This is a genomic window from Helicobacter mustelae (assembly GCF_900476215.1).
Lineage (GTDB): Bacteria > Campylobacterota > Campylobacteria > Campylobacterales > Helicobacteraceae > Helicobacter_H > Helicobacter_H mustelae.
The window spans coordinates 346029-403699 of sequence record NZ_LS483446.1; the positions used below are offsets into that span (position 1 = coordinate 346029).

Annotated in this window: 52 protein-coding genes and 5 tRNA genes (1 of these 57 only partly in view); 41 read left to right on the forward strand and 16 right to left on the reverse strand. The window is 41.6% G+C overall.

Going from position 1 to position 57671, the window contains the following annotated elements; all coding sequences use genetic code 11:
* Positions 1–92 precede the first annotated feature (92 nt).
* Positions 93–2507 (reverse strand): endopeptidase La, encoded by a 2415-nt coding sequence (lon, locus tag DQN48_RS01630; RefSeq protein ID WP_013022649.1) that lies wholly within the window; start codon positions 2505–2507, stop codon positions 93–95.
* A 9-nt stretch (positions 2508–2516) separates the two neighbouring features.
* On the reverse strand, positions 2517–3161 hold the full coding sequence (locus tag DQN48_RS01635; RefSeq protein ID WP_013022650.1) for an outer membrane protein assembly factor BamD: 645 nt from the start codon (positions 3159–3161) through the stop codon (positions 2517–2519).
* A 167-nt stretch (positions 3162–3328) separates the two neighbouring features.
* Here DQN48_RS01635 and fliW point away from each other — a divergent pair, with 167 nt between their 5' ends.
* Positions 3329–3787, forward strand: coding sequence for a flagellar assembly protein FliW (gene fliW / locus DQN48_RS01640; protein ID WP_013022651.1), 459 nt, complete (start codon positions 3329–3331; stop codon positions 3785–3787).
* The gene (gene proC / locus DQN48_RS01645) at positions 3780–4556 is read left to right on the forward strand and encodes a pyrroline-5-carboxylate reductase (RefSeq protein ID WP_013022652.1); all 777 of its coding nucleotides are present in this window, start codon (positions 3780–3782) and stop codon (positions 4554–4556) included. The genes fliW and proC overlap by 8 nt, the downstream gene beginning before the upstream one ends.
* On the opposite strand, the gene DQN48_RS01650 is transcribed toward proC, so the two are convergent.
* Positions 4553–5464: a PDC sensor domain-containing protein gene (locus tag DQN48_RS01650; RefSeq protein ID WP_013022653.1), complete on the reverse strand. Its 912-nt coding sequence runs from the start codon at positions 5462–5464 to the stop codon at positions 4553–4555. The genes proC and DQN48_RS01650 overlap by 4 nt on opposite strands.
* A gap of 270 nt (positions 5465–5734) precedes the next feature.
* Here DQN48_RS01650 and DQN48_RS01655 point away from each other — a divergent pair, with 270 nt between their 5' ends.
* The 5 genes from DQN48_RS01655 (at position 5735) to DQN48_RS01685 (ending at position 15398) form a co-directional block, all read left to right on the forward strand.
* On the forward strand, positions 5735–8185 hold the full coding sequence (locus DQN48_RS01655; protein WP_013022654.1) for a TonB-dependent receptor: 2451 nt from the start codon (positions 5735–5737) through the stop codon (positions 8183–8185).
* 223 nt (positions 8186–8408) lie between these two features.
* Positions 8409–8765 (forward strand): Plug domain-containing protein, encoded by a 357-nt coding sequence (locus tag DQN48_RS01660; protein WP_041913056.1) that lies wholly within the window; start codon positions 8409–8411, stop codon positions 8763–8765.
* A gap of 364 nt (positions 8766–9129) precedes the next feature.
* Positions 9130–11562, forward strand: a complete 2433-nt coding sequence (locus tag DQN48_RS01670) for a TonB-dependent receptor (protein ID WP_013022655.1) — start codon at positions 9130–9132, stop codon at positions 11560–11562.
* Positions 11563–11948: 386 nt separating this feature from the next.
* Positions 11949–14426, forward strand: a complete 2478-nt coding sequence (locus DQN48_RS01680) for a TonB-dependent receptor (RefSeq protein WP_013022656.1) — start codon at positions 11949–11951, stop codon at positions 14424–14426.
* A gap of 39 nt (positions 14427–14465) precedes the next feature.
* Positions 14466–15398 carry an ABC transporter substrate-binding protein gene (locus DQN48_RS01685; RefSeq protein ID WP_041913259.1) on the forward strand — a complete coding sequence of 311 codons (933 nt, stop codon included), beginning with the start codon at positions 14466–14468 and terminating at the stop codon, positions 15396–15398.
* A gap of 128 nt (positions 15399–15526) precedes the next feature.
* Here DQN48_RS01685 and DQN48_RS01690 read toward each other — a convergent pair whose 3' ends face one another.
* Positions 15527–17014 (reverse strand): glycosyltransferase family 2 protein, encoded by a 1488-nt coding sequence (locus tag DQN48_RS01690; RefSeq protein ID WP_013022658.1) that lies wholly within the window; start codon positions 17012–17014, stop codon positions 15527–15529.
* A 300-nt stretch (positions 17015–17314) separates the two neighbouring features.
* Between DQN48_RS01690 and ureA the strand changes: the two genes are divergently transcribed.
* The 25 genes from ureA (at position 17315) to DQN48_RS01815 (ending at position 40891) form a co-directional block, all read left to right on the forward strand.
* Positions 17315–17992, forward strand: a complete 678-nt coding sequence (gene ureA, locus DQN48_RS01695) for an urease subunit alpha (protein WP_013022659.1) — start codon at positions 17315–17317, stop codon at positions 17990–17992.
* Between the two features lie 13 nt (positions 17993–18005).
* Complete coding sequence (gene ureB, locus DQN48_RS01700; protein WP_013022660.1) at positions 18006–19715, forward strand: urease subunit beta; 1710 nt, start codon at positions 18006–18008, stop codon at positions 19713–19715.
* A gap of 81 nt (positions 19716–19796) precedes the next feature.
* Positions 19797–20315: an AmiS/UreI family transporter gene (locus DQN48_RS01705; protein ID WP_013022661.1), complete on the forward strand. Its 519-nt coding sequence runs from the start codon at positions 19797–19799 to the stop codon at positions 20313–20315.
* Complete coding sequence (gene ureE / locus DQN48_RS01710; RefSeq protein ID WP_013022662.1) at positions 20312–20839, forward strand: urease accessory protein UreE; 528 nt, start codon at positions 20312–20314, stop codon at positions 20837–20839. The genes DQN48_RS01705 and ureE overlap by 4 nt, the downstream gene beginning before the upstream one ends.
* Before the next feature lie 9 nt (positions 20840–20848).
* The gene (locus DQN48_RS01715; protein WP_013022663.1) at positions 20849–21526 is read left to right on the forward strand and encodes an urease accessory protein UreF; all 678 of its coding nucleotides are present in this window, start codon (positions 20849–20851) and stop codon (positions 21524–21526) included.
* A 10-nt stretch (positions 21527–21536) separates the two neighbouring features.
* Positions 21537–22136 carry an urease accessory protein UreG gene (gene ureG / locus DQN48_RS01720; RefSeq protein WP_013022664.1) on the forward strand — a complete coding sequence of 200 codons (600 nt, stop codon included), beginning with the start codon at positions 21537–21539 and terminating at the stop codon, positions 22134–22136.
* A 2-nt stretch (positions 22137–22138) separates the two neighbouring features.
* Positions 22139–22906 carry an urease accessory protein UreD gene (locus DQN48_RS01725; protein WP_013022665.1) on the forward strand — a complete coding sequence of 256 codons (768 nt, stop codon included), beginning with the start codon at positions 22139–22141 and terminating at the stop codon, positions 22904–22906.
* Positions 22907–23011: 105 nt separating this feature from the next.
* Positions 23012–23087, forward strand: a tRNA-Thr gene (locus tag DQN48_RS01730).
* A gap of 55 nt (positions 23088–23142) precedes the next feature.
* Positions 23143–23227: transfer RNA gene (locus tag DQN48_RS01735), tRNA-Tyr, on the forward strand.
* 28 nt (positions 23228–23255) lie between these two features.
* Positions 23256–23332: transfer RNA gene (locus DQN48_RS01740), tRNA-Gly, on the forward strand.
* 55 nt (positions 23333–23387) lie between these two features.
* Positions 23388–23462: transfer RNA gene (locus tag DQN48_RS01745), tRNA-Thr, on the forward strand.
* A gap of 99 nt (positions 23463–23561) precedes the next feature.
* Complete coding sequence (tuf, locus tag DQN48_RS01750; RefSeq protein WP_013022666.1) at positions 23562–24761, forward strand: elongation factor Tu; 1200 nt, start codon at positions 23562–23564, stop codon at positions 24759–24761.
* Between the two features lie 13 nt (positions 24762–24774).
* Positions 24775–24933 (forward strand): 50S ribosomal protein L33, encoded by a 159-nt coding sequence (rpmG, locus tag DQN48_RS01755; RefSeq protein ID WP_041913059.1) that lies wholly within the window; start codon positions 24775–24777, stop codon positions 24931–24933.
* A 17-nt stretch (positions 24934–24950) separates the two neighbouring features.
* A tRNA-Trp gene (locus tag DQN48_RS01760) sits at positions 24951–25026 on the forward strand.
* A gap of 21 nt (positions 25027–25047) precedes the next feature.
* Positions 25048–25230 (forward strand): preprotein translocase subunit SecE, encoded by a 183-nt coding sequence (gene secE, locus DQN48_RS01765; protein WP_041913060.1) that lies wholly within the window; start codon positions 25048–25050, stop codon positions 25228–25230.
* 14 nt (positions 25231–25244) lie between these two features.
* Positions 25245–25766, forward strand: a complete 522-nt coding sequence (gene nusG / locus DQN48_RS01770; protein ID WP_013022668.1) for a transcription termination/antitermination protein NusG — start codon at positions 25245–25247, stop codon at positions 25764–25766.
* Between the two features lie 17 nt (positions 25767–25783).
* Positions 25784–26209 (forward strand): 50S ribosomal protein L11, encoded by a 426-nt coding sequence (gene rplK / locus DQN48_RS01775; protein WP_013022669.1) that lies wholly within the window; start codon positions 25784–25786, stop codon positions 26207–26209.
* Positions 26210–26240: 31 nt separating this feature from the next.
* Positions 26241–26945: a 50S ribosomal protein L1 gene (gene rplA / locus DQN48_RS01780; RefSeq protein ID WP_013022670.1), complete on the forward strand. Its 705-nt coding sequence runs from the start codon at positions 26241–26243 to the stop codon at positions 26943–26945.
* A gap of 89 nt (positions 26946–27034) precedes the next feature.
* Positions 27035–27517 (forward strand): 50S ribosomal protein L10, encoded by a 483-nt coding sequence (rplJ, locus tag DQN48_RS01785; protein ID WP_013022671.1) that lies wholly within the window; start codon positions 27035–27037, stop codon positions 27515–27517.
* 23 nt (positions 27518–27540) lie between these two features.
* Positions 27541–27912 (forward strand): 50S ribosomal protein L7/L12, encoded by a 372-nt coding sequence (gene rplL / locus DQN48_RS01790; protein WP_013022672.1) that lies wholly within the window; start codon positions 27541–27543, stop codon positions 27910–27912.
* Positions 27913–28054: 142 nt separating this feature from the next.
* Positions 28055–36706 (forward strand): DNA-directed RNA polymerase subunit beta/beta', encoded by an 8652-nt coding sequence (locus DQN48_RS01795; RefSeq protein WP_013022673.1) that lies wholly within the window; start codon positions 28055–28057, stop codon positions 36704–36706.
* A gap of 83 nt (positions 36707–36789) precedes the next feature.
* Complete coding sequence (gene rpsL, locus DQN48_RS01800; RefSeq protein WP_013022674.1) at positions 36790–37176, forward strand: 30S ribosomal protein S12; 387 nt, start codon at positions 36790–36792, stop codon at positions 37174–37176.
* Between the two features lie 12 nt (positions 37177–37188).
* Entirely contained in the window at positions 37189–37656 is a 468-nt protein-coding gene (gene rpsG, locus DQN48_RS01805; protein ID WP_013022675.1) for a 30S ribosomal protein S7, read from the forward strand.
* Positions 37657–37678: 22 nt separating this feature from the next.
* The gene (gene fusA / locus DQN48_RS01810; protein ID WP_013022676.1) at positions 37679–39757 is read left to right on the forward strand and encodes an elongation factor G; all 2079 of its coding nucleotides are present in this window, start codon (positions 37679–37681) and stop codon (positions 39755–39757) included.
* A gap of 405 nt (positions 39758–40162) precedes the next feature.
* A complete protein-coding gene (locus tag DQN48_RS01815) occupies positions 40163–40891 on the forward strand; it encodes a carbonic anhydrase (protein ID WP_013022677.1) in 729 nt (242 codons plus the stop codon).
* A 325-nt stretch (positions 40892–41216) separates the two neighbouring features.
* On the opposite strand, the gene DQN48_RS01820 is transcribed toward DQN48_RS01815, so the two are convergent.
* From DQN48_RS01820 to queC, 3 genes are read right to left on the reverse strand one after another with little or no spacing between them, the layout of a single operon-like run.
* Positions 41217–42101: an outer membrane beta-barrel protein gene (locus tag DQN48_RS01820; RefSeq protein ID WP_013022678.1), complete on the reverse strand. Its 885-nt coding sequence runs from the start codon at positions 42099–42101 to the stop codon at positions 41217–41219.
* 2 nt (positions 42102–42103) lie between these two features.
* Positions 42104–43087, reverse strand: a complete 984-nt coding sequence (locus DQN48_RS01825; RefSeq protein ID WP_013022679.1) for a tRNA dihydrouridine synthase — start codon at positions 43085–43087, stop codon at positions 42104–42106.
* Complete coding sequence (gene queC / locus DQN48_RS01830; RefSeq protein WP_013022680.1) at positions 43084–43779, reverse strand: 7-cyano-7-deazaguanine synthase QueC; 696 nt, start codon at positions 43777–43779, stop codon at positions 43084–43086. Before queC ends, DQN48_RS01825 begins: the two co-directional genes overlap by 4 nt.
* Positions 43780–43831: 52 nt before the next feature.
* Between queC and DQN48_RS01835 the strand changes: the two genes are divergently transcribed.
* The gene (locus DQN48_RS01835) at positions 43832–44971 is read left to right on the forward strand and encodes a CCA tRNA nucleotidyltransferase (protein WP_013022681.1); all 1140 of its coding nucleotides are present in this window, start codon (positions 43832–43834) and stop codon (positions 44969–44971) included.
* Here the strand turns inward: DQN48_RS01835 and DQN48_RS01840 are convergent.
* Complete coding sequence (locus DQN48_RS01840) at positions 44968–45654, reverse strand: hypothetical protein (protein WP_013022682.1); 687 nt, start codon at positions 45652–45654, stop codon at positions 44968–44970. The genes DQN48_RS01835 and DQN48_RS01840 overlap by 4 nt on opposite strands.
* A 413-nt stretch (positions 45655–46067) precedes the next feature.
* Between DQN48_RS01840 and DQN48_RS01850 the strand changes: the two genes are divergently transcribed.
* Both DQN48_RS01850 and DQN48_RS01855 read left to right on the forward strand, forming a co-directional pair.
* A complete protein-coding gene (locus tag DQN48_RS01850; RefSeq protein WP_013022684.1) occupies positions 46068–46502 on the forward strand; it encodes a pyridoxamine 5'-phosphate oxidase family protein in 435 nt (144 codons plus the stop codon).
* Positions 46503–46504: 2 nt separating this feature from the next.
* Positions 46505–46714, forward strand: a complete 210-nt coding sequence (locus DQN48_RS01855) for an alkylphosphonate utilization protein (protein WP_013022685.1) — start codon at positions 46505–46507, stop codon at positions 46712–46714.
* Positions 46715–47078: 364 nt separating this feature from the next.
* Here the strand turns inward: DQN48_RS01855 and DQN48_RS01865 are convergent, their stop codons facing one another.
* Positions 47079–47675 (reverse strand): peroxiredoxin, encoded by a 597-nt coding sequence (locus DQN48_RS01865; protein WP_013022686.1) that lies wholly within the window; start codon positions 47673–47675, stop codon positions 47079–47081.
* Positions 47676–47838: 163 nt separating this feature from the next.
* Here DQN48_RS01865 and metK point away from each other — a divergent pair, with 163 nt between their 5' ends.
* Both metK and DQN48_RS01875 read left to right on the forward strand, forming a co-directional pair.
* Positions 47839–48990 (forward strand): methionine adenosyltransferase, encoded by a 1152-nt coding sequence (gene metK / locus DQN48_RS01870; RefSeq protein ID WP_013022687.1) that lies wholly within the window; start codon positions 47839–47841, stop codon positions 48988–48990.
* Positions 48991–49080: 90 nt separating this feature from the next.
* Positions 49081–49359: a DUF362 domain-containing protein gene (locus DQN48_RS01875; RefSeq protein ID WP_013022688.1), complete on the forward strand. Its 279-nt coding sequence runs from the start codon at positions 49081–49083 to the stop codon at positions 49357–49359.
* Between the two features lie 732 nt (positions 49360–50091).
* On the opposite strand, the gene rplS is transcribed toward DQN48_RS01875, so the two are convergent.
* The 6 genes from rplS to ffh form a co-directional block, all read right to left on the reverse strand.
* Positions 50092–50448, reverse strand: a complete 357-nt coding sequence (gene rplS, locus DQN48_RS01880; RefSeq protein ID WP_013022689.1) for a 50S ribosomal protein L19 — start codon at positions 50446–50448, stop codon at positions 50092–50094.
* On the reverse strand, positions 50445–51155 hold the full coding sequence (gene trmD / locus DQN48_RS01885) for a tRNA (guanosine(37)-N1)-methyltransferase TrmD (protein ID WP_013022690.1): 711 nt from the start codon (positions 51153–51155) through the stop codon (positions 50445–50447). Before trmD ends, rplS begins: the two co-directional genes overlap by 4 nt.
* Entirely contained in the window at positions 51155–51715 is a 561-nt protein-coding gene (gene rimM / locus DQN48_RS01890; RefSeq protein ID WP_013022691.1) for a ribosome maturation factor RimM, read from the reverse strand. The genes trmD and rimM overlap by 1 nt, the downstream gene beginning before the upstream one ends.
* The gene (locus DQN48_RS01895; protein ID WP_013022692.1) at positions 51708–51950 is read right to left on the reverse strand and encodes a KH domain-containing protein; all 243 of its coding nucleotides are present in this window, start codon (positions 51948–51950) and stop codon (positions 51708–51710) included. Before DQN48_RS01895 ends, rimM begins: the two co-directional genes overlap by 8 nt.
* A gap of 13 nt (positions 51951–51963) precedes the next feature.
* Positions 51964–52191: a 30S ribosomal protein S16 gene (rpsP, locus tag DQN48_RS01900; protein WP_013022693.1), complete on the reverse strand. Its 228-nt coding sequence runs from the start codon at positions 52189–52191 to the stop codon at positions 51964–51966.
* Positions 52192–52256: 65 nt separating this feature from the next.
* Positions 52257–53594, reverse strand: coding sequence for a signal recognition particle protein (ffh, locus tag DQN48_RS01905; protein WP_013022694.1), 1338 nt, complete (start codon positions 53592–53594; stop codon positions 52257–52259).
* A 270-nt stretch (positions 53595–53864) separates the two neighbouring features.
* On the opposite strand from ffh, the gene DQN48_RS01910 reads away from it, so the two are divergent.
* Positions 53865–54278 (forward strand): Fur family transcriptional regulator, encoded by a 414-nt coding sequence (locus DQN48_RS01910; RefSeq protein ID WP_013022695.1) that lies wholly within the window; start codon positions 53865–53867, stop codon positions 54276–54278.
* Here DQN48_RS01910 and DQN48_RS01915 read toward each other — a convergent pair.
* Positions 54266–54850: a phosphatase PAP2 family protein gene (locus DQN48_RS01915; protein WP_407646380.1), complete on the reverse strand. Its 585-nt coding sequence runs from the start codon at positions 54848–54850 to the stop codon at positions 54266–54268. The two genes, DQN48_RS01910 and DQN48_RS01915, sit on opposite strands and share 13 nt — an antisense overlap.
* 420 nt (positions 54851–55270) lie before the next feature.
* On the opposite strand from DQN48_RS01915, the gene DQN48_RS01920 reads away from it, so the two are divergent.
* The 3 genes in view from DQN48_RS01920 to DQN48_RS01930 are tightly spaced (at most 26 nt apart) and all read left to right on the forward strand, a layout consistent with a single transcriptional unit that may run on beyond the window.
* A complete protein-coding gene (locus tag DQN48_RS01920) occupies positions 55271–56287 on the forward strand; it encodes a flagellar basal body P-ring protein FlgI (RefSeq protein WP_013022697.1) in 1017 nt (338 codons plus the stop codon).
* 26 nt (positions 56288–56313) lie between these two features.
* Entirely contained in the window at positions 56314–56583 is a 270-nt protein-coding gene (locus DQN48_RS01925) for a Rod binding protein (RefSeq protein WP_081441307.1), read from the forward strand.
* Positions 56580–57671 carry the 5' portion of a sensor histidine kinase gene (locus tag DQN48_RS01930; RefSeq protein WP_013022699.1) on the forward strand. It continues 174 nt past the right edge of the window, so 1092 of the gene's 1266 nt are visible here — the first part of the coding sequence; the start codon lies at positions 56580–56582; the stop codon falls past the right edge of the window. The genes DQN48_RS01925 and DQN48_RS01930 overlap by 4 nt, the downstream gene beginning before the upstream one ends.

Below are 57671 nucleotides of genomic sequence, written 5' to 3' on the forward strand. Positions count from 1 at the left end.
AGAATTTTTCTTATCAAAAGCTTAATTTTGTAAGTAATTCCAAAAGATTTCAATCCAAAATGAGGAGGATTGAGTGGAATTATGGAGACTTTTTAAATCTTTAGGAGTGTATATTTCAGAACTTCTTTGATATTTTTTACGCTGATGATCTCTAATTCTTCCTGGACTTCTTGCGGGATGTCCTGGAGATCTCGCTCATAATTTTTCTTGGGAATAAGCGCTCTTTTTATCCCTGCTTTATGTGCTGCAATGAGTTTTTCCTTTAGCCCGCCGATGGGAAGCACTTCTCCTGTGAGTGTGATTTCTCCAGTCATGGCGATGCTTCCATGAATCTTGGAATCTGTGAGGATGGAGGCAATCACGCTTGCCATGGCAATCCCAGCACTGGGCCCATCTTTTGGCGTCGCTCCCTCTGGTACATGGAGGTGAATATCATAGAGATTGTAGACTTGCACAGTCTCATTGGCCTCTTTTTTGCGCGATTTTTTGCTCTTTGTTTTGTTTATTTTGAGTGAGAAAAAATTCTCATCAATCAAGACTTTTATGACAGAAAAGGCGATGCGCGCAGATTCCTTCATCACGTCTCCCAGGCTACCTGTGAGAGTCAGCATTCCCCTGCCTTTAATCTTGATGGCCTCAATCTTTAACACATCTCCACCCACACTTGTCCACGCTAGTCCATTGATGATGCCTATCTTGTCAAGATTGTCACTTTTTTCAATTTCAAAAACAATCTTATCGAGGTAATTTGCTAGATTCTGTGGAGTGATGGTGACCTTTCTGACTCCATTTTGTAAGATCTCTCGTGCTGTTTTTCTAGCAAGCGTGGCGATCTGGCGCCTGAGGTTTCGCACTCCAGCCTCGCGGGTATATTTCTCAATCAATAGCACGATGGCATCAGAACTGATAGAAATCTCAGAATTTTTCAAACCATGTTTTTTTAGCTCTTGGGGGATGAGATAATTTTTTGCAATCTGTTCTTTTTCCTGTGGGGTGTAGCTAGAGACTTCGATGAATTCCATGCGATCGCGCAGGGGTGGGGGGATGTTGCCAATATCATTTGCTGTAGCAATGAAGATAATTTGAGAGAGATCGGTGTTGAAATTGGCATAGTAATCTCTGAAATTTTGATTTTGCTCTGGATCTAAGATCTCAAGCAGTGCACTTGTTGGATCCCCTCGCATATTGCGTCCGACCTTATCAATCTCATCGAGCACCACCACAGGATTCATGGTCTTTGCCTCTATGAGTCCTTGGATGATGCGCCCTGGCATTGCACCCAAATAAGTGCGCCGATGCCCACGCAATTCATTTACATCTTCCAACCCTCCCAGTGCGATGCGCACTAAAGGTCTTCCGATGGCAGTGGCAATAGAATTTGCCAGGCTGGTTTTGCCTACTCCAGGCGGCCCATAAAAGCACAAAATCGTTCCAATGCTTTTGTGGGTTTTTTCATTTCTTTGAGCTAGCAATTCTTTTACAGCAAAAAACTCCACAATCCTCTCTTTGGGTTTTTTGAGCGAGAAATGATCGATATCGAGCTGTTTTTCTACATTATTAATGGAAAGCTTTTTTTTGGCGAATTTATCAAATGGGATCTCTAGCACCCACTCAATGTAGTTTTGGACCATGTTGGCATCTGCGCTGTCTTGGTGCATCTTGTTGAGTCGATCGATTTGCTTTTTGATCTCTTTGTATGTATCCTCATAGACATAGGATTTGATGGATTCGAGTTTTTTGTGATAGTTTTCAATCTCCTCATCGCGCTGCTTATCTAGCCCCAATTCTTTTTGGATTTGTTTGAGCTGTTCTCTTAGGAAATATTCTTTATTGGTTTGCTCCATCTTTGTGTGGACTTTGTTTTTGATCTCTTTTTGGAGTTTTTGGGTTTGGGTTTCTTCGATGATGAAATCAATGAGCATGAGGAGGCGTTTTTCGGTGTTGTCACTGGCAAAGAGATGATAGGACTGCTCTTTTTTGAGGCGCAGGATGGAGGCGATGAGATCGACCACACGATTGGGGTCTTCATTCTCATCAATGGTGCGCAAGATATCTGGCGGAAAAAACTGGCTGATGTTTGCTAGATTGCGAACCTTTTCTCGCAGCACTTCCATTGTGGCCTGGATCTTTTCGTGATTGTGCTCTTTGTAAGTGATGATGTCTACCATCCCCTCTAGTGGATCGTGATTCTCGATGGAGAGGATCTTGCCTTTGGTGATTCCTTGGAAGAGGATTTTTACTTTGCCATCAGGGAGATTAACCTTGCGCATGATGTTTCCAATCACCCCCACATCATAGAAATTCTCTGCGTTTTTTACATGTTCTTTGATGTTTTTTGCACATCCCACAAAAATCATCTCTCTATTTTCCATAGCGCGATTGACTGCCTTGATATTGGCATTGTCTGAGATGAATATGGGTGCAATCATAAAAGGATACATGAACCCCTCTTCCTCTATCAAAATAGGAATGAGAGTGGGGAAATCAATCTGAGTTTTTAGTTGCATTGGGTTCTCCTACCAGTTAAATAGACGGACATACCAGGGGACATAAGATGGAGTGGGTTTTGTCGCGTCTTCAATCTCTTGTTCTATGCGATCTAAATAAGCCTTTTGCGCATTGGGTTTTTTTTGTTTGGCATAAACATTGGCTATGGCTCGATTGAGTTCATTTCTCCCTAGCAATAGGCGGAGTTGCATGGTCTTGATGAGATCAAGATACCTGCTATCAGGAAATTTATCTAGAAAATTTTGGATTTCTATGACCGCATTTTCCAAAAATTGCTGATCTTTGCTGTAGTTGACAAAGGCTAGGTAATGGGTCTGAATCTTGAGATAGGTGATGTAGTCAACATTGTCTGCAGTGGCATAGCGCTTGAGATACTCATCAAAATAATAATCTGCTAGCACAAATTCTTTCTCCACTTGGTGGGCCTTGCCCAAGATTAGCATGGCATCTGGCAAAAGAGGGGAATTGATATGTTCGCTTTGCAGGGAAGAAAAATGATTGTCTGCATTCTCTAGGCTTCCAGATTTGATCTCTTTGAGCATTTCTTGATACCAGTACATGGCTGGCTTATTGAATTCGTTTTTTTCTTTCTTGGAAGAGCAGCCCAAAAAGACCAAAAAAGCGGTGGCATAGATGACAAAAATTATTCTCACAAAGTCCTCATTTTGGGTTTTTCTATTTCGTGCAATTATATTATGAAAAAGTTAAGAAAAAGATTTTAGAATTTGATTTTTCCGTGGAAAATTAGATAAAATAAGCCGCTGGCAGATTGGGTCGCCAAATTTGCAAATAAAGTTATTTTATCGAGGTTAATAAAGAGATGATCTTTGAAGTGAAGTCCCCTATATTAGGTTTTGAGAAAGTCAAAAAGATGAAGCTTGAGAAAATTGATGAGATATTTGTGCGCTTGAGCAATGCCGAGGACAATTCGCCAGTTTTTACGCTTGTTAATCCTTTCATTCTTAGAGAATATGAGTTTGATGTTCCCGTGGCTTTGAAATTGTTGCTTGATTTAGAAAATGCCAAAAATGTCTTCATCGCCAATATTATGGTGGTGCAAATGCCTATACAAAATTCCACGGTGAATTTCCTGGCCCCCGTGGTGTTTAATTTCGACAATCAGACCATGGCCCAAGTGGTCTTAGATAGTTTAAAGTACCCCCAATACCAGCTCGCTGAACCCATATCCAATTATTACAAAGATGAAGAACCTCAAAATTGCCCCAAAGAAGAAGAGTCTCAAAAAACTAGAGATCTAGTGGAAAGCATGAGTGACTAGAGTTCTCGTCATCGGCCATGGGAAAATCGCCCTGACCCTCATAGAGGGCATTCTCAAAGCAGGATTACACAACAAATATTATTTTGAAATTTGTGGCAGAGAGTTTAAAAAAGTAGAAACTTTCATCAAATTCCATCATCTTGAATCCCATTTCCATGCACTCCCCCCAACGCCTCCCCTTTTTATCGATGAGGCTATCGTATTTTTATGCACCAAACCCCAGGGTTTGGAGAGTTTTGTCTTTGGCGGAAAGGCAAGAGCGGTGGTTAGTGTGATGGCAGGAGTCTCGATAGCCAAAATCCAGCAATCCATCCATGCTATTGGATATGCGCGCATCATGCCAAATATCGCGGCCAAATACCAAAAATCCTGCAGCGCGCTGTATTGCAAGGATTTGGATTGGGAGAGCATAGGGGATTTAGTGCAGAGTTTTGGCAAGGTGGTCGTGGTGGAAAAGGAGGAGCTTATTGACGCGAGTATTGCTGTTAGCGGGAGTGCGCCTGCATTCCTAGCGCTTATAGCGCAGGCATTGATGGATGCTGGGGTGCGTGAGGGGCTAGCGCGATTGCAGAGTAAGGAGTTTGTGCGCGGGATGTTTGAGGGGTTTGCCCTATTATTGCAGCAGCAAGATCCCCAAGAGATCATGGATTTGGTAGCAAGTCCTGGAGGAACGACGATTGAGGGTTTGAGTGTGCTAGAGAGTCGTGGTGTGCGCGGAGCTATCATGGAGGCCTGCCATCAAGCAGTGGCCAGGGCAAAAAAACTCTAATCGTGATTTTTGGGATTCCTTGATACGAATTTCATATAAATAGCCAGGCCAATGAGCAATGCAGACACTGCTCCGATGAGATAGACTGCATAGAGGATTTTGTCGGGTTCATTGATGGCAAATTTGAAAACCAGCATGAGGGATTCGATGGCCAGAGCGATGATGATGGAGCCAAGGAATCTCACGAGTGTCTGCTGTGGGATAAATGCTCCTTCTACGTGCTTACCCAGTACCTCCACTTCAAAAATTGCCTTGACTAAATCAAAAATGGCCAGTGCTAATGTTAGCTGGATGATGGCTTTGAAAATCTCATCGACTTCAAAATCTCGAAAGTGTCCAAGGTCGGTATAGAGATTGGAGACACCCTTGATAAAAAGTACAATGCAAATCAAAGTCAGCACCAAGGAAAGCAGCCCATAAATCCACATGCCAATTTTGTAACAAATATTAGCAAAGCGCGAGGAGGAGCTAATGGAGATGGCAGTAGTAAGAGGGAGATCGATACAGATGACAAAAAGCAAATGATGGTTTTGATCATATATGGGATAGGAGGCTGTGACAATGAGTTTGTTTGTCAATGCAGCGGGATAGGGATTGGTGACGATGCATCTTTTTTCCCTCACCGCTTCATAATAAAATGCCTGATCGGAAAAATTTTTACTCATCTGCGTGCTGCTTTTAGGGATTTTGATATTTTCTCTGGCATCAATTACATGCCCTGCAGCATCTAGGACATAAACTTCTCCCAGTGTTTTAATCTCTCTTCTGATTTTTTCCACCTCCTGGAAGATGTTCTCCACATTTGTGCTGGGGAGGAAATTCTGGAGATTTTGCGCAAAAAGATAATGCATATATGCGCGCAATTCATGACGAATCCTGCGATAAATAAGAATATCTCTTGATAACATTCATGCTCCTTTGATTTTTTTAATACTACCTTAAAATTTTCCCACTAGAGTGTCATATTTTTATGAAAATATAAGTTCAAATAATAAAAATTCTGTATAGCCCCTTATTTTCGAGGTTTCAGCCCTATATTTATGTGAAATTCTTGATAAATATATGAAGAAAATATTTTTTTATAAAAAAATTTAAGTTATTTTTCAGAATTTTGGAGTAGCATTCCATCTTCACTATTTTTATTAAAAAATACAATTTCTTAAGAAAAGGAGAATTCCATGAAGGCTTCCCTAAAAGGCAAAATCCTCATCGCAGTTTTTTTGGCATCCTGTCTCTCTGCCCAAGAAGGCGATTCTTTGCAAAAAGATGCTAAAACTTCTGGCAAAGAAGCGGCATCTAAAAACTCTGAGAAAGAATCCAAAAAAGAGCTAGAGGCAAATCAAAAAGCAGAGCAAATGCAAGAAAACAAATACAAGGCTGTTGTTGCCTCTGAGGGAGATGGGGAGCTAAAAGATCTCACTCCTGTCATCACCACTGCAAACCGTACTCCAACGCTTATCACAGAGGCTCCTGGAAATGTGAGCTATATCAGTGAAAAAACCATAAAAATGCAACAAAACCGCCAAATCTCCAGTGTGTTGGGACGGATTGCTGGTGTGCATGTGAAAACAGATGTTGGATACAATGGTAGACCAGGAATCTATATGCGCGGCATCCCCTATGGCACGCTTTTGATGCTAGATGGCGTGATTTTGAATGACTTGGATGGGACCTATAGGGTCATGCAATCCATCCCCACTTATGACATTGGTGGAATTGAAATCGTGCGTGGACCATTCTCTAGCCTTTATGGAACAGGCGCGATGGGCGGTGTAATCAATCTAATCTCTAAAAAGATCACAAAGCGGGATGGTCAAGCAATCATTGGATATGGAAATGAGATGGTAAGAGGTGGAGCAGAAAAAAACCTCACCCGTGGATATGTGAGCTTGGGGGATGTGTTTTTTGACAAGCGCTTGAGGGTGCGCGCTAGCTATGCTTTTAATGTCAGCGGAGGGGCTTATCGCGTCCCTGCGATTGCTAGCATTCCTGGTGGTGCGACGGGTATCACTGCTACCTTCACTGATGGCTCTCCTATTACCAACGGCGCAGAAGTGGGCTGGTCAGGACGCAATGCCTATCTTACGCAATATGGAAGATTGAGGGCAGAATATGACTGGAATGATTATGACACCACAACAGCCACGCTTATTATCACTAAAATCTCAGCAAGCCAACATGATCCCATTTCCTATCTCAAGGGGCCCAATGGCGGAACTGTATATGGCTATGGCTATGAGACCCCAGGGGCAAATGGAGGCAGCACTCCAGGCTATTCTAATCCTTTTGTTGGTTCTGGATGGATTGGCTTTAGAGAGGAATATAACTATATTGCCTCTGTTTCTCATAAGCATAATTTCACAGAAAACACCTCTCTAGATATCATCCTCTCCTCAGTGACTCTAAATAGCCAGTGGGCAGATGGTTGTGATGGGCAGGATAATTGCCAAGCACCTGGAAAAAATCCCACAACCCAAGGGCAGGGATCTTTTATGTTTGGCGGAAATGGGACTGCGATGCATAATTTTGCGACCAATAACTATTTCAGCGCCATCATCAATCACAAATTCAATGATAGACATTTGCTACTCATTGGTTTCCAAGGTCGTGTGGATAATGCAAACAATAGCTTTAGCCTCACGCCAAATTACCGCGCCAAGCAATTCTGGAAAACCTATGAGCCTGCCTATCAAGACATCAATTTCTCTGTCTATACACTTGCGGCATTTGGAAACTGGCAGGCCAATTGGAATAAATGGGTCTCTACCAACATGGGCTTGCGCTTGGACTATTGGAAGAATTACAATATCAGCACCTTTGATCGCAATAATCCCCACAATCCAAATTTGCAAACCTTCAAGGGAGTGGAGGAATTCTTCCCCTCTCCAAAATTTGCCATCAACATCACTCCTCACAAATATACCACCATCAAGGGTTCCATTGGTCTAGCATTCCATGCCCCCAATACAAGACAGATTTTTAACAATACAGATAGTGGGGTATTCCAAGTGCAAAACCCAGCCCTTGGGCCAGAATATGGTTTGCAATTTGACATCGGTATTGAGCAGAGAAATCCTTATGGCGGTGTGGCAAAGGTTTTTTACTATCAAACAGAAATGTATAATGGAATTTTCCCAAGTGGTTTGGGTACACGCCAGCATCCCATCAAAAACCTCAATGGTGCAAGAAGTAGATTCCAGGGTGTGGAGATTGAGATTGAGCAAAAGATTTATGGTGGGCTTTATTTCATGGCAAACTACACCTATACTCGTGCGATTTTGGTAAAAGATCCATCCCAGCCTGAAAATGAAGGCCATCAATATCCCTTCATCCCCAGACAGATGGGCGGATTTTCTATTAATTATGGAGATGAGGGTCCAGGATTTTATGGAAGCATCCAAGCACAAGGACAGGGCGTGGCTTATATCAACTTTAAAAATCTTCCACAGCATTTGGCCTTTGGAAATATCACACCCCGTCTCCTTATCAATATCAAGGCAGGTTGGAATTTCAAAAATGGCACCCATATCAGTGCGACTTTCTTAAACATCACCAATGAAAAGTATTATGACTATTATAGAGGTTCTGGTGCGAGCTTTTATGTAGAATTTGGCGGCAAATTCTTCTAATTTTTTAACCCTATATAATAAGGTAGGAATGCAGCGTTACTAGATTCATTCAGGGCTCAAGGGGCCAATTAGCATCTGCTTTGCTCTCAGCGCAAGAAAGCAGAGCTGCAGGGGGGAGTAATTTTTAGAGGAAGTTTTGGAAAGTAAAAAATTCTTAATAAAGACAGAAATCTTGGCAGAAAGCTGGTAGGATTATGTCGCAAAATTCTGTAAGGAGAATTCTATGAGAATTTCCATTAAGTTTTTATCCGTAGTTTTTTTTATCTCTTGTTTCTTCCTCCAAGCATCGGGTTTGCAAAATTCTTCAAAAACTTCCTCTAAGGAAATTGCCTCCAAAGATCATAAAACGTATATCAGCGCAAAGCAAGCAGATAAAAAACAAAAATCCCCCCCAAAAGATATGCTAGAAAATGAGGAAGAGGATCCCCTTGTCACTACAGCAAATGGTGGCGTGCCCACACCTATAAGTAAGGCTCCTGGAAATGTGAGCTATGTTGGAGAGGACACCATCAAAAAGCAGCAAAATCGCCAAGTGGGTAATGTGCTAAATCGCATAACTGGTGTGCATGTTTTGCCCTAAATAGAATTCACCCAAATCATCCTAAATCTTCCCAACAAGTTTTTAAGTCGATGCCCCTTTAAGAAATGCAAAATGGGGGTATTGATAGATTTGCTCATGCTCTATGTGATGCATTCCTGCATATTCCCCCTCAATTTTGTATTTTCTGATTTTTCCATGCTCCTGCCTCCTCTTTTTTGTTGCTCCATCATCAAATCCTATGTTTTTGGATTTTTCAAAAATCCCCAGGGAATCTGCTTCTTTTTTGAAGAAAATTATAAAAATATTAAAAATTTTCCAAAAATATTTCAGAATATGGTGATTTTATGGTTTAATTCTGAAGTTAAAATTATTGCATTAAAGCGATGGGGTTCAAGGAGATTTTATGAATAAAAGTAAACTTTTTATCGCAGTTTTTTTGGCATCCTGTCTCTCTGCCCAAGAAGGTGATTTGGTACAGAATGCCTCAGATGGCCCTGCTAGCAAGGAAGTAGCATCCAAAGACTCTAAGAAAGAATCCAAAAAAGAAGAAGCCAAGCTAGAGACTGACAAAAAAGCAGAGCAGGTGCAAGAAAACAAACTAAAAAGTCTTGTTGCCTCTGAAGGAGATGGGGAACTAAAAGATCTCACTCCTGTGGTGACTACTGCAAACCGCATGCCCACACTCATCACAGAAGCCCCTGGAAATGTAAGCTATGTGAGTGAAAAAAGAATCAAGTTGCAGCAAAATCGCCAATTAAGCGATGTCTTAGGGAGGATTTCAGGGCTGCATGTGAAGTCTAATATCGGATTTAATGGCAGACCACTACTTTATATGCGTGGTATTCCCTATGGTACGCTTGTGATGCTAGATGGCGTGATCTTGAATGACCTAGCAGGCCAATACAGGATCCTGCAATCTATCCCTACCTATGACATTGAGGGCATTGAGATCGTACGCGGGCCATTTTCTAGCCTTTATGGAACAGGTGCGCTTGGTGGGGTTATCAATATTATCACCAAAAAACCCACAAAACTCGAAGGTCAGGCAATCATTGGATATGGAAATGAGATGGTAAGAGGTGGAGCAGAAAAGAATCTCACCCGTGGATATGTGAGCTTGGGAAATGTGTTTTTTGACAAGCGCTTGAGGATGCGTGCGAGCTATGCCTTTAATACCAGCGGTGGAGCTTATCGCGTCCCTGCGATTGCTAGCATTCCTAGTGGTGCTAGCAATGTCACTGCGACCTATACAGATGGCTCTCCGATTTATAATGGTGCTAATGTGGGCTGGGTGGGGAGAACCGCCTATCTCACCCAAGATGCAAATTTTAAGCTAGATTATGACTGGAATGACAATGACACCACCAAATTCATCGTAAATTTCTCCACCATCTCAGAGAACCAACACGATCCCATCTCCTATCTCAAGGGTCCAAATGGTGGGACAGTCTATGGATATGGCTATGAAAGGAATGGTAAACAAGGCTATTTCAGTCCTTTCGTGGGCTCTGGATGGGCGGGTTGGCGGCAGGAGATGAATTATGTCATTTCTCTAGGTCATAAGCATGATTTCAGCGAAAACACTTCCCTAGATGTGATTTTATCAACCGTGAATTTGGTGAGCCACTGGGTGGATGGTTGTGATGGCAAAAACTGCAAGGCCCCGGGAAGAAGCCCCACAATACAGGGGCAGAATTCCTATACTTTTGGGGGCAATGGCTATAGTCTGGATAATTATGCGACCAATAATTATTTAAGCGCGATCATCAATCATAAGATTAATGAGAAGCATATTTTACTCATCGGGTTGCAGGGACGTCTAGCAGATATGAAAAACGAAAATAATTATGTACCAAATTACCGTGCCAAAGAATTTTGGAAAACCTATGACTATACCTATAATATAGAAAATGCTGGTGCCTATACGCTGGCGGCATTCATCAGCTGGCAGGCAAATTGGAATAAATATGTCTCCACAAATCTGGGCTTGCGTTTGGATTATTGGAAAAATTTTAACATCAATGCGCTCAATCGCAATGCCATCGATCCTAACTATCAAAATTTCAAAGGCACGAATAAATTCTTCCCTTCTCCTAAATTTGCCATCAATTACTCACCTTTCAAATACACTACAATCAAAGGATCCATGGGGCTAGCCTTCCGCGCACCCAATCCTCGGGAGATGTTTGCAGTCTCTTATGTCGGAGGGATCCAGGCATCAAATCCCAGTCTTGGGCCAGAATATGGCTTCCAATTTGACATCGGTATCGAGCAGCGAAATCCCTATGGCGGTATGGCTAAGGTTTATTATTACCAAACAGAAATGTATGATGGAATCTATCAAAGTGGTGGGGGTACAGCTACAAATCCCTACAAAAATATCAATGGTGGCAAAAGCCAATACAGCGGCGTGGAAATGGAGCTAGAGCAAAAGATTTATGGAGCACTGTATCTGAGTGGGAATTTCACCTACACCCGTGCAATCCTAATCAAAGACCCGCAAAATCCCAAAAATGATGGCCATCAGATTCCCATCATCCCCAAATACATGGGCGGATTATCCCTCAATTATGGGGATGAGGGCCCAGGGTTTTATGGAAGCATCCAAGCCCAAGGGCAGAGCTTTGCTTATACAAGCATCAGTAATGTCACTCCAAAGGTGGCATTTGACAACATCACAGCACGTCTCATTGTCAACCTCAAGGCAGGTTGGAATTTCAAAAATGGCACCCATATCAGTGCGACTTTCTTAAACATCACCAATGAGAAGTATTATGACTACTACAGAGGTTCTGGTGCGAGCTTTTATGTAGAATTTGGCGGCAAATTCTTCTAAGTAAAAAATCAAAATTCAAATTTTAACATTCTGAAAATAGAGAATATTTGTAGTTTTGTTGGTGTTTGCTCAAAGCGACCTTAGCACTACTTTGAGCATAGCTCTGGTTGGCATCGCAGCTCTAGTGCAGCGATTAAAAAGTCAGCGTGTTACGAATTCATCAATTTTCTTGGAAAATCTGGGGATTTCCGAAATCCTGGGGATTTTTGGAAGCTCTTTTGGAAAATTTGAAACATTATTTTACTTTTATGTAAATATTTGAGAGTAATTTGTATATTTTTTCCACAAATATATTGAACTTAAAGATAAGAAATAGTAATATTGCATCGCAAAAAATATTACATTGCAAAATACAACACAAAAAATATTAAACCAAAGGAAAATGGATGGAAATTCACACGAAAAGCAAGATTTTAGTCGCAGTTTTTTTGGCATCCTGTCTCTCTGCCCAAGAAGGTGATTTGGTACAGAATGCCTCAGATGGCCCTGCTAGCAAGGAAGTAGCATCCAAAGACTCTAAGAAAGAATCCAAAAAAGAAGAAGCCAAGCTAGAGACTGACAAAAAAGCAGAGCAGGTGCAAGAAAACAAACTAAAAAGTCTTGTTGCCTCTGAAGGAGATGGGGAACTAAAAGATCTCACTCCTGTGGTGACTACTGCAAACCGCATGCCCACACTCATCACAGAAGCCCCTGGAAATGTAAGCTATGTGAGTGAAAAAAGAATCAAGTTGCAGCAAAATCGCCAATTAAGCGATCTTTTGGGCCGTATGTCTGGTGTGCATGTGAAGGCAAATATCGGATTTAATAGCAGGCCGCAGGTTTATGTTCGCGGCATCCCCTATGGCACTATCTTGATGCTAGATGGCGTGATCTTGAATGACTTGGAATCAGACTACAGGATCATCCAGTCCATCGCGACCTATGACATTGAGGGCATTGAAATCGTGCGTGGACCATTTTCTAGCCTTTATGGAACAGGTGCGCTTGGTGGGGTTATTAATTTCATCTCCAAAAAGCCTAAAAAACTCGAAGGTCAGGCAATCATTGGATATGGAAATGAGATGGTAAGAGGTGGAGCAGAAAAGAATCTCACCCGTGGATATGTGGCCCTAGGAAATGTATTTTTGGATAAACGCTTAAGAGTAAGGGGCAGCTATGCTTTTACGACCAGTGATGGAGCTTACCGCGTCCCTGCGATTGCTAGCATTCCTAGTGGTGCGAGTAATGTCACTGCGACCTATACAGATGGCTCTCCTATTTATAATGGTGCCAATGTAGGATGGGCTGGGAGGACTGCGTTTTTTACCCAGGATGCAAGAGGGCGGGCAGAATATGACTGGAATGACAATGACACTACAAATCTAGCAATCAACTTCTCCACCATCGCAGAGGCGCAAAATTCTCCCATCTCCTATCTCAAGGGCAGAAATGGTGGAACGGTCTATGGCTATGACTATGAGATCCCAGCGACAAATGGAGGTCAAAAAACCTCTGGCTTTTATAATCCCTTCCTTGGATCTGCATGGCTAGGCTTTAGAAAGGAGGTCAATTATGTCATTTCTCTAGGTCATAAACATAATTTTAGTGAAGATACCTCTCTGGATGTCATTCTATCAACTGTAAATCTTGAGAGCCACTGGGCGGATGGCTGCAACGGGGTAGATACCTGTAAGGGGGCAGGCAGCGGACCTGGGAAGAAAGATCCTGCAGAGCAAGGGCGAAATTCTTTTGTGTTTGGAGGACGTGGATGGAGTTTGGATAATTATGCGACCAATAATTATTTAAGCGCGATCATCAATCATAAGATTAATGAGAAGCATATTTTGCTCATCGGATTGCAGGGGCGTTTTGCAGATGCCAAAATCGAAGACAATGAGATGCCAAATTACCGCGCCAAAGAATTTTGGAAAACCTATGATTTTAATGAAAAAAGAGACACGGTGAGCGTGGGCACAGGTGCTGCATTCATCAGCTGGCAGGCAAATTGGAATAAATATGTCTCTACCAATATGGGCTTGCGTTTGGATTATTGGAGGAGTTTTAATCTTAGTACTCGTGATGCTACCTCAGATATTGATCCTGGCTTGCATACCTTCAAAGGGACGAATCAATTCTTCCCTTCTCCTAAATTTGCCATCAATTACTCACCTTTCAAATACACTACTTTCAAAGGATCCATGGGGCTAGCCTTCCGCGCACCCAATGCACGCGAACTCTTTGCTACTGCGCACTCTGGGATGATCCAAATCTCTAATCCCAACCTTCATCCCGAATATGGCTTCCAATTTGACATTGGTGTGGAGCAGCGAAATCCCTATGGTGGTATGGCCAAGCTTTATTATTACCAAACAGAAATGTATGATGGAATCTATCAAAGCGGCATCGGCACATTTGACAAGCCTTTTTTGAATGTGAATGGTGGGAGGACACGGTTTAGCGGCGTGGAAATGGAGCTAGAGCAAAAAATCTATGGAGCACTGTATCTGACTGGGAACTTCACCTATACCCATGCAATCCTAGTCAAAGACCCGCAAAATCCACAAAACAACGGACATCAAATTCCCATCATCCCCAGATACATGGGTGGATTTTCACTCAATTATGGAGGGGATTTAGGGTTTTATGGTAGCATCCAGGGGCAAGGGCAGAGCTTTGCTTATACAAGCATCAGCAACAAAACTCCCAAGTTTGCCTTTGACAATATCACATCGCGCTTCCTTATCAATATCAAGGCAGGTTGGAATTTCAAAAATGGCACCCATATCAGTGCGACTTTTTTAAATATCACCAATGAGAAGTATTTCGACTACTATAGAGGGTCAGGTGCGAGCTTTTATGTGGAATTTGGTGGGAAGTTTTTCTAAGTAAAAAATCAAAATTCTAGGAGGTTTATCGTGAAGAAAATGTTTTTCATGCTTTTGGGCGTTGTTTTTCTCTCTAGTGGCGCTTTTGGCATAGAATATGAGGATTATTTTGGCAAACATCAATTGCCCCAGATTCCCAAAAAGGTAATCTATCTCAGTGCTCATATTGAGGCTCCAGCAATGCTGGAAGTATGGGATAAGGTGGTGGGCATATCAGACTATGCCCTAAGAGATGATTTGGTGCGCCGCACTGCGCCGCTGGATAAAATTGAAAAATTCCCCACAGATCATTATGCAGCCATTGATGTGGAGCGTCTGAAAAAAATGGGAGTGGATTTGGTTATCACCTATCCTGCGAATTTGCAGGCTATTGAGTTTGCCCAGCGCTTTGGGATTCATTTCCTAGCATTGCGCACAGAAAGCATCAAGGCTTTGTTCCAAGATCTGCGCACGCAGGCAAAGATTTTTGGCAAGGAGGAATTAGCAGAGAAAAAGATTGCGATGATGCAGGGGACACTAGATATGATCCAAAAGCGTCTAGCTGGGGTCAAAAAAGAAAAAAGAGTGGTGGAGATGTTCCTGCGCCCCAATCATGTGAGTGGCAAAAATGGAATGGATTCCTCCATATTGGCAAGTGCAAAAGTGGATAACATCGGAAATAAATACGTAAGCCAACCAAGAGGCGAGATCAATATAGAGAATATCGTGAGAGAAAATCCTGATGTGATTTTCCTTTGGTGGCTCAGCCCTTATAGTCCTCAGGATATCATGAAGATTCCTCAGTTAAAAAATGTCTCTGCGATTAAAAATAAACAGGTGTTTAAACTCCCTAACATTGATATCACAGGGCCTAGGACACCACTCATTTCACTATTTGTCGCAATGCATGCGTATCCGAAATATTTCTCAGATATCAATTACACAAAATACGTGCAGGATTATGAAAAAAAGATGTTTCACATCAATCCATAATCATGCAATCTTCTTGGCAGCACTCTAATTGCTGCCCTGCACGACCAACGCAAGATCACAAGCTCTTTTTTTGTGATCTTGCTTGTCCTTTTAAACCACAGGATTTTTCAATATTTTTCTTTTGTTTATTATTTTTTTAGCAGGGCTCTGAGTACCCCTTTCATAGTTCGCAGATGGTTTTTCAAGATTTCTTTTGCAAATTTTAGCTTGGAGGAGAGGGGGAGATGGCGGATTGCCTGGGAGATTTTGGGATTGATGCAAAGTGGGTCATTTTTCTTTGGCAATAAGAATGGGGTGCTTTGGGCTGCGAATGCATGGAAGAGAAAAACGATACTATAGCGCTCTAAGATCTTTTTTTGCTGATTGTTTACTTGAGGGCATGCTTGTAATTCTTGGAAAATCATGACAATTTTGGCATAGCAGGTTGCGCCAAAATAAATCTTTAGTGCATAGTAACTGGAAAAATAGGGACGTAGATTTTCTAGATGCTTTGACATCACTGCTGGGAAATTAGTTTTTTTGTTGAAGTTAGAAATCGAAAGGGAATGGACGCGGTAAATGATGCCAACAAAATCTTGGCAGACAATCTTTTTGGCAAACAAAAAGAGGATGGTCCCAAAATCACAGTCCTCAAAATCCATGCGAAATTGAAAGCGCAGATGATAGACATTTAGCAAAGAAGCTTTAAACATCCCCTTCCACGCCCAAGTAAAATAACTTGCACGATCTTGGCATAAAAGCTCTGTGCCACTTTGGAAAATGGCGTTTTTTACTGGGAAATAGGACGCTTGAAAGCTTTTGTCTTCTTCAGAAAAAATCTGGTAATCATGCCAAAGGATGTCGTAATTCTCCTGCTTGGCGGTGATGCAGCGCATCAAACAATCAGGCAAAAAATAATCATCGCTATCCAAAAAATGGATGTAGGCATTTGAGGGCATTTCTTGGAGTACAAAGGGGAGGGAATTCTCTAAATCCGTAGTAAAAACACCAGGCTCAATGCAGGAAAAATGCTCAAGAATTTCTCTTGTATCACGCCTGTAGGCTTGCGGATTGAAGCTATTAAAATGCTGCAGGCAAGGAATGCTTGGAAGCATCTTTGAGGTAGCACTTTTTGCCAAGGGGGGGGGTTGAGTTTTTGTGAGGGCCTGATTCGTGAGATTTAGGCTTTCTTCTCTGCTCTCTGTGAGGGCGTCCTTGCTAGATTCCATGTCCATGCTGTCATTTCTATTGGCGCTTCCTGCTGCATGCTCTGCTGGGAAGGTTTTAGTTTGCAGGATTTGCAGAAGGCAACGCAGCGGTGTGCCAGCAATGAGCTCGATGCCTAGATTGCGCGCGCTGGATAATCCTCCATTGGGTTTACTAATGAGTATAAATCTCTCATCCCTGCGCACAAAATCTTTTGCGATCTCAAGACTAGAATCCGTGCTGCCATCATCAATGAGGATCACCTCAAACTGGGAATAAGTTTGTTGTTGCACACTCTCTAGGCATTGGTAGAGGTATTTTTCTACATTGAAAATCGGAATGATGACAGAGAGTGTGGGCACATTTGCAATTTCTTCCCCAGAACCCTTATTTTCTTTTGAATTCTTGGCCTTTTCTCTGGAATGTTCCATTTTTTCTCCAAGTATTTTAATTTTCCTCTATGATTGCTGTTTATCACATGAAAATTTTCTTAAGATTTTATCAAAAAGCTAACGAAAGTAATAATGAAAAAGCAATCCAAGCGCGTTTTTCATAAAATTTTAAAATTTTTATTATTTATAAATTTTTCTTGATAAATTTAATAAAAAAGACAAAAATTATTGGCAATTTCCGAGAATTTGTTATTCATTTTTTAGAAATTAAAAGTATACTACCAATCGAATAGATTAAGTTCTATTTGAGATCAAAATATTTTAAACAAGGAGACGCAGATGAGACTTACTCCAAAAGAACTGGATAAGATGATGTTGCATTATGCCGGTGAGTTGGCAAAGAAGCGTAAGGAAAGAGGCGTAAAGCTAAATTATGTAGAAGCTGTTGCTCTCATTAGTATGGAAATCATGGAACATGCAAGAGAGGGCAAAAAGACTGTGGCTGATTTGATGAGCTTGGGTCGACAGGTTCTCAAAGCAGAGGATGTAATGGATGGTGTAGCAGCTCTGGTGCATGAAGTGCAAATTGAAGTATGCTTCCCTGATGGCACAAAGCTTGTAACTGTGCATAACCCAATTGAGAATAATGGCAAGCTCCATCCTGGTGAATTCATCCTAAAAGACGAGGACATTGTGCTCAATGCAGGAAAAGAGGCTATAGAGGTTAAGGTAAGCAACAAAGGTGATAGACCTATTCAAGTGGGTTCACACTTCCATTTCTTTGAGACCAATAAACTGCTTGAGTTTGATAGAGAAAAAGCTTATGGCAGAAGACTTGACATTGCTTCAGGAACATCTGTGAGATTTGAACCAGGTGAGAGCAAAACTGTACGATTGATTCAGTTTGGTGGAAATCAAAGAATCTTTGGATTCAATGATCTTAACAATGGGCAAGTCAATGAGGACAACAAGAGAAAGGCTCTAGCTGCGGCAAAAGCTAAGGGTTTTATAAAATAAGGGAGAGTGAAAAATGATTAAGATTTCAAGAAAAGAATATGTTTCAATGTATGGACCAACCACAGGAGATAAAGTAAGACTTGGAGACACAGAACTCATCGCAGAAATCGAAAAAGACTATACAGTTTATGGAGAAGAGATCAAGTTTGGTGGTGGTAAGACCATCCGCGATGGTATGTCACAATCTGTGAGTCCCGATGTAAATGAACTCGATGCAGTGATCACAAATGCAATGATCATTGACTATACAGGAATTTACAAAGCAGACATCGGCATCAAAGATGGCAAGATCGCAGGAATTGGCAAAGCAGGAAACAGAGATACGCAAGATGGTGTGGGCATGGATTTGGTCGTAGGTGCTAGCACAGAAGCAATCGCGGGTGAAGGTTTGATTGTCACAGCTGGTGGAATTGACACTCATATTCACTTTATTTCTCCTACACAAATTCCCACAGCACTTTATAGTGGTGTCACTACAATGATTGGTGGTGGTACAGGTCCTGCGGCAGGTACTTTTGCAACTACGATTTCTCCTGGTGAGTGGAATATCAAACAAATGATTCGCGCTGCTGAGGAATACACCATGAATCTTGGATTTTTTGGTAAGGGCAATACATCTAATGTAAAAGCGCTTGAGGATCAAATCAAAGCAGGTGCGCTAGGATTTAAGGTACATGAGGACTGGGGCTCCACTCCTGCTGTAATCAATCATTCTCTCAATATTGCAGAGAAATATGATGTACAAGTTGCCATCCACACAGATACGCTCAATGAGGGAGGTGCTGTGGAAGATACGTTAGCAGCAATCGGTGGTAGAACTATCCACACTTTCCATACAGAAGGCGCAGGCGGTGGACATGCTCCAGATATTATTAAGGCAGCAGGAGAGGCGAATATTTTGCCAGCTTCTACCAATCCTACAATTCCTTTCACAAAGAATACAAAAGATGAGCACTTGGATATGTTGATGGTTTGCCACCATTTGGACAAAAACATCAAAGAAGACGTTGCGTTTGCAGATAGCCGTATCCGCCCTGAAACCATCGCAGCAGAAGATGCTTTGCATGATATGGGGATTTTCTCTATCACTAGCTCTGACTCTCAGGCGATGGGACGCGTAGGAGAGGTAATTACTAGAACTTGGCAGGTGGCAGATAAATCCAAAAAAGAATTTGGTCGCTTGAAAGAAGAGACTGGTGATAATGACAATTTTAGAATCAAGCGCTATGTTTCTAAGTACACCATTAATCCAGCCATTGCGCATGGAATCTCTGATTATATCGGATCTGTAGAAAAGGGTAAAATCGCAGATTTGGTTTTGTGGGATCCAGGTCTTTTTGGAATCAAGCCTGAGACAATCATCAAAGGCGGTATGATTGTTGCATCCAAAATGGGAGATTCCAATGCTTCTATCCCAACTCCAGAGCCTGTAGTGTACAAAGATATGTTTGGCGCGCATGGAAAGGCAAAGTATAAGTGCAATGTGACTTTTGTCTCTCAGGCTTCCCTAGATCTTGGAATCAAAGAAGAATTGGGGCTTGAGCGAACATTGCTGCCAGTGAAGAATTGCAGAAACATTGGGAAAAGAGATATGAAGTTTAATGATGTTGTCGCACATATTGACGTGAATCCAGAGACCTACAAAGTTAAAGTAAATGGCAAAGAGGTTACATCTAAGTCTGCAGATAGTGTACCACTAAGTCAGCTTTATAATTTGTTTTAATTTTTATTTTAGAATAAATCTGCTCATTTGAGCAGATTTGTTGATTTTTTTTGACAAAGGATAAAAAATGAAGGAGAAAAAATGTTAGGTATCGTTTTGTTGTATGTAGCGATTGTTTTGATCAGCAACGGGATTTGCCGTATCTCTAATTGCGATGCGAAATCTGCGGCTGTGATGAATATTTTTGTAGGTGGACTCTCTTTGATCCTCAACATCGTGGTTATTATCCATGGTGAAGATTTTGATGGCAATGGTAGTGCGGATTTCTACGCTGCTGGAACAGGATTACTCTTTGGGTTTACCTATTTGTTTGTTGCGCTCAACAATCTACTTAAGTTGGACTTAAGACCTTATGGTTGGTATAGTCTATTTGTTGCGATCAACTCCATCCCTGCGGCATATTATAGCTATATCACAGGTACAGAAGAGGGTGCATGGTTTGCGCTTATCTGGCTTGCTTGGGGTGTATTGTGGCTTACAGGTTTCATAGAAACTGTGTTGAAAATTGAACTCAAATTCGTTCCATATCTAGCGATCTTGGAGGGAATTCTCACTGCATGGATCCCTGCGTGGCTAATCTTTAGAGGATACTGGAGTTGATTAAGGTCACAAAGATTTTGGGCAATGTCCAAAATCTGCAGGATTCTGCCAAGCAAAGAGACATCATCCCCATTGAGTGGTATGATGTGCGTAAGAAGATTGCACGTTGGCAGAGTAGGGCAGGTAGGGATATTGCCATGCGCTTGGAATCTGCTCCTATCACGGGAATTGGCGATGGAGACATCCTTTATGAGGATGAAAATGTGGTAGTGATTTTTGAGATCCTGCCCATTGAAGTCTTGAGCGTTCTTGTAAGGGGGGATATGCAGATTGCTCAGTTTTGTTATGAGATTGGGAATCGGCACGCACCTCTTTTTGTAGGTGACATGGAGGTAGAGAATGGTTTGGAGTTGCTGACTCCTTATGAATTTCCATTAAAAAAACTTACAGAAAAATTAAATTTAGAACATTGCGCGAAGCGATGCAAATTGGATTCTAAAAGGCGCTTCAATGTGAGCATGCCGCATCGAGAGAGAGCGATGAAAATAACAATCAGCGATGATTTTAGTATCACAAAAAAATAGAGGGATTCAATGGCACTTCATAAGGATTTTTTGTTATTACAAATTAATGATTCTTTATTTCCCATCGGAGGATACACGCATTCCTTTGGGTTAGAGAGTTATATTCAAAAGGGTGTGATTACAAACAAAAAACAGGCATTGGAGTATTTAATTTCCAATCTTAGCACCCAAATTCTTTATACAGATTTATTGATGATTAAGCTCATTTTTGAAGCAGGAGAGAATCTTGATGAGATCTTGGAGCTGGAAAGTTTGGTGCATGCAGCGACTCCTGCGAGCGAAATGCGAGAGGGCGCGCATAAGCTTGGCATGCGATTTATCAAAACTACTCAGGTCATGATGCAAGAAAGTAAACCCTTTTTTCAAGAATATGCAAAAAATAGCAAATACGCAGTTCATGCGAGTGCTTATGGGGTATTTTGTATGGCGTATAAGATCCCATTGGAAAAGGCGGTGCGCCATTATTTGTATGCGCAAGCCTCAAGTATCGTGACAAATTGCGTGAAAACAATCCCTCTTTCACAGAGTGATGGGCAGGTAATTTTGACGCAATTGCATGAAAAATTTGATTGGATCTGTCATAAATTAAAAGATTTGAGTAGAGATTATTTTTGTAACGCAAGTGTGCATAATGATATCAAAGCAATGCAGCATGAGAATTTGTATTCTCGATTATATATGTCCTAAGGAGTAAAACATGGTAAAAATAGGAGTTTGTGGACCCGTTGGAAGTGGTAAAACAGCATTGATTGAATGCCTTACGCGTTTGATGAGCAAGGAGTATTCTATGGGTGTCATCACCAATGATGTTTATACTAAAGAAGATGCGGAATTTATGAGTAAAAATTCTGTCATGCCAAGAGATCGCATCATCGGGGTGGAGACTGGTGGCTGCCCTCATACTGCCATCAGAGAAGACGCTTCGATGAATCTTGAGGCAGTGGAAGAGATGATGCAGAGATTTCCAGATATTGAGATTTTGCTCATTGAGAGTGGCGGAGATAATCTTTCTGCGACCTTTAGTCCTGAGCTTGCGGATTTTACGATCTTTGTAATTGATGTGGCAGAGGGAGACAAGATCCCAAGGAAGGGTGGTCCTGGCATCACGAGATCAGATCTCTTAGTGATCAATAAAATCGATTTGGCTCCTTATGTGGGTGCAGATTTGGGAGTGATGGATCGAGATTCTAAGAGAATGCGTGGGGACAAACCCTTTCTTTTCACCAATATTCGAGAAAAGCAGGGTGTGGATCAGGTGATTGCGTGGATCAAAAAGCATGCATTGCTTGAGGAATAACAATGACGCATTATACGCAGGCAACAAAATTACGACTAAAAACTAAACACGGGCTGAGTGGAAAAAGCGTCATTGAAGATATGTTTTTCACCCCTCCTTTGAAGATTATTCATCCCATTTATGATGGTGATATTGCCAACATCATGCTGATTTCTGTATCTGCTGGGTTGATGAAGGGCGATGATCAAGAGATTGAGCTTGACATTGGAGATAGGAGTTTGGTTCGCTTGACCTCTCAGAGTTTTGAAAAAATCCATGACACAGAGGATGGCAAGGCTTCTAGACATACAAAAATTCATGTGGGTAAGGATGCATTGCTAGATTTTTCACCCCTCCCCATCTTGCCTTTTGGGAATGCGAGTTTTGATAATTTCACCCATATCATTTTGGATAAAGACTCCCGTCTCTATCATAATGAAATCTATTGTGCAGGCAGGGTGAGTCGAGGTGAGGTTTTTGCATTCAAGAGGCTGGATTCCAAGCTTTCTATAAAAATTGATGGGGAATTGGTGTTTTTTGATAACATGCTCTTAGAGCCTGAGTTCATGGATCTGAAGAGTTGTTGCATGTTTGGGGATTATACGCATTATTTGAATTTGGTTATTTATGATAGAAATGTGGATTTTGAGATATTGCGCCAGAGAGTTGTGGATTCTCCCTTGAATGCGGCTGTGAGTCGTCATGATGCAGTGATTGTCGTGAAAGCATTGGATTATGGTAGCGAGCCTTTGTTGGATTTTAAACGGGATTTATTAGAAGGTTTGCTCTAAAATTAAGGGAGATTCGCAAGATTTTACAAAAGAATCTTGCGAATTTTGCAAAAGAATCTTGACAAGATTGACTTTGTTTCTGTATAATTTCTCTTTTCAAATCGTGCTGGTTTAGCTCAGTTGGTAGAGCAGCTGCCTTGTAAGCAGCAGGCCGGGGGTTCGAGTCCCTTAACCAGCTCCATCAAACCTTACAGACCTTCTGTTTCAGTGTTTGACCAGTTTCTCTATGTTATGTTGGTGAGATACTCAAGTGGCCAACGAGGGCAGACTGTAAATCTGCTGACTTTGTCTTCCGTGGTTCGAATCCACGTCTCACCACCATTTGATAGAGATTTTAGAGATAAGTGATGCGGGAATAGCTCAGTTGGCTAGAGCATCAGCCTTCCAAGCTGAGGGTCGCGGGTTCGAGCCCCGTTTCCCGCTCCATTTACTGGGAGCTGAAATTCTACGAGATTGATTTTTTTCATAGCTCCTTTATTATGCCCATATAGCTCAGTGGCAGAGCACTTCCTTGGTAAGGAAGAGGTCGGCGGTTCAATCCCGCTTATGGGCTCCAGTTTTTTAAACTTTACGCATTGAAGAGATTTAAAATTTTTATAAGTGGTTTTTTATAGAATGCTTGTTTTAGATCTCAGAATTAAAATAGGAGTGAAAAATGGCTAAAGAAAAATTTGTCAAAACAAAACCGCATGTTAATATTGGGACAATTGGACACGTCGATCATGGTAAAACCACTTTGAGCGCTGCGATTTCTGCAGTTTTGGCGACAAAGGGTCTGGCAGAATTGAGGGATTATGATAATATCGATAATGCTCCTGAAGAAAAAGAAAGGGGGATTACCATTGCTACCTCTCACATTGAGTATGAAACAGAAAATCGCCACTATGCACACGTAGACTGCCCAGGGCATGCTGACTATGTAAAAAACATGATTACAGGTGCTGCACAGATGGATGGCGCAATTCTTGTTGTTTCTGCAGCGGATGGTCCCATGCCACAGACAAGAGAGCATATTCTTCTTTCAAGACAAGTGGGTGTTCCCTATATCGTTGTATTTTTGAATAAGCAGGATATGGTGGATGATCAAGAATTGCTAGATCTTGTTGAAATGGAAGTAAGAGAGCTTTTGAGCGCTTATGATTTCCCTGGAGATGACACACCAATCGTAGCGGGTTCTGCTCTCAAGGCTTTGGAAGAAGCTAAGGCTGGCAATGTTGGTGAATGGGGCGAAAAAGTATTGAAGCTTATGGCAGAAATTGATAGCTACATTCCAACTCCAGAAAGAGACACTGACAAAACATTCCTCATGCCGGTAGAAGATGTATTTTCCATCGCAGGTCGTGGAACTGTTGTTACAGGAAGAATTGACAGAGGTGTGGTAAAAGTAGGTGATGAAGTAGAGATTGTAGGGATCAGAAATACACAAAAAACCACCGTTACTGGCGTAGAAATGTTTAGAAAAGAGCTTGACAAAGGTGAGGCTGGCGACAATGTTGGTGTGCTTTTGAGAGGAACCAAAAAAGAAGATGTTATTAGAGGCATGGTTCTTTGTAAACCAGGTTCCATCACACCACACAAAAAATTTGAAGGTGAGATTTATGTTCTCTCCAAAGAAGAAGGCGGAAGACACACTCCATTCTTTGATGGTTATAGACCGCAATTCTATGTAAGAACTACGGATGTTACGGGTTCTATTAAACTTCCTGAGGGTGTAGAAATGGTTATGCCAGGTGACAACATTAAGATTGTTGTAGAATTAATTACTCCCATTGCTCTTGAATTAGGAACCAAATTCGCTATCAGAGAAGGTGGTAGAACTGTGGGCGCTGGTGTCGTTACAAAAATCGTAGAGTAATTAGGGTATAGCAATGAAAGTTAAAATAGGATTGAAGTGTTCTGAGTGTGGAGATATTAATTACAGCACTACCAAGAATGCTAAGACAAATACAGAAAAACTGGAGCTTAAAAAATTCTGTCCAAGACTGAATAAGCATACAATGCATAAAGAAGTGAAATTAAAAAGCTAGGGATTCCTAGCTTTTTTAGGTCAGTAGCTCCAATGGTAGAGCGTCGGTCTCCAAAACCGAGTGTTGGGGGTTCGAGTCCCTCCTGGCCTGCCATTTGTGAATGGAAGTGAGATTATGAACAAGAAAATAATTACATATTATCGATTAGCTAGAGAAGAACTTTCTAAGGTGATTTTTCCTACAAAAGAGCAAATTAGAAATGCGTTGATTTCTGTTGCGGTTGTGGTAGTTTCAATTTCCATTTTTTTAGCGATTGTAGATCTTATTTTATCTGCTTCTGTATCTAGTATTCTTTGAATATAGGAGAGATTATGTTATTAGATTGGTATGCAATACAAACTTATTCTGGTAGTGAGCAATCAGTAGAAAAAGCGGTAAAAAACCTTCTAGATAATGCGAATATTGAATGTCGTATTGTTGTGCCTACTGAAGATGTTTTTGAATATAAGAATGGTAAAAAGATTACCAAAAAGAGAAGTATTTATCCCGGATATGTATTTATTCAGGTTAATTTAACTACTTCAATTTGGCATATGATACAGAGACTGCCAAAGGTTTCTAAATTTATTGGGGAAGATAAAAAACCTACACCCTTAAGTAGAGAGGATGTAGCTTCTATTTTGGAGAAAGTTGAAAAAAGATCGGATCCAAAACCCAAAATCTATTTTGGTAAGGGTGAGATTGTTAGGATTATCAATGGACCCTTTATAAATTTTACAGCTATGGTTGAAGAGTATGATGTCGAACACGAGAAGTTAAAACTCAATGTTTCTATTTTTGGTAGAAATACTCCTATAGAAATACTGTATTCACAAGTAGAAAAAATAGTATAAAAATTTAAGGATGAGAAATGGCAAAGAAAATTGTTGGTGAATTAAAGCTTCAGATTCCAGCTGGTAAGGCGAACCCATCTCCACCTGTTGGACCTGCTTTGGGGCAAAGAGGCGTGAATATCATGGAATTTTGCAAGGCTTTTAATGAAAGAACAAAGGACATGGGAAATTTCAATATCCCTGTGATTATCACGGTCTATCAAGATAAGAGTTTTAGTTTTATTACAAAAAAACCCCCGGTGACAGATTTGATTAAGAAAGCAGCAAATATCACGAAGGGATCTGATAATCCTCTGAAAAATAAAATTGGCAAATTAACACAGAAACAGCTTGAAGAGATTGCTAGTACAAAAATGGAAGATTTGAATGCTGTGGATATAGAGGCTGCTAAGAAAATTGTAGCAGGTAGTGCTAGAAGCATGGGAATTGAAATTATTGATTGATAAAATTTAAATTTTGAATTGGAGTTAAGGTATGGGAAAAAAGGTAGCCAAAAGATTGGAAAATTTGTTATCAAAGTTTGATAATACACAATTATTTAGTTTGGAAAACGGAGTGAAAACTGTCAAAACTTTAGCCTCTGCTAAATTTGATGAAACAGTGGAAATTTCGTTGAGACTTGGCGTCGACCCAAGACATGCCGATCAGATGATAAGGGGTGCTGTAGTATTACCAAATGGTACGGGAAAAAAAGTGAGAGTTGCTGTATTTGCCAAGGGATTAAAAGCAGATGAGGCCAGAAGTGCCGGTGCTGATGTTGTTGGTGATGATGATTTGGTTGAAGAAATTAAGAATGGTAACTTGAATTTTGATATGGTAATTGCTACTCCAGATATGATGGCCCTTGTTGGTAAGGTTGGTAGGATTTTGGGTCCAAAGGGATTGATGCCAAATCCAAAAACAGGGACTGTGACAATGGAGGTTAGCAAAGCTGTAGAAAATGCAAAGGGGGGTCAGGTGAATTTTAGAGTAGATAAAAAAGGTAATATTCACGCGCCTCTTGGAAAAGTAAGTTTCACTGAAGAGAAAATTCAGGAAAATCTGACAGAATTTATTAAGACCATCAATCGATTGAAACCTGCAAGTGCTAAGGGAAAATACATCAGAGGAGCAGCATTGTCGCTGACCATGTCTCCATCTGTCAAGCTTGAAACACAAGAATTAATTGATTTGAAGTAAGTTGATCTTTAGACTGAAGAGTATAAGGGCTTTTGCTTAATTTGTAATGTTACTCCTTATATGAAGTTTGAGTCTAGAAAGGAGGAAAAATGACGAAGCAAGATAAGAAACTTTTAGTTGAATCACTAAGTGCAGATTTCAGGGCTTCCAATTCTTTGATTGTTTGTGATTATAAGGGTCTTAGCGTAGCAAAATTAGAAGCTTTGAGAAAGGCTGCTAGGGATGCTGATGCAAAAGTCCAGGTGATCAAAAACACGTTAGCAAAGATTGCGCTGAAAGATGCAGGTTATCCAGATTTTGAATTAAAAGACACGAATATCTTTATTTGGAGCAATGAACAAATTTCTCTTTCAAAATTTGTTATTAAATTTGCTGATGAACATAAAGATTTTTTTCGCGCGAAAGTTGGTTGCTTTGATGGCGAAGTGGTTGATGTCAATCACATTACTTCGATCTCCAAACTACCTAGTCGGGATGAGCTTATTGGTATGTTGCTTTCTGTTTGGATGGGTCCAGCGAGATATTTTGTCACTGCATTGGATAATCTCAAGAAACAAAAAGAAAGTGAATAAAAAGAATGAATTAAGGAGTGAAAATGGCTATAACAAAAGAAGAAATTTTGGATTATATTAGTGGTTTGTCAGTTTTAGAGCTATCAGAATTGGTGAAAGCATTTGAAGAGAAATTTGGTGTGTCCGCTGCTCCCACAGTAGTAGCGGGTGCGGTTGCTGCTGGTGGTGCCGCAGTGGAAGAAAAAACAGAGTTCAATGTAGTGCTCACAGATGCAGGCGCAAACAAAATCAATGTCATCAAAGTGGTGAGAGAGATCACAGGCCTTGGGCTCAAAGAGGCTAAAGAAGCCACTGAGGCAACACCAAGCGTATTGAAAGAAGGTGTTAACAAAGAAGATGCAGAAAACTTTAAGAAAAAATTAGAGGAAGCTGGTGCAAAAGTAGAAATTAAATGACACTTTTGCTTGAAGAAAAAACAAACCCGAGGTCATTTATTGGCCTTGGGTTTTTCTGCGTTAAACATTTTAAACAAGCTTGTGTTGCAAGTTTTTTTAGAGTGTTTGCTCTTTTTAAATCTACATTATGAGGGTTTTAAGCATGCCAACAAAAACAAAAATAAAAAATCGATTACGTCTTGATTTCACACAATCATCACAAAATTTGGAAATCCCTAATTTGTTGTTATTGCAAAGGGATAGCTATAACTCTTTTTTAGAATCTAAAGATGGCAAAGAAAGTGGAGTAGAGAAGGTTTTTCGTTCTGTATTCCCTATTCAGGATGCGCAAAATCGCTTAATTTTGGAATATGATGGATGCGAATTTGGCAAGCCTAAATATACTGTTAGAGAGGCGATGGAGAGGGGAATTACCTATTCCATACCTCTAAAAATTAAAATTCGTTTATTGCTTTTGGACAAAGATGAAAAGACCGAAAAAATAAGCATAAAAGACATCAAAGAGCAAAATATATTTATCCGTGAAATCCCATTGATGACAGATCGCACCTCTTTTATTATCAATGGCGTGGAGCGTGTGGTGGTCAATCAATTGCACAGAAGTCCTGGCGTGATTTTCAAAGAAGAGGAGTCTAGCACTACTTCCAATAAATTGGTTTATACGGGGCAAATCATCCCAGATCGCGGTTCTTGGCTGTATTTTGAATATGATGCTAAGGACACGCTATTTGTGAGGATCAATAAGCGCAGAAAGGTTCCTATTACCATTTTGCTTCGCGCGATGGGATATACCAAGCAAGAGATTTTGAAAATCTTCTATCCATTGCTAAAGGTAAAAATCAAAAAAGAGAAGCATTTTATTGAGTTCAAGCCTGAGAATTTTGAAGGTAGGGTGGAATATGATATCAAAAACATGGATGGGGAAGTTGTTGTGGAGGCAGGCAAGCGTCTGACCAAGAAAAAAGCTCAGGAACTATCTGAAAAAGGTCTTGGTTGGATTGAATATCCTGCTCTAATAGATCGTTATTTAGCAGAGCCAATCATCGATCCAAAAACTGGCGAAGTTTTGTTTGATATTCTCACTCAGATTGATGAGGGTAAGCTCAAGAAAATTATGGAACATAGGATTAAGGAATTTGTGATTGCTGATGATTTGGCCATAGGACATGATAGTGGGATTTTGAAATCCTTTCATGTTGATGCAGATCCGCTAAGAATGCTAAAGCAATCTGAAAAACACGAAAATGAAAACGATCTTGCTGCCATTCGGATTTATAAGGTCATGCGACCAGGAGAGCCTGTGACCAAGGAGGTGGCAAAGCAATTTGTTAAGCAGTTATTCTTTGATCCTGAGCGCTATGATCTCACCCGCGTAGGAAGAATGAAAATGAATCATAAGTTGGGATTAGAGATCCCAGATTATGTTACTGTTCTCACACAAGAAGATATTATCAAGAGTATCAAATATCTCATCAAAGTCAAAAATGGCCAGGGAAGAATTGATGATAGAGATCATCTTGGCAATCGAAGAATCCGCGCAATTGGAGAACTGCTTGCAAATGAGTTGCATGCAGGACTTGTCAAAATGCAAAAAGCCATCAAAGATAAACTCACTACTCCAAACATAAATCTTGAGACTTTAATGCCCCTGGATTTGATCAATTCTAAAATGATTACTTCTGCAATTCTAGAATTTTTCACTGGTGGTCAGCTTTCTCAGTTTATGGATCAAACAAATCCACTCTCTGAGGTAACGCACAAAAGGCGTCTTTCTGCATTGGGTGAGGGCGGTCTTGTCAAGGAGCGTGTGGGATTTGAGGCTAGGGATGTGCATCCGACCCATTATGGCAGAATCTGCCCCATTGAGACTCCAGAGGGTCAAAATATTGGTCTAATTAATACCCTTTCTACTTTCACGCGCGTCAATGAACTAGGATTTATTGAGGCACCCTATCGAAAGGTGGTGCAGGGTCATGTAACCCAAGAAGTGGTGTATCTCACCGCAACGCAAGAAGATGGTCACATCATCGCTCCTGCCAGCACCAAGCTTGATGCAAATGACAATATTGTAGAAGATCTTATTGATGCTAGGGTGGGTGGCGAGATTACTTTGAGTGAAAAAAATAAAATTACCCTGATTGACCTAAGTCCCAGGATGCTTGTGGGAGTTGCAGCATCTTTGATTCCATTCCTAGAGCATGATGATGCCAATAGAGCCCTTATGGGATCAAATATGCAACGCCAAGCAGTGCCCCTTTTGATCCCCGATGCGCCAATCGTGGGAACTGGGATTGAAAAAATTATTGCTAGAGATGCATGGGAGGCTATCAAGGCCTCGCGCCCAGGAGTGGTAGAAAAAGTCGATGCCAAAAATATCTATATTTTGGGAGAAGATGAGGCGGGTGCTTATATTGATAGTTATCCCTTGCAGAAAAATTTGAGAACCAACCAAAACACAAGCTTTGCGCAAAGACCCATCGTGAAGGTCGGTGACAAAGTGGAGACGCACCAAATCATTGCCGATGGCCCTAGCATGGACACTGGCGAGCTTGCATTGGGGAAAAATGTGCGGGTTGCGTTCATGCCCTGGAATGGTTATAACTTTGAGGATGCAATCGTTGTAAGCGAGCATTTGATTAAAGAAGATTATTTTACCTCTGTGCATATCTATGAAAAAGAAATCGAAGCGCGCGAACTCAAGCATGGCATCGAGGAAATCACTAGGGACATTCCTAATGTCCGCGAAGATGATATTGCGCATTTAGATGATAGCGGGATTGTGAAGATCGGGACTTATGTCAGTAGTGGAATGATTTTGGTGGGCAAGGTCAGCCCCAAGGGAGAGGTGAAATCCACTCCTGAGGAGAGATTATTACGCGCAATTTTTGGAGAAAAAGCAGGGCATGTGGTGAATAAATCCCTGTATTGCCCTCCATCTCTTGAGGGAACGGTTGTGGATGTAAAAATCCTCACCAAAAAAGGTTATGAAAAAGATGAGCGCACCAGGAGTGCCTATGAGAAAGAGAAAGCCGTGCTTGATATCGAGCATCACGATCGTTTGACCATGCTTGATAAAGAAGAGCGTCTCCGCATCAATACCATGCTTGCCAAAGAGGTGCTTGGCAGCGATGCAGATATCTCTGGGAAAGTATACAAAAAAGGTGAAATGGTGCCTCAAGCAGAGATTGCTGGCATTAGCCGCTTCGCGCTCAATACGCTTATTAAGAGCTATTCTAAGAATGTGCAGCAAAAATACAATCAAATTAAGAGCAATTTCTTGGAGCAAAAAAAGACCCTGGGGGAGGAACATGAGGAAAAGCTTTCTATCTTAGAAAAAGATGATATTTTGCCAAGTGGCGTGGTGAAGCGCGTGAAAATCTATGTGGCAACCAAACGCAAGCTCAAAGTCGGAGACAAAATGGCTGGAAGGCATGGAAATAAGGGCATCGTCTCTAATATTGTGCCCGCGGTGGACATGCCTTATACCGCTGATGGCGAGCCTGTAGACATTGTACTCAATCCTCTGGGGGTGCCTAGCCGTATGAATATTGGCCAGATCCTAGAGGTGCATTTGGGTCTAGTTGGCAAGCGCTTTGGTGAGCAGATTTTGGAGGTTTTGGAGCAGCAAAAAAAAGGATTCCTAAAAAGTCTGCGTGCCAAAATGCTAGAGATTAGCGATGTCATAAATCCAAATGATAGTGTAATGAAGGATCTACTCACTCATGCAGATGATGAGGAATTATTGGGATATGCTAGGGATTGGAGCAAGGGGGTCAAGTTTGCCATCCCAGTGTTTGAAGGTATCACACAGGAAAAATTTCATAAACTCTTTGAGATGGCAAAAATCCAGATGGATGGAAAAACCGATCTCTATGATGGCAAAACGGGTGAAAAAATCCGTGAGCGTGTGAATGTGGGTTATATGTACATGCTAAAACTTCACCATCTCGTGGATGAAAAAGTGCATGCAAGAAGCACAGGGCCTTATAGCCTGGTTACTCAGCAGCCTGTGGGTGGGAAGGCTCTTTTTGGTGGACAGAGATTCGGTGAGATGGAAGTGTGGGCACTAGAGGCTTATGGTGCTGCATATACGCTCAAGGAAATGTTGACGGTGAAATCAGATGATGTCAAGGGTCGGGAAAATGCCTATAAGGCCATCACCAAGGGTGAGGCAGTGGGGGAATCAGAGATTCCAGAGACCTTTTATGTATTGACCAAGGAATTGCAGTCTTTGGGGTTGGATGTGAATATTTTTGGCGATGATGTTGATGAAAATGGGCAGCCCAAGCCAATCGTCGTGGAAGAGGAAAAACGTCCCAAGGACTTTAATACTTTTCAGTTGGTTTTGGCAAGCCCAGAGCGGATTCGATCCTGGAGCAAGGGAGAGGTGAAAAAGCCTGAAACCATCAATTATAGGACATTGAAACCAGAGAGAGACGGACTTTTTTGTACTAAGATTTTTGGCCCTGTTAGGGATTATGAATGCCTGTGTGGAAAATACAAAAAACCCCGCTTCAAGGGCGTTATTTGCGAAAAATGTGGGGTGGAGGTGACGAGCGCAAAAATCCGAAGATCTAGAATGGGGCACATTGAGCTTGTTACCCCAGTGGCACATATTTGGTATGTGAGTTCTTTGCCTAGCAGGATTGGCACATTGCTTGGTGTGAAAATGAAGGATCTTGAGCGCGTGCTGTATTATGAGGCATATATCGTAAAAAATCCAGGTGAAGCATTCTATGATAATGAATCCATCAAGCCTGTGATGAAATATGATGTGCTTAATGAAGAGCAGTACCAAGAAATTAACAAGCGTTTTGAAGACAGGGGCTTTGTTGCTGAAATGGGTGGGAGTGTTATCAAGGAATTGCTAGAAGAGCTTGATATTATTGAGCTTTTAAAAACACTCAAAGAAGAGATCAAAAACACCAACGCAGAATCCAAGAAAAAAACCATCATCAAGCGCCTGAAGGTGGTGGAGAGCTTTGTAAATTCTGGAAATCGTCCTGAATGGATGATGCTTACAGTATTGCCTGTGCTTCCACCAGATTTAAGACCTTTGGTGGCATTAGATGGTGGCAAGTTTGCAGTTAGCGATGTGAATGATCTTTATCGCCGTGTTATTAATCGTAATCAACGCTTGAAGCGTTTGCTAGAGCTTGATGCTCCAGAGATCATTGTAAGAAATGAGAAAAGAATGCTCCAAGAAGCAGTGGATGCACTCTTTGATAATGGAAGAAATGCAAATGCTGTCAAAGGTGCTAATAAGCGTCCCTTGAAATCTCTCTCTGAAATCATCAAAGGAAAGCAGGGAAGATTCCGCCAGAATCTTCTTGGGAAGCGTGTGGATTTTTCTGGAAGAAGTGTTATTGTTGTGGGTCCAAATCTCCGTATGGATCAATGTGGATTACCCAAAAATATGGCGCTTGAGTTATTCAAGCCTCATCTGCTTGCTAAATTGGAAGAGAAGGGTCATGCTACTACGATGAAGCAGGCCAGAAAAATGGTTGAGCAAAAAACCAATGAGGTTTGGGAGTGTTTGCAAGAAATTGTTGAGGGTTATCCGATTTTGCTCAATCGTGCACCGACTTTGCATAAGCAGTCTATTCAAGCCTTCCACCCCAAGCTCATTGATGGCAAGGCAATTCAACTACACCCGCTAGTTTGTTCTGCTTTTAATGCAGATTTTGATGGAGATCAGATGGCAGTGCATGTACCTTTGTCTGAGCAGGCTATTGCAGAATGTAAAATCTTGATGCTAAGCTCTATGAATATTTTGCTGCCAGCAAGTGGCAAGGCCGTTGCGGTGCCGAGTCAAGACATGGTTTTGGGGCTTTATTATCTCTCTTTGGAGAAAAATCAAGTGGCTGGTGAGCATAAGCTTTTTGGAAGCATTCAAGAAATTATGATCGCACTGGATGCGGGTAGTCTTGATATCAATGCTAGAATCCGCACCGTGGAGAGAAATAGGGTACTAAATACCACGGTAGGAAGGATGATTTTAAAATCCATCTTGCCAGATTTTGTTCCTGTGGCATTGTGGAATAAGACACTGAAGAAAAAAGACATCGGCACATTGATTGATTATGTGTACAAAAATGGTGGCATTGGAGTTACTGCAACATTCTTGGATAATCTTAAAAATCTTGGTTTTGCGTATGCCACAAAGGCGGGTATTTCTATTTCTGCAGCTGATATTATTGTGCCAGAGAATAAGCAAAGGGCAGTGGATTTTGCAAAATCTGAAGTGAAGAAAATCCAGATCCAATATGATCAAGGACTTTTGACAGAGCAGGAGCGTTACAACAAGATCATTGATATTTGGACAGATACCAATAACAAAATGTCCAAAGAAATGATGGCGCTTGTGGAGGCAGACAAAGGGGGGTTCAACTCCATTTATATGATGGCAGATTCTGGTGCAAGGGGTAGTGCAGCGCAGATTCGTCAGCTTTCTGCAATGCGTGGTTTGATGGCAAAACCTGATGGGACTATTATTGAAACACCCATTATTTCAAACTTTAAAGAGGGATTGAATGTATTGGAATACTTCACCTCTACCCATGGAGCAAGAAAAGGATTGGCAGATACTGCGCTAAAAACTGCAAATGCGGGTTATTTGACAAGGAAATTAATTGATGTTTCGCAAAATGTAAAAATTGTTGTTAATGATTGCGGTACGCATGAGGGCGTGGAGATCACGGATATTTCTGTGGGTAGCGAGTTGATTGAATCTTTGGAGGAGAGGATTTTTGGACGCGTTGTGGCTGAGGATATCATCGATCCCATCACCAATGAAGTGCTCTATAGTGCTGGAATTTTGATTAATGAAGATATGGCAAGGCATATCGTAGAGGTGGGCATCAAATCTGTTATCATCCGCACTCCTGTGACCTGTAAGGCAGAGAAAGGTGTATGTGCAAAATGCTATGGATTGAATTTGGGCGAGGGCAAGATGAGTAAGCCTGGTGAAGCAGTGGGTGTCATCGCTGCTCAATCCATTGGTGAACCAGGAACACAGCTCACCCTAAGAACATTCCACGTAGGTGGAACCGCCTCAAGAAGTCAGGAAGAGCGCGAAATTTACGCAGAAAAAGAAGGATTTATTCGCTTTTACAATATAAAAACCTATATCAACAAAGAGGGCAAAACCATCGTAGCCAATCGAAGAAATGCCGCTGTGCTTGTTGTAGAGCCAAAGATTAAGGCACCATTTGATGGAGAAATCAAGATAGAAGTGACGCATGATGAAGTGCTTGTTTATATTGTTGGGGCCAAAGAAGAAATAAAATATCACCTTAGAAAAGGAGATGTGGCCAAGCCAAATGAACTTGCAGGAGTGGGTGGAAAAATCGATGGTAAGCTTTATATTGCCTATGAAACGGGATATAGGGTCTTTGCTGGCGATAGCATTGTGGATATTATTAAGGATGGTTGGAATGTGCCCAATCGTATTCCTTATGGTAGTGAATTACTTGTAGAGGATAATGCTCCCATTGCTACAAGGATGGTTGCCAAAGAAAGGGGAATCATTAAATATTACAATCTTGTGGCCGATCACCTCGAGCGCGCTAAAGATATCAAAGAAGGTCATGTGGTGAAGGAAAAGGGTCTTTTTGCGGTGATTGCAGATGGTAATGATCGTGAGGCAATCCGTCACTATATTACCCGCGGCTCTAGGATATTGGTGGGGGATAGTAATCCAGTGGATTCTCATACTACCATTGTAGAACCAGAAAATGATCAAAAAACTATTATCGCCACTTGGGATCCCTATAATACATTAGTGATTGCAGATCAGGCAGGAACGGTAAAATTTGAGGATATTATGCCAGGATTAAGCGTTACGGAAAAAGAAGACGAGAACACCGGGATAACAAATCTTGTTGTTAATGAATATTTGCCTACGGGTTGCAAGCCAACCATTGTGATTGAAGTCAATAAACAACAAAGCATTCGCTATCCATTAGATCCTAAAACTGCGATTTCTGTGCTTGAGGGTAGCAAGGTTGCAATGGCCGATGTGTTAGCAAGGGTGCCAAAAGCCACTGTTAAATCTCGTGATATCACTGGAGGTTTGCCTAGAGTTTCAGAATTATTTGAGGCCAGAAAGCCAAAGGATTTTGCAATTCTTTCAGAAATTGATGGCATTGTAAGTTTTGGAAAAAGCATTAGAAACAAAGAAAGGCTTATTGTCACGTCTAAGGATGGAAATAGCGTTGAATATCTTGTGGACAAGAATCGACAAATTTTAGTGCATGCAGATGAATTCGTGCATGCAGGGGAGGCCATGACAGATGGTGTGGTCTCTAGCCATGACATTTTGCGCATTAGCGGAGAGAAGGAATTGCATAAATACATCATTAGCGAGGTGCAGCAAGTCTATCGAAGACAGGGGGTTAGCATCGCAGATAAGCATATTGAAATCATTGTATCACAAATGCTAAGACAGGTGCGCATCATTGATAGTGGGAATACTAAATTTATTGAGGGGGATTTGGTAAGTAGGCGTTATTTCAAAGAAGAAAATGAGAGAATCCTAAGTATTGGAGGCGATCCAGCAGTGGCTGAGCCTGTGTTGCTAGGAATTACAAGGGCAGCAGTGGGAAGTGATAGCATCATTTCTGCAGCTTCATTCCAAGAAACTACCAAGGTTTTGACAGAGGCGAGTATCGCTGGCAAAAAAGACTTTTTAGAAGATCTCAAAGAAAATGTTGTTTTGGGTAGGATGATCCCGGTGGGAACAGGGTTGTATAAGAACAAAAGAGTATCTTTGAAAATATTAGAGCAAGAATAAGATTACTCTAAGCAGAATAAAAGATTTTTTTTTGTAGAATTAAACATTTTTTGAAATAGAAAATTAGATGAAAGGAAAAAGAAGTGCCAACTATTAATCAGTTAATCCGCAAAGAGAGAAAAAAGGCGACCAGAAAAACAAAGTCTCCAGCATTGATGGAGTGCCCACAGAGAAGAGGAGTTTGCACCCGTGTATATACTACTACACCCAAAAAGCCAAATTCCGCGCTAAGAAAAGTAGCAAAAGTTAAGCTTACTAGCAAGATTGAAGTCATTAGCTATATTCCAGGAGAGGGCCACAATCTGCAAGAACACTCCATTGTGCTTGTAAGAGGTGGAAGGGTCAAGGATTTGCCCGGTGTGAAATATCATATTGTAAGGGGCGCATTGGATACTTCAGGTGTTGCAAAGAGAACAGTTTCTAGAAGTAAATATGGTGCAAAAAAAGCAAAGCAGGGTGATAAAAAGTAAGAAAGGAAAAAAATGAGAAGAAGAAAAGCTCCGGTTAGAGAAATTTTGGGTGATCCCATTTATGGGAATAAGGTTGTGACAAAATTTATCAATAAGATGATGTATGATGGTAAAAAGAGTGTTGCTGAAAAAATTATTTATGCTGCCTTTGAGAAGATTGAAGAGAAAAGCGGTGAAAAAGGTATAGAGGTTTTTGAGAAAGCTTTGGAAAAAATCAAGCCATTTGTGGAAGTGAGAAGCAGAAGAGTTGGAGGTGCTACCTACCAGGTTCCCGTGGAGGTCAGACCCGCAAGACAGCAGTCGCTTTCTATCCGCTGGATTCTTGAAGCTACAAAAAAAAGAAATGAAAGGACCATGGTTGATAGATTGGCAAATGAGCTCCTAGATGCAGCAAATGACAAGGGGGCTGCTTTCAAGAAAAGAGAAGATGTGCATAAGATGGCAGAGGCAAATAAAGCATTTGCACATTATCGATGGTAATCATAAAGTTAAGGAAATATATATGGCAAGAACTACCCCATTAGAGAGAATCAGGAATATTGGTATTGCTGCGCATATTGATGCGGGGAAAACCACCACATCAGAGAGGATTTTGTTTTTTACAGGTGTGAGCCACAAAATCGGTGAGGTTCATGATGGTGCGGCTACGATGGACTGGATGGAGCAAGAAAAAGAGCGCGGCATCACAATTACCTCTGCTGCGACTACTTGTTTTTGGAAAAATTATCAGATCAATCTCATTGACACTCCCGGGCACGTGGATTTTACAATCGAGGTGGAGAGGTCTATGAGGGTTTTGGATGGTGCAGTTGCAGTATTTTGCTCTGTGGGCGGTGTACAGCCTCAAAGTGAAACCGTTTGGAGACAGGCAAATAAGTATGGCGTTCCTAGAATGGTGTTTGTTAACAAGATGGATCGCATCGGTGCAAATTTTTTTGGTGTAGAAAATCAAATCAAAGAAAGATTGAAGGCCAATCCTGTGCCCATTAATATTCCCATTGGTGCAGAAGATACTTTCAGGGGGGTGGTGGATCTCATTCAGATGAAGGCTTTGGTATGGAATAATGAAGCCATGGGTGCGAACTATGATGCAGAAGAAATCCCAGAGGAACTCAAAGAAAAAGCACAGGAGTATAGAGAAAAGCTTATAGAGGCTGCAGCGGAGCAAGATGAAGCATTGATGGAGAAATATCTTGGAGGAGAAGAGCTTAGCATTGAAGAGATTAAAAAAGGCATAAAGATCGGTTGTCATAATATGACTCTTATCCCTATGCTTTGTGGCTCTTCTTTCAAAAACAAGGGTGTGCAGACCTTGTTGGATGCTGTTGTGGATTTCCTCCCAGCACCCACAGAAGTTGCAGATATCAAGGGCATCGATCCTAAAACTGAGCAAGAAATCCATGTGGAATCTTCGGATAATGGACCATTTGCAGGGCTTGCATTTAAGATTATGACAGATCCGTTTGTGGGCCAGCTTACCTTTGTCCGTGCCTATAGAGGGATGCTTGAATCTGGAAGTTATGTACTCAATTCTACAAAGGGTAAAAAAGAAAGAGTGGGAAGATTGCTTAAGATGCACTCCAATAAAAGGGAGGATATTAAGGAAATCTATGCAGGGGAGATCTGTGCATTTGTTGGTTTGAAAGAAACTCTTACAGGTGATACGCTTTGTGATGAGAAGACGCCAGTGATTTTGGAGAGAATGGAGTTCCCAGAGCCTGTGATCCATATCGCAGTGGAGCCAAAAACGAAAGCAGATCAAGAAAAAATGGGCATAGCTTTAGGCAAGCTTGCTGAGGAAGATCCAAGTTTTAGGGTGAGCACACAGGAGGAGACAGGACAGACTCTTATTGGTGGTATGGGAGAGCTGCATTTAGAAATCATTGTAGATCGCCTCAAAAGAGAATTTAAAGTAGAAGCAGAAGTCGGCCAGCCACAGGTTGCATTCCGAGAGACCATCAGAAGTTCTATCAACAAAGAATGCAAATATGCAAAACAATCTGGTGGTAGAGGGCAGTATGGGCATGTATTCATCAAGCTAGAACCAAAAGAAGCTGGCAGTGGCTATGAATTTGTAAATGAAATCACTGGTGGTGTGATCCCCAAGGAATATATTCCTGCGGTGGATAAGGGTATCCAAGAAGCCATGCAAAGTGGCGTGCTAGCTGGCTATCCTGTAGTGGATTTTAAGGTCACATTATATGATGGAAGTTATCATGATGTAGACAGTTCTGAGATGGCATTTAAAATCGCTGGATCCATGGCATTTAAAGATGCCTGCAGGGAAGCTAATGCGGTATTGTTGGAGCCCATGATGAAGGTGGAAGTAGAGATCCCAGAAGAATATATGGGAGATGTCATTGGTGATTTGAATCGTAGAAGAGGGCAAATTAATTCCATGGATGATCGTATGGGATTGAAGATTGTAAATGCCTTTGTGCCATTGGCGGAGATGTTTGGTTATTCCACAGATTTGCGCTCTGCCACTCAAGGCAGAGGGACTTATTCCATGGAGTTCGATCACTACGGGGAAGTGCCTTCTAATATAGCAAAAGAAATCATTGAAAAAAGAAAGGGTTGATTTCCTTTGAGGGTGCAGAGGGGATCCCCTCTGCATCCAACTTTCAATCCAAAATTTTCCTAATTTGGAGTCCTTTTGTGTTGTATTTGGTTCCCCTCTATCTCTGATGCTTGCTTCTCTCACTTACTTGGCTTTCTTTCCTTTTGATTTTTTTAGTCGTTTTTCGGAGTTACGATTACTTTTGGGAAACTCTCTTTACTCTTTATGCGGCCTCATTTCTCTTGCTTTGAAATTGCCTTTAAATCTCACCCCTTTATTCTCCTTGCTTCTGCTAGTTTCTTGCGCATGAGACTCATGGGTATTTTATGCAGGATTGATTCATTTTCATGGGGGGTATTTTGTCTTATTAATGCAATATTTAGCAAATTGCAATACTAATCAACAATGGAAAAAGAAAGGAAATTGATGATTAGGAATTTGTTATTTTTTTTGGCGTTTTTGAGTTTGTCTTCTGCGGGTTTTTGGGATTATGATGAAGTGGGTCCCACCAAATGGGCAGATGCGCATCCTGATTGGAAGGTTTGTGGGCATGGCAAGGAGCAGTCTCCCATAGACATCAAGACTAAAGAGGCTGTTTCTGCCAATTTCCCCTTTGCAATGCAGTATCACAAAGGGGATGCAAAGGTAATTAATAAGGGCTATACGATTCAGGCGAAATATAAAAATGCTGGCGGTGTGGATTTTGATGGGCAGCATTATGGGTTTGTGGAGTTGCATTTTCATCTACCCGCAGAAAATCTCATCAATGGTAAGCCTCATAATCTAGAGATGCATCTTGTACACAAAAATGATAAGGATGAGTTGCTGGTTGTGGGTGTATTTTTCAAACTAGGCATGAAGAACCTAGCACTTCAGCGATTGCTGGCAAACATTCCCAGTAAGAAGGGAGGGTATAAAATTCTCAAGGATGTTGATATCCACGATATTTTACCAGAGAAGAAGCATTATTATTATTTCATGGGAAGCTTGACCACTCCGCCTTGCACTGAGGGAGTGCGCTGGGTCGTGCTCGATCAAGAGATTCCTATCTCTTCCAAGCAGCTTAAGATATTTAAAAAACACATGAATAAAAATATCAGACATGTGCAACCTCTCCATGGGCGCAAGGTCTACCAGGGAAATATCGAGGATTAAGCAAAATGAGGCGCTTTGAGCCCCTCTGCTTTTGCAAGTTTTTAGGCTTTTTTTGGTTTTTTACGTGCCCTAATGCTTTGCTCATGAATCCTTGATGCGCTGCTTTTATTTTTTACGTTCTTTGGGTTCTCGTCACTTTTCGTGCTGTTTTTTTACCCTTGTCTTTTTTTTGATTTTTACATTGCTTTTGTTTTCTCTATGTTATCACTTTCGCGTAAGCTTTCTATTTGGCTTCTTTGTGCGTTCCAAAAGTGTCCAAGCATCTAAGCTAGAGTAAATCTCAGGAAGGCCTTAGCTCGTAAGCTTGGGGTCCAAAAACCAGAACTTAAAAATAGAAAATATAAGAGATGCTAAGCTCTGGGCTCTTTTTGATAACAAAGCTTTGCTTGAGGGTTTGTTCACTCCAAATGGCGACATTCGAATTCACGTCGGTGTCAACGTAGTTGTTCCATTCTTGGTGGTTGAGCTGGTAGAATGGGATTTTGACACCAATTTGGATTCTATCATGAGAGGTGATATAGATATTTCCCCCAAGATTGAGGAAAAACCCACTGCCAGAGGCCAAGAAGCTTTGCTCCCTCCCCGATGTCTCATTTACCCAATACTTGCTTTTTAGCATGCTAAACTCCACCCCTGTCCCGATGAACAATCCAATATCTAGCAGCAGGGGAAATTTTGGAGCGGCATATTGTTTGATAAAGTATCCTAGGGGAATATTTGCAAAAAAATCCAGATTGAGGCTCAGAGTGGTAAGCACGCCATTGGCAAAGAGAAAATCTTGCTGGGTTTTTGGGCTTAGCATGTTGACTTGCCCTATAACTGGGCCATTATTGCTCTGTCCCACAATTGTATTAAAGCTTTTATCCCTTGGGGCTGTTTTTTGTATAGGACCAGATATTGCGCCCAAAGACGCATTTTGCATGTCTACGCTCCCATAGAATCGAATGCCTGAGATATGATATTTGTCAAACACTGTTTCATTTCCCAAAAAAAGCTTCAAGCCAAGAGGACTGGTCTTGCCTAGATAATTGGCGCTAGACTGCCCCCCGATACAGACATCCCCGGGGCAGGAATTCACAGATTTTGTGACGATTTGTGAGAAATTTGTGCGTAAGCCACTGCCAAAGGAGGTTCCAATACCTACAAAAGGATGATTTTCTATCGCGCTTGCCCCCACTGCGAAAAAAAATGATAAAAGGATTTTTTTCATCTTTAAGAGCTCTTTTTGTTGAGGGTGATGAGTTGAGGAAGTGCCTCTTGCACCAAGAAATTTTTTTCAAAAAAATGCTCAATGCTCTCACGCATGATTTTAGGATCGATGATTTTATTAACGATGTCGCGATATTCGCTTGCCCCCTGGTGACCCTTTGCATATGCATGGAGATTTTTGCGAAACAAAATAGCTCCATGCTCGCCATAAAACCCCACCATCGCATCAAAATGCTTCAAAACCAATTCTTTCTTGATGATGGGGGGGATTTCTGTGGTCTTATTTTTGATTTGCCAAAAAATCCAAGGCGTACTAATGGCTGCACGCCCAATCATTAGCCCATTGGCTCCGGTGATCTCTAGCACTCGCCTGGCGCTTGCATAGTCTGTGATCTCTCCATTGGCAATGACGGGGGCAGAGAGAATCTGCTTGATTTTTGCGATGCTTTCATAATCAATCCTCTCTTTTTTGTAGCCATCGCTGCGTGTTCGCCCATGCACTACTACATAATCTACATTGGCATCTTTGAGGGCATTTGCGATTTCTTCTGGGATTTTTTGATCAAAACCCAGTCGTACTTTCACGCTGCTATAGGGCTTGTTGCTTGTTTCTTTGATGGTGTTAAGAAGCTTTACAAGCAAGGAGAGATTTTTGAGCAAGCCGCTTCCATTGCCGTGATTGGCTACTTTGGGAGCAGGACATCCGCAATTAAAATCAATAATATCAATCCCATCAATCTCATTAATGCGCTCTACTGCTTGCTTGATAATCTCAATCTTTGAGCCAGAAATTTGCACTGCATAGGGGCTTTCTTGCGGGGACTTGCATAGCATTTTGAGAGTCTTTGCACTCTGATAGACTAATGCGTGGGAGCTTATCATCTCGCTGACTGTGATGTCCACGCCAAATTGTTTTACTACACTCCGAAAGGGCAGATCTGTGTATCCTGCAAGCGGAGCTAGCATCAAAAGATTCTCAAAATTCATCCATTACCCGCATTCTTTTGCGCAATTATAGCCAAAAATTTTTCATAAGCATTTTTTCTCAAAATGCAAGCCGCACAAATTCCGCAGCCATACCCCCATGCATGTCTGCTCTCTCGCACCCCTTCATAGCAGGTATGAGAATCTTCCAAAATCATCTCCAAAACCCCCAAATTTTGTGCTAGTAAAAATTCCTCCGCTTTACTCATGTGAGATAGTGGAGTGTGGATTTTGATTTGTGTTTGCGCACCTTTATTGAGGGCAGATTCCATGGCGGTGATGAATTCCTCCCTGCAGTCAGGATAGCCGCTATAATCCTGCTCTGAGACGCCAATGGCGATGTGATTGGCATGGATTTTTTGCGCGAAGGCATGGGCGATGGTGAGAAATAGGCCATTGCGGTTGGGCACAAAGGATGCAAGGAGATCTTGATGGGTCTTGTGTTTGGTGCTAAGATTTTCTATGGATTTTGCAAAAAGTGCAGAATCTGCGATTTGTGCCAAAAAATCCAGGACGATCATGTTGAGTTTAAGCTCTAGTTTTTCTGCAATTTTGCGTGCTTGCTGCAATTCAATGCGATGCTTTTGTTGGTAATCAAAAGCAAGCAATTCCACAGATGAAAATTCCTTTTTTGCCCATGCTGCCACTGTCGTGCTATCTTGCCCGCCGCTAAAAACCACTAAGCATTTTTGCATTTTTCCCTCAATTTCTTTTTTGTTATAATAGAAAAATATTGTAAGGAATGGGATGTTTGAGCTGCCAGAAAATGTGCAAAAAATCTTTGAAATCCTAAGGGGAGAGGAGATTTATCTCATTGGGGGGTGTGTGCGTGATATGCTGCTCTCCATAAAGCCCTTGGATTATGATTTTGCCTGCGTGCTTCGGCCTCAAATCTTGCGCGATAAGCTGCATGCCAATGGGATTGCGACCATCGATGTTGGCATACGCTATGGGACTCTTGGTGTGCTGCTAGAGGGAGAGGTTTATGAGATTACTACTTTTCGCAAAGAAGGCGTGTATTTAGATGCACGCCATCCAAGCAGTGTGGAATTTGCCAAAAGCCTTGCAGAGGATGTGAGGCGCAGGGATTTTAGTATCAATGCCATTGCCTACCATCCCAAAGGCGGAATTGTTGATCTAGTAGGGGGGGTGCAGGATTTGGAGGATGGGGTTTTGCGCGCCATAGGAGATGCGCAGATGCGCTTTTTTGAGGATTCTTTGCGAATTTTGCGTGGAGTTGGCTTTGTGGCTAGATTTGGCCTGCATGCAGAATCAAATACCTATAGCGCGATGCTTTCTTTTGCGCATCTACTAGATTCCCTTCCCCGTGAGCGCATCTCCAAGGAATGGGAAAAGATTATTTGCGCACCTTTTTGTCTGCGTGCGCTCAAAGAATTTGCAGGGGTGTTTGTGCCATTATTTGGAGAGTCTTTTGCATCGCATGTGTGCAGACTCAAGGATCTGCCAGACAATCCACTGCATCGCGCGGCAAAAATCTTGCAGGATGAGGCTTTGCTAGATGCGCTTTGCTATCCCAAGGCAGCGCGTGGGCAAATTGCTCAAATGATGCAGTGGTGCAAGAAGGATGTCTTTGTGGATAAAAAATCTCTGAAATATGTTTTGGCAAAAAATCCCTGGGATCTTGTGCGCATCTTTTTGCAAGGAGATGCTAGGCTTGCGTGGCTAGAAGAGATTCTAGCAAAAGGGGAGCCCTGCAGAATCAAAGACCTTTGCATCCACGCCAATGATTTGGAGGAATTTCCCCCTAAATTTCGCGGAAAAATTTTATCTTTTTTGCTCTCAGAGGTGATTGAGGAGAGGGTGGCAAATGAATCCAAAGATCTCAAATGCCATGCTAGACAATATTACAAAAGTCTAGAAGTTTAGAAGAATTTTCCATAAAATACGATTGCAAGGCGAAATAACCCTAGTCCTGTGGCCCTGAAGCTATTGAGATAGGAGATGTCGATGGCTACATTCTTTTGGTGAATGAGGAAGGATGCACCCACTTGGTAGAAGGATTGGTAGGGGGAAAAGCTATTGTCTGAGTTTGTGGCAACCTCTCCTACAATCCAGATGTTTTCTGCGACATTGCCGCTAGCACTAGCACTAAGTGTGAGGAGGTTTTTTTTGAAGTTATCATTCCCTGCCCACCCGATGTTAAAAGTCGTGCGCAGGCGCTCATCTAGCCATTGAAAACTTAAGGGAATGTAGATATAGCTATTGTTTGCATGATTTTTCTTATTCGTGGTGATGCCATCCCCAGCGATGATGCCTAGATTGAAACGTCGATCTGGTGTGGTGTAAAAGGATTGTTCTACTTCCACAAATGCTTGATTATTGAGGCTTTGGGTGGAGACATTGCTAGCTAGCTGCAAGGAAGTACTAGGGCCCACCACACAATCTGCATAAAATCCTAAACTTTGTGCAGGGGAAGAGCTCTGGGCCCAAATGTCAAATTCACAAAGTCCGCGATCTTCTGTGAATGTATCGCCTACTAAGGTCCAGCCAGCGCAATAAATCATGTCCTTGAAAAATAAAAGTAGGAGTAGGAGTCTTGATATTTTCATGGCTACCTCCAATTTTCAAAATCATTTTGTAAGCCAAAAGCTTGGTGTATTAAAGACCAAAAAACCCATCGCAAAATTTTGTGATCCCATATGGATTGCAACCACATTGCAAGCATGTCAAAAGAGAGAATTTATCAAGATTTATGAGAATAGGTTCGTGATTGTTTTCTTAGGGAACTTGATAACGGGAATTAAAGTTGGTGATTATAGCAGACTTTTAGGGGAGTTGTGAAAAATCTGTAGAATTTCCATGAATTCTTAAAAACTTTTGTTGTTTTTAGATTGGGTTTTTTAAGAGAGTTTTGTTTTTTGGAGGATTGCAAAAATGGATGAGATTTCATGGCTTATTTTTCATGTGCAGGGGGTGGGATTTTGTTAGAATGTCTGAATTTTTTGGATAGCTGGAGTCTGTGATGCATCAAAAAATGTTGGAATTTTTGCAAAGGGAGCATCTGCTGACATTGAGTGTTTGCGATGTGCAGGGGGTGTATAGCGCGAGTTGTTTTTATTGTTTTTTCAAGGAGGGTTACACACTTGTATGCAAGAGCCAGGAAAGCAGTCGCCACATTCAACTTGCGCGCAAAAATCCCTTTGTGGGTGTGAATATTGCTCATCACACCAAAAAAATCCAGGAAATCTCTGGTATGCAGATTAAGGCATTGCTAAGACATGCAAAAGAACAAGAGACAGGGTGCTATCATGCCAAATATCCCTTCGCTAGGCTGGGAGGAGGGGAGGTGTATGCCTTAGAGATTTTGTGGGCTAAATATACAGACAATTCCCTGCTAATCCCAAAAAAGTTAGAATATCGCCGCGAGATTTGTTATACTTCGCCAAAAAAGGAGTAGAAATGTTTAGGGATAGCAATGGGGTGGAATTGCAAATGGGTGATAGCGTGCAAATCATCAAGGATCTCAAGGTAAAGGGCGTTTCTTGTGTGCTCAAGCGTGGCACAGTTGTGAAAAATATTCGTCTAGGAGATAAGGAGGGAGAGGTCGAGGGAAGGGTTGACAAACAGGGTGTGATTGTACTTAAGACTTGCTTTTTGAAAAAGGTGTAGGCGAGCGGGCAGGGTTTTGCGTTCTTTGGTGGGTGCATGAATTTAGTAGATTTTTGGCATGTGGTTTTGGCGGAGCGCTAGGTAATAGCAGGGCGAGCGTTTGTTGTGCTTTTTGGAATCTTGCATGGGCTTTGGAAAAAACCAATGATGAAAAATAAGCGATTGAGGGGGATTGGGCAGCAGCCAGTGGTTATGGGAGAATTGCGTGATGAAAAAGCCCGGGTGGCAAAAGCCTGTCATCGCAAAAAGCACTGAAGCAAAAAATGAGCAAAAAGGTCTGGTGAAAATCTTGAGTGATGAAAGTAGGGTAAGCGGAAAAGATAAAAAGAACCATCAAAGTCAAAAAAGACTTTGATGCAAGAAATCAGAGGCTGCAAGCGTGCTCTTTGAGGTATTCTGCGACACCTTCAGCAGTTGCTTTCATGCCTTTTTTGCCCTTTCTCCATCCTGCTGGGCAAACCTCGCCATTCTCTTCGAAGAATAGTAGAGCATCACACATTCTTAGCATTTCATCCATTTCTCTTCCTAGTGGGAGGTCATTGATGACTGCATGGCGAATGACTTGATGCTTGTCGATGAGGAAAGAACCCCTTAATGCCACTGCATTGTCAAACAATACATCATAATCCCTAGAGATTTGCTTGGTGATATCCGCTACCATGGGGAAAGTCACGTGTCCGATACCACCTTTATCTACTGGAGTGTTTTTCCATGCGAAGTGTACTTGCTCAGAATCAATAGAAACACCGATGACATTAAAGCCTTTTGCTTCAAATTCCTTTACTCTGTGGTCCATCGCCAAAATCTCAGAAGGGCAAACGAATGTAAAATCTTTTGGCCAAAAGAAAAGCACGGCACCGTTTTTTCCAAGATTTTTTGACAATTCGAAATTTTCTACAATGCTATTGCATGGCAACACCGCTGGCGCTACGAAATTAGGGGCTTTTTTTGTTACTAACATGATTTCTCCTTTTACTCAAAAATGTATATTCGATAACAATAAAAATTATCGTTTGAATTATAATTGGCAAAAGTTAATTATGGTTATATTGAGGTAAACAGGCCTAGAATTTACTAAAGAAGTGCTATGATTCTGAAATTTTTACAAATACAAGGTGAGTTTTATGAAGAAGGATTTTCTTTTTACTTCAGAATCTGTGACAGAGGGGCATCCTGACAAGATGGCAGATCAAATCAGTGATGCGGTGTTGGATTATATTATCCAAAGGGATGCGAAGGCGCGTGTTGCCTGTGAAACGCTTATTTCCAATGGCTTTTGCATTGTCGCTGGCGAGCTCAAAACCACCGCATATGTACCCATTCAAGAAATCGTTCGCGAGGTGGTGAAAGAGATTGGATACACAAACGCGGATTATGGGTTTGATTGCAAAAGTGCCGCGGTGCTCAATGGGATTGGCGAGCAAAGTCCAGACATTAATCAGGGTGTAGATCTTCCAGGCGGAGAGATTGGGGCGGGAGATCAGGGATTGATGTTTGGCTATGCGTGCAAGGAGACGGATGTATTAATGCCACTGCCCCTGTGGCTTTCTCATCAAATCACCTCTCATCTTGCCTTAAAAAGAAAGCAGGGCGTGCTGGATTTTTTGCGCCCTGATGGTAAGGCTCAAGTCACCGTACGATATGAAAATGGAAGACCAAGGGGGATTGATACCATCGTGGTTTCCACCCAACATCATCCAGAAATCAGCCAAAAGCAAATCAAAGAAGCCATCATTGAGGAGATTATCAAAAAGGTGTTGCCTCCGCAATATCTTGGCAGTAACATCAAATATCACATCAATCCCACGGGGAATTTCGTGATCGGAGGGCCACAGGGGGATGCGGGTTTGACAGGTAGAAAGATCATCGTGGATACTTATGGGGGGAGTTGTCCTCATGGTGGGGGAGCATTTAGTGGTAAGGATCCCAGTAAGGTGGATAGAAGTGCGGCCTATGCTGCGCGCTACATCGCCAAAAATCTGGTGGCCAGTGGGATTTGTGAGCGTGCCACTGTGCAATTAGCCTATGCCATCGGCGTGGTGGAGCCTATTTCTATTTTTGTGGATACACATGGCACTTCTAGTCATGATCCAGACAAGATTGAGACCTGTGTGCGCAAGGTCTTTAGACTCACTCCCAGAGGAATTATAGAGAGCCTAGATTTGCTGCGACCCATTTATCAAAAAACATCCAATTATGGGCATTTTGGAAGAGAGCTACCAGAATTTGGCTGGGAGAAAACCGATAAGATCGATGCAATCAGGGAGTTTTTTTAAGTTTTCATTCTCATTAAACTTATTTTCATGATAATTGTACTATACTTCTGGCCAGGTTTTTGGACCGAGAAAAACATTAAGGAATAGAAAATGGCAGTAAAAATTACAGATATTTGTATCTCTTGCGGATCTTGTATTGATGAATGTCCTGTTCAGGCGATCGTAGATGATGATGATAACCCAACAGGGGAGAGCATTTATTATGTGTATTCTGATAAATGCGTGGAGTGTGTAGGGCATAATGATGCTCCTGCTTGCGCGAGTGCATGCCCAACAGATGGTTGCATCGTGTGGAGTGATGCTGGCAATGTAAGGCGTGAAGAAATTGGTGCAGATCTTCGAGATGGAAGTGTCCCAGTGGTACAATGATTTTTCTATCACGCCTTGGCGTGATAGCCTCCTTTCCACTTGCTATTAAGTTACCCCATTCCCTTATCGATTTTTTTATCTTCTTTTTGATTTTCAAGTTTTTTTGTTCTGTTCTGATTGCTCTTGCATTTTTTGATTTCTGAATCGTTTCCTTTAAATCTTTAAATCTTCAAATCTTCAAAGTGGATTTTTCTTGATTTTGATTCCCATATTGGCTATTTGGGGATTATTCTAGGGATTTTGATGTTTGCCCAGTGCAATATCTTGAGAAAAAATATCTACTATGATAGAGAAAGAAAACAGTTATAACAAAGATAAAAGTCAGCAACGACAAATATAGCCACTGTAAAGAAGGAAATTACGAGGTGATCTGCAGCTAAATGGTGCTGGCATTGGATTTTCAGCATCAAATTTTTATGATCCAATGCTTTTTATTGTCAGAATTTTACTATGAGAATCCTACTGCTAGGCCTTAAAGTCATTAGAATTTTAATCAGGGGATTGGGATTCAGGGGGTATTGCAAGATTGCGAGGTTATGGGGTTATGCCATTGCAAAATTCTACTGCATAGAATATTTGTGGAATTGATGAGAATTAAGAGGTAACATTTGGGACTTTGAGCCTTGATTTTAGTCGTGGCTGAAGGCAAGTTAAAATTTTTGGAGATTTTTTGAATACAAAACTTCGATGAAAGCTTGAAAAAAGGGGAGTGTATGCGGGGCGCATACACGATTATTTTCTGAGCTCTTTGACTCTGGCGGCTTTTCCTTTTCTGTCTCTGAGATAATAAAGCTTTGCTCTGCGCACCCTGCCAATTCTCAAGACATCGATGCTCTGTAGGCTTGCGCTATAAAGAGGGAAGGTTTTTTCTACTCCTATGTTGTTAGCACCTATTTTTCTCACTGTGAAGGTTCTGTCTACTCCATTGCCGCGAATCGCAATGCAGAGACCCTCAAAATGCTGGATGCGGGTTTTTTCCCCTTCTTTGATTTGGATGCCGAGCTTGAGGGTGTCACCTGCTTTGAAATGAGGTACTTTCCTGTCGCCGATTTGAGCTTTTTCAAAACTCTCAATGTATCTATTTTTCATCTTTTGCCCTTCTTGTAGAATTTCCATAATTGGAAGAGATCTGGTCTAAAATATTTAGTTTTTGCTAATGCTAGATCCAGCTTTAAATCCTGCATTATACTATGATTTCCCTTTGAATACTCTGAAGGAGGAGTTTTTTTTGCATTTTTTTCGGATTTGATTTTGGATTTGGAAAAAACAGGCGCCTCAAGAAGATGTTGCTCAAAGCTTTCCCCTTGCAGAGATTTGGTATTTCCTAGCACCTGAGGGATTTGTCTAGCGATGCTATCACACAAACAAAGCGCAGCAAGCTCCCCGCCTGTGAGGATGAAGTCCCCGATGCTAAAAACTTCATTGGCATAAAGCTCGATGGCACGCTCATCAAAGCCCTCATACCTCCCACAGACAAGGGCGATGTTTTTTTTGGTTTTTGCCAGTCGCACCGCATCATTTTGGTTAAAGGCCTTGCCGCATGGGGTGAGAAAGATGATGTGATGAGTGTTTTTGATGGGATTCAAGGCTAGCTGCAAGATCTCAAGATCGATGATCTGGCCAGCACCTCCTCCAACTTGTGCGTTATCCACCTTGAAATGAGGAGGGGAGGCAAAATCCCTGATATTGGTGATCTGGATGCGAATGAGATTTTTTTCCTTGGCGAGTTTGAGGATAGACTGGGAAAAATAGGGCGCGATAATTTGAGGAAAGAGGGTAAAAAAATGAAAATGCATCAGCTAGTCTCCAAGATCGCCTTGGCATTTTGCGTGGTGATGATTTTTTTCAATGGATCTGCATAGAGGATAAAATGCTGCAAATAGGGGAGTAAAAATTCTTTGGAATGGGGAGGGGTTAGGCTTTGATGGGTCTTTATCACAAGATAGTCGGTGTTTGCGATGCGCAAAATATCTTTTACTATACCCAGGGTTTTGTCAGATTCTATAACGCTGCAGCCAATGATATCAAACCAGAAAAATTCTTCTTTTGCAAGATGGCAGAATTTTCTGGTATCCTCCAGTGTTGCATAGAGGATTTGGTTGGTGAAATGCTTGGCATATTCGGGATTTGTAATCTGGTCAAACTGGATGATTTGCTTTTGTGGGAGAAATTTCTTGAGTGTGAGGGGGATGTTAGATCTTTTGATGGGGGAAAATACGAAAAAAAAATGTCCATTTTGGAAAATCTCGGGAAAATCCGTGAGGAGTTGGCATTTCATCCCGCCATCAAGTCCTACGCTTCTCCCAAGTTTTGCAACTTCAATTAGTTCTGAGGGAGAGGTGGGGACATTATTCATCGATTGCTTTGGCAGATACGCGGTAGTTCAGCCCATTCTTGGCTTTGCAACCCGAAATAAAAGCTTTGATGGATGAGATCATTTTCCCTTCTTTACCAATAATCCTACCCACATCGCAATTGGCTGCAAAAATGACAAAATCATAGCCATCCTCAGTTTTGGTTTCTTGCACCGAAATGACTTCAGGTTTTTCTACAATTTTTTTCACATAGGCAGTCAAAAAATCTTGAATCATAGAAGAGGAATTCTTATTTGGTAAGTTTTTCAACACGCTCGCTCATTTTTGCCCCCACGCCCTTCCAATAGCTCAGGCGCTCTGCGTCAAATTTCACTACCACTGGGTTTGCTAGAGGATTATAAAACCCGATGGATTCAATCCAGCCACCATCTCTCCTTTTCCTAGAATCCGTAACGACGATGCGATAAAAAGGTTTTTTCTTTCTTCCCATTCTTGTCAATCGAATTACTGTTGCCATATAAACTCCTAAGGTATGAATTCTATTCTAGACGCCGTATTATACACAAAAACCCAGGTTTTTCACTATCTTTTTGCGTTTTGCATCTGCCCTATCATACTCATCAAATCCTGCATTCCTGATTTGTTGGAAAATCTTTTTGCAATCTTTGAGGCATTGTCAAACTGTTTGATGATGCGATTAATATCGCTTACCTCAAGCCCGCAGCCCATCGCGATGCGCCTGCGCCTACTGCCATTGAGCAAGTCTGGATTTTCTCGCTCCTTTGGTGTCATGGAATTCACCATGGCCTTGATGTTTTTGATTTCGCTATGATTTTCTAGATCTACGTTTTTGAGTGCGCTTGCCATATTTCCGATCCCAGGTATCATAGAGACAATGGAGCTTAGCGATCCTAGTTTTTTGATATTTTCAATTTGTGCGACAAAATCCATAAAAGTAAACTGACCTTTTTTGATTTTCCTGGTGAGATCTTTGGCTTCTTTTTGGTCGATGATGCTGGCAGTTTTTTCCGCCAAAGTCGCGATATCCCCCGCACCCATGAGGCGAGAAACAATGCGATCGGGCAGGAAAATATCAAAATCAGGGATTTTCTCTCCCGTCCCAATGAATCGCAGAGGTAGACCAATTTGATAGGCTATAGACAAGGCAATTCCACCTTTGGAATCACTATCAAACTTGCTTAAAATCACTCCGCTAACATCAAGTTTTTGATTGAAGAGATCTGCAGTGCGTACGCCATCTTGCCCGCTTAGAGAATCTGCCACATAAAAAATCTCATCAGGATTAATGGCGGCTTTGATGTCAGTGAGCTCTTGCATTAATGTATCATCGATGGCCAAACGCCCTGCAGTATCGATGATTAATACATCATATTGATGCCCCATGGCTTTTTCTTTGGCGCGTTTGGCGACCTCTATTGGACTCTTTGCATCTTGAACATGAAATACTTCCACTTCGATTTTTTCTCCAAGACTTTGTAGCTGCTTTACTGCTGCAAGACGCTGCAAATCACATGCCGCAAGTAAGACTTTTTTGTTTTTTGTTTTGAGATAGTTGGCAAGTTTTGCACTCGTGGTGGTTTTTCCGCTTCCTTGTAAGCCTGTCATCAATATTATGGTGGGAGGCTTGCTAGCAAAGACAAATCCATAATTTTTACTAGATTGCAAGATGGATAAAATTGCCTCTTGCAAAGAATCTAAAAAGTTCTGTTTTCCAATGCCAAGTGCTTTGGTCTTGCTTTGGACTTGTTGGATGATTTCCTTTGTCACCTTGTGGTGGACATCATTTTTGAGCAATGCTTTTTTGAGTTCATCTAACGCCCGATTTAGGGAATTCTCATCATCGTTGAAACGGATTTTTCCCACAATGTTTCTAAAGGTGTTTCCTAAAGTATCAAACACATTTTCTCCTTCATTGAATCAGTCTTTTTTTCGATCTTTGTTTATGATGTTTGGATTAAAAAATATTAAATTCTAACACAAAAAAACCAAGGATTAAGAATAAGAGTTTAGAATCAAATCTTGATCTTTTGCGTCCTATTGGGATTTTTAGGTCTTATTGGGGCTAACAAAAGTGTAATTCCCCCTGTTTTTTTGGGGTCTATTTAGAATTCTTCTTCTTGTTTTGCGAGAAGGGGCGTTCTCAAAAACTCAAAAATTAAGGAATCAATAATGAATTTTGAATCGCAACTGAAGAACAAAAAATTAAAAGTTACCCCCCAGAGAATGGCAATCTTGAATACAATTTACAAGAAGGGTCATATTGGGATCGAGGAGATTTATGACAATATCAAGAGAAACCATCCCTCGATCTCCCTTGCCACGGTGTATAAAAATATTGCTTCCTTGCATGAGGCAAATATTTTAAGAGAAGTCAAAGCGCCTTCTCAAAAGCAAAAATACGAGCTTGCCTGCGATAAGCACGTCCATGTCTCCTGTGAGAAATGCGGAAAACTCGAGGATGTTTATCTCAATCTCTCAGATATTTTGCATCAATGCAGCGGGGTGACAAGCTATAAGATCTATGATGTTAATGCCATTTTCATCGGTATCTGCTCTAGATGTAGAGAGAATCAAAATCTATAATGGATGTGAGCGGCGTATTCCATGCCTCCCCATCTATCCATTCCCACGCTGGGCAGGATTGTGAGATTGCTTTTGGGTTTGTATTTGGAGGTAAATAAGTAGCCAAGTCCCCAGGCGATCGCTCCTCCTACCATTACCTGCCAGATGGTGTGCTTGCGCGCATACACGCGGGATGCTGCTGTCACAAAGGCCAAAATCGTCACAGGAATTGCGGGCTTCCAGCCATAGCGATAATAAACAAAAGCAGCAGCGCTAAAGGCGCCGCCTGAGTGTCCACTTGGCATGCCCTTGTAGCTATCACAGCAGGGGCGCTTGGCAAATTCTACATCATAGCCCTTGTCATGCGCGCGCTGGAAGCTAAATTTCATGATTTGGATGACTCCCTGTGTGGCAAGTGCACCGAGCGCTAATTCTCCAAAACCGCGATAATCTCTCATCCCCAGCGATACTACACCCACAAATATGGGCATAAGTCTGAGCACATCTCCTATCTGTTGAAATGCATCTCTTTGTTCTTCCATGGCGTGTGAGATCTGGAAGGTGAGAAGGAATGCAAGAAATAGTTTTTTCATTTTGGAAGCCATCTCTTTGATTTTCAAAATTTAGGCCAGGATTATACTAAAAAATTAAGGATTTGATAAAAGAAAGATTCTTGGGTACTGCCAACTTATCTCAAAAAAGATCCCCCAAATCTCCTCTAAAAAATCGCTAAATTTTTGCACATCAGCACACCAGCGCTCATCAATCTGCCCCCCCCCACATCCCTGTCATACATTTACTGCGTCTACCCCCTAATCCCGCGCATCAGCACGTCAATGCACACAACCTGTCACACTCTTACAGGGGAAACGATGGGGTGAGAAAGATCGCTGCAAAAATGGCCCTTACAATTGCAGTCACAAAGCAGTTGCTGCAAGGTGCGTGTTGAAGTGGCAAAATGGAATGCTTGTTGCTTCCAGGCCTATGAAAATAAATCAAGGGTGTGGGAATCAATGAAAAATATTTTTGCATTTTTTGTGTTTTTTGCTTGTTTGTTTGGCGAGAAGATCGGAGACATTGCTAATATCGTGGGAGTGAGAGACAATCAACTCATTGGTTATGGCCTGGTGATTGGACTCAATGGCACGGGGGATAAGACGAGTTCAAAATTTACCATGCAGTCTGTGGCAAATATGCTAGAGAGCATGAATATCAAAGTATCTCCCAAAGACATCAAATCCAGAAATGTCGCTGCAGTAATGATTACTGCAACTCTGCCGCCTTTTGCAAGGCAGGGCGATAAGCTTGATATTCAGATTGCCTCCATTGGGGATGCCAAATCTATTGAGGGGGGGACATTGATTCTGACTCCGCTGAGTGCAGTGGATGGGAATATCTATGCTGTTGCACAGGGCAATGTGACCTTGGGTAGCTCAGAAAATGCCTTGAGCGCAGTAATTAGCAATGGGGCAACGGTGGAAAAGGAAGTGGCCTTTGATATCTACAATAAAAATGGATTAACCCTAAGCCTCAAGCAGACAAATTTTCAAAATGCCATTAAAGTGCAAAATATTTTAAATAAAACTTTTGGCAAGGGATTGGCAAAGGCAATCGATCCTCGCACCATCAAGGTGCTAAAGCCAGAGGGGCTTTCTTCTGTTGAGTTCTTAGCACTTGTGCAGGAGATTAATGTGGATTATAGCAATCGTGAGCGTATCATCATTGATGAAAAATCGGGCATCATCGTGGCCGGAGTGGATATCATTGTGCATCCTGTGGTCGTAAGCAGCGGGGATCTCACCATCAAAGTGATCAAGGATTTTCTCAATGAAAATGAGTCTGAAAAGTTGGATAATGAAGCATTGCTGGATAAAAAATATAATCTCATTAGCTCAAATGGCAAGCCTACTACGATTGCAAGTGTGGTGCGGGCATTGCAAAAAATGGGAGTGAAGCCAAAGAGAATGATTTCAATCTTAGGTGCGATGAAACAAAGTGGCGCAATTAGTGCAGAAATTGAGGTGTTGTGATGAAAGTAGATGTTTCTAATACTCTAATGGCAGCGCAAAAAAAAGATCTGAGAGTAAGGCCTAGTGAAAATGATGCAAAGCTCAGAGAGCAAACAGATGCATTTGAATCTTTGATTCTCAAGACTCTGCTAGATACCGCGCTAAAAATGGAGAATCCCCTCTATCCCAAGGAGGCGGGAAATGAAATCTATCAAGGCATGTATAAAGATACATTGGCAGGGCAGCTAAGCGGTGGATTTGGCTATAGTCAAATGCTTTTTGATTATCTCAAAGAACAGCAGGCAAACAAGCGGTGAAAGAAAAAAAACAGAGAAGGGGTAGAAAGGCTGGGAATCTAACAGCTGTAGTAACCAAGCTTAAGAATTCCCATTCTCCAGCAGCCAAAAATCTCATGACCTCTGCTGCTTCTGGGATTGAAAATCTTGCAGCAAAGAATTTCCCTCAAGATCCCCTATCCCAAAATCCTGCGGCACAAAATTCCCCACTTTTACAGGATGCACCCTCTGATGGATCGCAAAACCTTGATCAGGAAAATGTTTTTGATGCCAATCTTTTGCAAAGTTTTGATGCTAAGGATAAGCAAGAGCTGTTAGATTTGCTGAATGAATTTATTTTGCAGAGCTATAAGATTGAAAAGGAGTTCAAAGATTATAAGGCGCTGTATGAGTGGGTCATTGAGATCATGCCCCAGGCAATTTGGGTATTCAATGACAATAATTCGATTTTTTATCGCAACACCCAGGCTGAGCAAATCCAAGATATTTTGCAAAACGCAGGGAATTTCCCCCAAGAGCTGGACTACAAGAAAAAGACTTATTTACTGCAGGGTAATGTGCTAAAGGACAAACAAATCATCACTGCCACAGACATCACCGCACAAAAACGTCAAGAGCGTCTAGCAGCAATGGGGCAGATTTCTGCGCACCTAGCTCATGAGATTCGCAATCCCATTGGCTCCATTTCTCTTTTGGCTTCCACATTGCTCAAAAAAGTCGATGCCCCAATAAAGCCCATTATTTTTGAATTGCAGAAATCCCTGTATCGCGTGGAGCGGCAGATCAAAGCTACGCTATTATTTTCCCGGGGTCTGAATATCACCCGCCAACCCCATCATTTGAGCCAATTGCAAGAGGAGTTGGAGCATATCATTGAGCAATATACCTACACAAAAGAGATTTTTGTGGATTATGAGGGGTTTGATTTTGTGGGGGATTTTGATTTTGATTTGATGGGCATTGTGCTGCAAAATTTTATCTACAATGCCATTGATGCCATTGAAGATGGGGAGTGTCAAAGAGGTTCTATCAAAATCTGGACACAAAAAGAGAATGGGAGGCTGTATTTTTTTATCAAAGATAATGGCAAACCCATTGAGAATAAAAAT

What these genes read in the sequence shown, in the direction of transcription:
- DQN48_RS01850 (WP_013022684.1), top strand. Translation starts at nt 46,068, where the DNA reads ATGCATCAAAAAATGTTGGAATTTTTGCAAAGGGAGCATCTGCTGACA.
- DQN48_RS01915 (WP_407646380.1), bottom strand. Translation starts at nt 54,850, where the DNA reads ATGAAAAAACTATTTCTTGCATTCCTTCTCACCTTCCAGATCTCACAC.
- DQN48_RS01715 (WP_013022663.1), top strand. Translation starts at nt 20,849, where the DNA reads ATGGCACTTCATAAGGATTTTTTGTTATTACAAATTAATGATTCTTTA.
- rplA (WP_013022670.1), top strand. Translation starts at nt 26,241, where the DNA reads ATGGGAAAAAAGGTAGCCAAAAGATTGGAAAATTTGTTATCAAAGTTT.
- DQN48_RS01685 (WP_041913259.1), top strand. Translation starts at nt 14,466, where the DNA reads ATGTTTTTCATGCTTTTGGGCGTTGTTTTTCTCTCTAGTGGCGCTTTT.
- DQN48_RS01820 (WP_013022678.1), bottom strand. Translation starts at nt 42,101, where the DNA reads ATGAAAAAAATCCTTTTATCATTTTTTTTCGCAGTGGGGGCAAGCGCG.
- DQN48_RS01670 (WP_013022655.1), top strand. Translation starts at nt 9,130, where the DNA reads ATGAATAAAAGTAAACTTTTTATCGCAGTTTTTTTGGCATCCTGTCTC.
- rplK (WP_013022669.1), top strand. Translation starts at nt 25,784, where the DNA reads ATGGCAAAGAAAATTGTTGGTGAATTAAAGCTTCAGATTCCAGCTGGT.
- ureB (WP_013022660.1), top strand. Translation starts at nt 18,006, where the DNA reads ATGATTAAGATTTCAAGAAAAGAATATGTTTCAATGTATGGACCAACC.
- fliW (WP_013022651.1), top strand. Translation starts at nt 3,329, where the DNA reads ATGATCTTTGAAGTGAAGTCCCCTATATTAGGTTTTGAGAAAGTCAAA.
- ureA (WP_013022659.1), top strand. Translation starts at nt 17,315, where the DNA reads ATGAGACTTACTCCAAAAGAACTGGATAAGATGATGTTGCATTATGCC.
- DQN48_RS01705 (WP_013022661.1), top strand. Translation starts at nt 19,797, where the DNA reads ATGTTAGGTATCGTTTTGTTGTATGTAGCGATTGTTTTGATCAGCAAC.
- trmD (WP_013022690.1), bottom strand. Translation starts at nt 51,155, where the DNA reads ATGCATTTTCATTTTTTTACCCTCTTTCCTCAAATTATCGCGCCCTAT.
- nusG (WP_013022668.1), top strand. Translation starts at nt 25,245, where the DNA reads ATGTTATTAGATTGGTATGCAATACAAACTTATTCTGGTAGTGAGCAA.
- rimM (WP_013022691.1), bottom strand. Translation starts at nt 51,715, where the DNA reads ATGAATAATGTCCCCACCTCTCCCTCAGAACTAATTGAAGTTGCAAAA.
- DQN48_RS01865 (WP_013022686.1), bottom strand. Translation starts at nt 47,675, where the DNA reads ATGTTAGTAACAAAAAAAGCCCCTAATTTCGTAGCGCCAGCGGTGTTG.
- rpsG (WP_013022675.1), top strand. Translation starts at nt 37,189, where the DNA reads ATGAGAAGAAGAAAAGCTCCGGTTAGAGAAATTTTGGGTGATCCCATT.
- DQN48_RS01725 (WP_013022665.1), top strand. Translation starts at nt 22,139, where the DNA reads ATGACGCATTATACGCAGGCAACAAAATTACGACTAAAAACTAAACAC.
- lon (WP_013022649.1), bottom strand. Translation starts at nt 2,507, where the DNA reads ATGCAACTAAAAACTCAGATTGATTTCCCCACTCTCATTCCTATTTTG.
- DQN48_RS01825 (WP_013022679.1), bottom strand. Translation starts at nt 43,087, where the DNA reads ATGAATTTTGAGAATCTTTTGATGCTAGCTCCGCTTGCAGGATACACA.
- ureG (WP_013022664.1), top strand. Translation starts at nt 21,537, where the DNA reads ATGGTAAAAATAGGAGTTTGTGGACCCGTTGGAAGTGGTAAAACAGCA.
- queC (WP_013022680.1), bottom strand. Translation starts at nt 43,779, where the DNA reads ATGCAAAAATGCTTAGTGGTTTTTAGCGGCGGGCAAGATAGCACGACA.
- DQN48_RS01660 (WP_041913056.1), top strand. Translation starts at nt 8,409, where the DNA reads ATGAGAATTTCCATTAAGTTTTTATCCGTAGTTTTTTTTATCTCTTGT.
- DQN48_RS01835 (WP_013022681.1), top strand. Translation starts at nt 43,832, where the DNA reads ATGTTTGAGCTGCCAGAAAATGTGCAAAAAATCTTTGAAATCCTAAGG.
- rplL (WP_013022672.1), top strand. Translation starts at nt 27,541, where the DNA reads ATGGCTATAACAAAAGAAGAAATTTTGGATTATATTAGTGGTTTGTCA.
- rplJ (WP_013022671.1), top strand. Translation starts at nt 27,035, where the DNA reads ATGACGAAGCAAGATAAGAAACTTTTAGTTGAATCACTAAGTGCAGAT.
- DQN48_RS01895 (WP_013022692.1), bottom strand. Translation starts at nt 51,950, where the DNA reads ATGATTCAAGATTTTTTGACTGCCTATGTGAAAAAAATTGTAGAAAAA.
- rplS (WP_013022689.1), bottom strand. Translation starts at nt 50,448, where the DNA reads ATGAAAAATAGATACATTGAGAGTTTTGAAAAAGCTCAAATCGGCGAC.
- tuf (WP_013022666.1), top strand. Translation starts at nt 23,562, where the DNA reads ATGGCTAAAGAAAAATTTGTCAAAACAAAACCGCATGTTAATATTGGG.
- DQN48_RS01875 (WP_013022688.1), top strand. Translation starts at nt 49,081, where the DNA reads ATGGCAGTAAAAATTACAGATATTTGTATCTCTTGCGGATCTTGTATT.
- fusA (WP_013022676.1), top strand. Translation starts at nt 37,679, where the DNA reads ATGGCAAGAACTACCCCATTAGAGAGAATCAGGAATATTGGTATTGCT.
- secE (WP_041913060.1), top strand. Translation starts at nt 25,048, where the DNA reads ATGAACAAGAAAATAATTACATATTATCGATTAGCTAGAGAAGAACTT.
- rpmG (WP_041913059.1), top strand. Translation starts at nt 24,775, where the DNA reads ATGAAAGTTAAAATAGGATTGAAGTGTTCTGAGTGTGGAGATATTAAT.
- DQN48_RS01815 (WP_013022677.1), top strand. Translation starts at nt 40,163, where the DNA reads ATGATTAGGAATTTGTTATTTTTTTTGGCGTTTTTGAGTTTGTCTTCT.
- DQN48_RS01910 (WP_013022695.1), top strand. Translation starts at nt 53,865, where the DNA reads ATGAATTTTGAATCGCAACTGAAGAACAAAAAATTAAAAGTTACCCCC.
- DQN48_RS01795 (WP_013022673.1), top strand. Translation starts at nt 28,055, where the DNA reads ATGCCAACAAAAACAAAAATAAAAAATCGATTACGTCTTGATTTCACA.
- metK (WP_013022687.1), top strand. Translation starts at nt 47,839, where the DNA reads ATGAAGAAGGATTTTCTTTTTACTTCAGAATCTGTGACAGAGGGGCAT.
- DQN48_RS01690 (WP_013022658.1), bottom strand. Translation starts at nt 17,014, where the DNA reads ATGGAACATTCCAGAGAAAAGGCCAAGAATTCAAAAGAAAATAAGGGT.
- DQN48_RS01680 (WP_013022656.1), top strand. Translation starts at nt 11,949, where the DNA reads ATGGAAATTCACACGAAAAGCAAGATTTTAGTCGCAGTTTTTTTGGCA.
- DQN48_RS01650 (WP_013022653.1), bottom strand. Translation starts at nt 5,464, where the DNA reads ATGTTATCAAGAGATATTCTTATTTATCGCAGGATTCGTCATGAATTG.
- DQN48_RS01855 (WP_013022685.1), top strand. Translation starts at nt 46,505, where the DNA reads ATGTTTAGGGATAGCAATGGGGTGGAATTGCAAATGGGTGATAGCGTG.
- DQN48_RS01925 (WP_081441307.1), top strand. Translation starts at nt 56,314, where the DNA reads ATGGCAGCGCAAAAAAAAGATCTGAGAGTAAGGCCTAGTGAAAATGAT.
- rpsP (WP_013022693.1), bottom strand. Translation starts at nt 52,191, where the DNA reads ATGGCAACAGTAATTCGATTGACAAGAATGGGAAGAAAGAAAAAACCT.
- DQN48_RS01920 (WP_013022697.1), top strand. Translation starts at nt 55,271, where the DNA reads ATGAAAAATATTTTTGCATTTTTTGTGTTTTTTGCTTGTTTGTTTGGC.
- DQN48_RS01840 (WP_013022682.1), bottom strand. Translation starts at nt 45,654, where the DNA reads ATGAAAATATCAAGACTCCTACTCCTACTTTTATTTTTCAAGGACATG.
- DQN48_RS01655 (WP_013022654.1), top strand. Translation starts at nt 5,735, where the DNA reads ATGAAGGCTTCCCTAAAAGGCAAAATCCTCATCGCAGTTTTTTTGGCA.